Here is a 56,916-nt window from a genome sequence, read left to right on the forward strand (position 1 = left end):
CCTCCGGGAGTGAATTTTTTTAAAATAAAATGAACTCTTTGTTCAGCCGCGAGTCTCAGTATATGAAAGACGCGCATTTATTATCATCATCATCCCTGAATCAGAGATGAAAGTTTGGCCACAGTGATGTGGCCTTTTTCTTTTCCAGCGCTACGCGTGCCGCGCCAACAGCGCCTCAAACGGCTCGCTGTCTTCCGCTTCTACTTTCTTCTGTCGCGCCACCGACGCGTCGCGCTCGGCGATGAAATCTTCTTCGCTCAGGATCTCCAGCGGCTCTTCACGCAGCTGGGTGCGGTAACGATCGGCCAGCGCACGGCCGGTTCCGCCAATCCCTTCTTCAATCATAGAACGCAGAATGCGGGCTGAGAAGGTTAATTCCGGATCGTCAAAACAGGCCAGCAGCTCATCGCAGACCTGTTGATAGGCCTCGCCGCCGTGAATGCTGTCCAGCGTCTGCGCCACGCGGCGTAAATCGCGGAACAGATCTTTACCTACCTGCGCCAGCGGGAACTGCGCGCTTTCGCAGCCGATGCCCAACGTTAAGCCCGGCTTACGGCCTTCCAGAATCACCCGATTCCAGTTGGTGCGAGTGCACAGCAGCTCATCGCTGCTCATCTCCGGCGCGTCGGCCAGCGCGCACCAAACCATAAACAGATCGAGGAAACGCACCTGCTGGGCGTCAACGCCGATCGGCGAGAACGGGTTGATATCCAGCGAACGGACTTCAATGTACTCAATGCCGCCGCGCAGCAGCGCATCGGACGGGGTTTCGCCCCGACGGGTGACGCGTTTCGGGCGGATCGGCGCATAGAGTTCGTTTTCAATCTGCAGGATATTGCTGTTGATCTGCAGATACTTACCGTCTTTTTCCAGCCCGATTTTGGCGTACTCTTCCGACGGCGTTTTAATCGCGCGCTTCAATCCTGCCACATACTCGTGCAGATCGTTAAACGTAATTCCGAGATTGCTTTGCGACTTATTGGTATAACCGAGGTCGCTGAGGCGCAGCGAGGTGGCGTACGGCAGGTAGTACATGCCGTTGCCCGTCTCCTCAAAGGGCAGCGTCGTCGGCTTTCCTTGCAGGAATGAAGAGCAAATCGCCGGCGAGGCGCCGAACAGATACGGGATCACCCAGCCAAAGCGATAGTAGTTACGAATCGTGCGAAAATAGCCTGCTGAAATGGCCTCTTTCCCGCTTTCAGCGTCTTCCACACCGCACTTCGCCTGCCAGAACGTCATCGGCAGCGAGAAGTTATAGTGCACGCCGGAGATAGTCTGCATCAGCGCGCCGTAGCGGTTCTTCAGCCCCTCGCGATACAGCGTTTTCAGGCGTCCCACGTTAGAGGTGCCGTACTGCGCCAGCTCAATATCCTGACCGGGGGCGATATAGCAGGGCATGCTCAGCGGCCACATCCGCTCGTCACCGATCTGACGCGCGGTATAGCGATGGACATCGCGCATAAAGGTCAGCATATGCTCAATATCGCCGTCCACCGGCGTAATAAACTCGAGTAAAGCTTCGGCAAAATCGGTGGTAATCCATTTATGCGTCAGCGCTGAGCCTAACGCCAGAGGGTGACCGGTCGTCGCCAGCGTACCGTCTGCGTTCACGCGCAGCGTCTCCCGCTCCAGACCACGTTGAATACCCTGCAGGGCCTGCGGATGTTTTTCCAGCCAGGCCAGCGCCTGTGATACGTCCGGGATCAATTTGACCTCCCGCCTGTCGAAATCGTTTGAATAAGCATAATTGTAATGGATGAACTATCAGTCCAATTAGTGCCACCACGTCATGCCCTGAAGCGTCGCTGCCGCAATGACGATATAGCGCAGCGCCTTTCCAAGGCATAAGAAAAAGAGTACCGGTCCCCAGGAAATGCGCATCCATCCCGCCAGCAAACACAGTAAATCGCCGACAACCGGCGCCCAGCTTAGCAACAGCGTCACCGCGCCGTAGCGCTTAAGCCAGCCGGCCGCCCGCTCCTGCCAGCGCGAGGTTTTACGCAGCGGAAACAGGCGCCCCAGAATAACGTTAGTTACCCCTCCAAGGCTATTGCCGATTGTTGCTATTAATACTAACCACCACGGATGACTAACCCCCGTAAGAAGCATCGCAACCAGCACAACCTCCGAATTGCCGGGAAGCAGCGTGGCGCTTAAAAAGCTACTGGCAAACAGCGAGAGGAGTGACAGCGCGTCGCTCACAGCAAACGCACGTCTACAGCGTCCATTCCCGCGCGCTTCGCCGCCTGCAGACCAAAGTCGGCATCTTCGAAGACCACGCATTTTTCCGGCGCGACGCCCATGCGCTCGGCGCACAGCAGGAAGGTATCGGGCGCGGGTTTATGGTTGACCACATGATCGGCCGCCACCACCGCGGAGAAGTAATGACGCAGGCCCAGGTGCGCCAGCAGCGCTTCGGCGACGGCGCTTTCACTACCGGTGCCGACCGACATCGGGCGACGGCCGTGCCACGTTTTGACCACCTCGATCAGCGGCAATGGGCGTACGCTATCCAGCAGCATCGCCTTAACGGCCAGGGTTTTTTCCTGCGCCAGGCGATGTGGATCGAGATCCGCCTGGTTGAGTTCAATAATCGCCTGGGCAATCCGCCAGGTCGGTGAGCCATTGAGGGCGACCATCGCCTGTTCGTCGAAACGCATACCGTAGCGGCCCAGCACCTCGTTCCATGCCTGACGGTGGGTCGGCTCGGTATCGAGGATGGTGCCATCCATATCAAAGATCAGTCCTGCGTAACCTTCGTACATCGTCTTCTCACCAACCGGTTAATGAATGGTTACTGTAACGCAAAAGCCGGTCGTTGTCGCGGCCAGCGGCGCAGACGACAAAGGCGCCCACAGGCGCCTTCAGGCATCAGACCGGATAGCCGGCCTTATTTAATACGCAGATCGTTTTCGACCATTCGCACACCCTGCACCCGACGGGTGACTTCCACCGCCCGTTTAGCGCTTTCCGCGGAGGAGACAAATCCGCTCAGCTGGACGCGGCCTTTAAAGGTCTGGACGCTGATTTCAGAGGACTTGATGTCTTTATCGTTAAAGAGCGCCGTTTTCACCTTAGTGGTCACCACGGTATCGTCAATGTAACCGCCGGTACTTTCTTTGGTGGACGAACCGGCACAGCCAGCGAGGACCGTCGCCACCAGCAGCGTCGCGCAAAAAGCAGGTATTGCTTTGAACCATTTCATGGATTTCTCTCCTTGCATTTATCTCAGCCTGATAACGCTGATATACAAGGATAAATTATAGTGGAAAGCGCGGCTTGCCAATAAAAAAAGTCGGATGAAACTGGGATGGAAAACGCGGTTATCGGGATGGTGAGAGAAGAGTGAAGATGATGCATTCAGAACGGGTGCTGCGATAATTTCGCAGCCTATGTAACAACATCGTCGCTGTTATTAAGGAGAATATGGTGCATCCGGGAGGATTCGAACCTCCGACCGCTCGGTTCGTAGCCGAGTACTCTATCCAGCTGAGCTACGGATGCATCGGGAAAGCTATTTTACTGCGGGGTTACTCTCCTGGCACTTACGATGGTTTCGCAAACCAGATAACAACAATGTTGCTGTTACTAAGGAGAATATGGTGCATCCGGGAGGATTCGAACCTCCGACCGCTCGGTTCGTAGCCGAGTACTCTATCCAGCTGAGCTACGGATGCATCGGGATTACTGCTGTAATTCTGATATCAAATTTCGCGATTTGCCATTCTTATTAAAGAATGGTGCATCCGGGAGGATTCGAACCTCCGACCGCTCGGTTCGTAGCCGAGTACTCTATCCAGCTGAGCTACGGATGCATCGGGAAACTTGCTTTACTACGCGTCAGTGTCACAACTAACACATGCCACACTGAGTATGACGGCCTAATCGGTAGAGTGACTCGATTATGCCTCGCACTGCGGGCCGCTGCTTTCACAGCGCTCTTCTCTCTTCATTCAGAAAGAAGATGGTGCATCCGGGAGGATTCGAACCTCCGACCGCTCGGTTCGTAGCCGAGTACTCTATCCAGCTGAGCTACGGATGCAAAATGGCGGTGAGGCGGGGATTCGAACCCCGGATGCAGCTTTTGACCGCATACTCCCTTAGCAGGGGAGCGCCTTCAGCCTCTCGGCCACCTCACCACACACGCCTCTTTCGAGTGCTTCGAAGAACTTGTTTCTGCTCTTCGTCGCTGCGATGGCGCACATATTACTTTCTGGTACTTATAAGTCAAACACTTTTTCGAGACCTTTTTTCGTTTGCACACTTCGCACGCAATTCGCGTGCAAAAACGGCAAAAAGGGCAATTTATCAACAGGAAATCAGCCCTGACGCAGGCATAACGCTAAACGACCAAAGCAGCAAAGGGTGATGAAAAGCGGTATGGCGCAGGGGAAAAAACAGAAAAAGAGAAAAAGCGGCGGTAAGTGATGCGCCTCACTGAACAGCGAGGCGCGGAAACCTTAGTAACTGGACTGCTGGGATTTTTCAGCCTGAATACGCTGGTAGATCTCTTCACGGTGAACAGATACTTCTTTAGGGGCGTTTACGCCAATACGAACCTGGTTACCCTTCACCCCTAAAACTGTCACAGTGACCTCATCTCCAATCATGAGGGTCTCACCAACTCGACGAGTCAGAATCAGCATTCTTTGCTCCTTGAAAGATTAAAAGAGTCGGGTCTCTCGTATCCCGGCATTATCCATCATATAACGCCAAAAAGTAAGCGATGACAAATACCTTACGGTATAAGCAGTCATGGCATCACATTCTGTTAAACCTAAGTTTAGCCGATATACACAATTTCAACCCGACTTTATCGTTATCGGTGTTTCTCGCGCAAGGTGCCATTTCCCTGAGGTTACGGCACCTATACCCGTCATACTTCAGGTTGCATGTGTGTTGGCTTTCCTCGCTCCCCCCAGTCACTTTCTTGAGTAAGCTCCCGGGGATTCGCTGCGTCGCCGCCTTCCTGCAACTCGAATTATTTAGGGTATATGCGCTTATAGTTATTACAGTTTTGCGCTGACCCAGCCTTTCACACTGGCTAACGCTGCAGGGAGAGCAGACGCATCGGTACCACCGGCCTGCGCCATATCCGGACGACCGCCCCCTTTACCGCCCACCTGCTGAGCGACCATACCAACCAGCTCCCCAGCCTTCACGCGATCTGTCACATCCTTAGACACACCGGCAATCAGGGAAACTTTACCGTCTGCGACCGTAGCCAACACCACAACCGTCGAACCCAGCTGGTTCTTCAGGTCGTCAACCATGGTACGCAGCATCTTCGGCTCCACGCCGGCCAGTTCGCTGACCAGCAGCTTAACGCCGTTAATCTCTTCCGCTTTGCTGGAGAGGTTTGCGCTCTCCTGCGCCGCAGCCTGCTCTTTCAGCTGCTGCAGCTCTTTTTCCAGCTGACGGGTACGCTCCAGCGCGGCGCGAACTTTCTCGCCAAGATTGTGGCTGTCGCCCTTCAGCAGTTGTGCGATATCGCTGAGCTGATCGCTCTGCGCGTGCAGCATGGCTATCGCGCCCTCACCAGTCACCGCTTCGATACGGCGCACGCCAGCGGCGGTCCCGGACTCAGACGTGATGCGGAACAGGCCGATATCACCAGTACGCGCCGCGTGAGTCCCGCCGCACAGTTCGGTGGAGAAGTCGCCCATCTGCAGCACGCGGACGCGGTCATCGTATTTCTCGCCGAACAGCGCCATGGCGCCGGATGCGCGCGCGGCATCGATATCCATAATGTTGGTTTCGATAGCCAGGTTACGACGGATCTGCGCGTTGACCAGATCTTCCACTGCACGAATCTCTTCCGGCTTCATCGCTTCGAAATGCGAGAAGTCAAAGCGCAGCGCTTTATCGTTGACCAGCGAGCCTTTCTGCGCCACATGGGTGCCGAGCACCTGGCGCAGCGCCGCGTGCATCAGGTGCGTCGCGGAGTGGTTCAGACGGATACGCTGACGGCGAGCCTCGTCCACATCGGCCTGCACCGCGTCGCCCACTTTCAGGGAGCCGCTGGCGACTTTACCGATATGACCAATGGCCTGGCCGTACTTCTGCGTGTCGCTGACCGCGAAGGAGAAGCCCGCGCCTTTCAGTTCGCCTTTATCGCCCACCTGGCCGCCGGACTCCGCATAGAACGGGGTCTGGTCGAGGATCACCACGGCTTCCTGACCCGCGCTGACGCTATCCACCGCTTTGCCGTCGATAAACAGCGCCGTCACTTTGCCGTTCAGCTCCAGACGATCGTAACCTTTAAATTCAGAGGCGCTGTCAACGCGGATCATCGCGTTGTAGTCCGCGCCGAAACCGCTGGACTCGCGCGCGCGGCGGCGCTGCTCTTCCATGGCGGCCTCAAAGCCGGCTTCGTCAACCTTGATGTTGCGCTCGCGGCAGACGTCCGCGGTCAGGTCGACCGGGAAGCCGTAGGTGTCGTACAGACGGAAGGCGGTTTCGCCATCCAGGGTGTCGCCTTTCAGCTTCGACAGCTCTTCATCCAGCAGCGCCAGTCCGCGCTCCAGAGTACGGGCGAACTGCTCTTCTTCGGTTTTCAGCACCTGCTCAACCTGAGCCTGCTGCTGCTTCAGCTCTTCGCCGGCGGAGCCCATCACGGCAATCAGCGGGGCAACCAGTTTCCAGAAGAAAGTGTCCTTCGCGCCCAGCATGTTGCCGTGACGGATCGCGCGGCGAATGATGCGACGCAGCACGTAGCCGCGGTTTTCATTCGACGGGATAACGCCGTCAGCGATCAGGAAGGCGCAGGAGCGAATGTGGTCGGCGATAACGCGCAGCGACTTGTTCGTCAGATCGGTGGCGCCGGTGACTTTCGCCACGCTGGCGATCAGATCGCGGAACAGGTCGATGTCATAGTTGGAGTTAACGTGCTGCAGCACCGCGGCAATACGCTCCAGGCCCATACCGGTGTCGACGGACGGCTTCGGCAGCGGCTCCATGGTGCCGTCAGCCTGACGGTTGAACTGCATGAAGACGATGTTCCAGATCTCAATGTAGCGGTCGCCGTCTTCTTCCGGGCTTCCCGGAGGGCCGCCCCAGATGTGATCGCCGTGGTCAAAGAAGATTTCGGTGCACGGGCCGCACGGACCGGTGTCGCCCATCTGCCAGAAGTTGTCTGAAGCAAACGGCGCGCCTTTGTTGTCGCCGATGCGGATGATTCGCTCGCGCGGGACGCCTACTTCATTGGCCCAGATGTCGAATGCTTCGTCATCGGTCTCGTAAACGGTGACCCACAGCTTCTCTTTCGGCAGCGCGAACCAGTTCTCACCGGTCAGCAGTTCCCACGCGTATTTGATGGCATCCTGCTTGAAGTAGTCGCCGAAGCTAAAGTTGCCCAGCATTTCAAAGAAGGTGTGGTGACGCGCGGTGTAACCGACGTTTTCCAGATCGTTGTGTTTACCACCCGCACGCACGCAACGCTGCGCGGTGGTCGCACGCGAATAATTACGTTTGTCGAGACCAAGGAAGACATCCTTGAACTGGTTCATCCCTGCGTTGGTAAACAGCAGGGTCGGATCGTTGTGCGGCACCAGGGAGCTGCTGGCAACTACCTGATGTCCCTTGCTATGGAAAAAGTCGAGAAACGCCTGACGGATCTCAGCGGTGCTCTTGCTCATAATTATCCTGAAATCAAGCTACACGTCATCCTTCAAGTCGCCTCTGTCCTGGCTGCGCTTGCTCTTCCTGCACCGAACTGACGTGCGCTGCGGAAGATAGTCTCTCTTGCCGCCCTGATGCAGCTTGAATGATTTTGTGTAAAGGAATAATCGCCCAGGACGCTGCCTGCACTGTCACAACCAGCGGCCCGACGGAATAAAGTGGGAATAAGATAAGTTTTCTTTACGGCGAAGTAAAATCCCGGATGGGTCAATCTGCAAAATTTCGCCAGATTTCCTGGATATCTTCCATCAGGTAGCCACGGTACAGCAGGAATCGCTGGATTTTCACTTTTTCAGTAAAGGCGGATGGTAACGGTTCACCGTATTTACGCTGCGCCTGCGCCCTGGCAAGGCTCACCCAGTCGATATCGCATTCGCGCATCGCCTGTTCAACGGCCTGGCGCGCAATGCCTTTCTGGCTGAGCTCCTGACGAATGCGCGCGGGGCCATAGCCTTTGCGGCTCCGGCTGGCGATGAACTGGCCGACAAAACGATTATCGTCGAGATAGCGGTTTTCGATACACCAGGCCACCACCTGCTCCAGCTCTTCAGGGGTGACGTCCAGCGCCTCGGGGCCGTTTTTGCTCATCACCGGAGCGGCCAGTTTGCGCCGCAGCTCCTGTTCGCTGTGGTCGCGCATCGCCAGGATACGGATAGCGCGGTCCAGCAGACGAGCATAGCCGGATCGGCGTGATGAAGGTTCAGTCACAGGCACCTCAATAATCTAAGAAAAGCAAAAGGGCCGCATAAGCAGCCCTTTATCACTCTGTTAGACGATATCAGAAATCTTGTTCCGTTTCTTCTGCGTCGTTGCCGTCAACGGCGAAGTCCGGCGTAGAGTCCTGGTTGTTGAGCAGCAGTTCGCGCACTTTCTTCTCAATCTCTTTCGCCGCCGCCGGGTTCTCTTTCAGCCAGGTGATAGCGTTCGCTTTACCCTGACCAATTTTGTCGCCGTTGTAGCTGTACCAGGCGCCCGCTTTCTCAATCAGCTTCTCTTTCACGCCGAGGTCAACCAGCTCGCCGAAGAAGTTGATGCCTTCGCCGTAGAGGATCTGGAATTCAGCCTGTTTGAACGGCGCCGCAATCTTGTTCTTCACTACTTTGACGCGGGTTTCGCTGCCGACGACGTTATCGCCCTCTTTCACCGCGCCGATGCGACGGATATCCAGACGCACGGAGGCATAGAACTTCAGCGCGTTACCGCCGGTGGTGGTTTCCGGGTTACCGAACATCACGCCGATTTTCATACGGATCTGGTTGATAAAGATCAGCAGCGTGTTGGACTGCTTCAGGTTACCCGCCAGTTTACGCATCGCCTGGCTCATCATACGCGCCGCGAGGCCCATGTGAGAGTCGCCGATTTCGCCTTCGATTTCCGCTTTCGGCGTCAGCGCCGCGACGGAGTCGACGACAATAACGTCAACCGCGCCGGAGCGCGCCAGCGCGTCACAGATTTCCAACGCCTGCTCGCCGGTATCCGGCTGAGAACACAGCAGGTTGTCGATATCCACGCCCAGTTTGCGCGCATAGACCGGATCCAGCGCGTGTTCCGCATCGATGAACGCACAGGTTTTACCTTCGCGCTGCGCTGCGGCGATAACCTGCAGCGTCAGGGTGGTTTTACCGGAGGATTCCGGCCCGTAGATCTCGACGATACGGCCCATTGGCAGACCGCCGGCGCCCAGCGCGATATCCAGAGAAAGCGAGCCGGTGGAGATGGTTTCTACGTCCATAGAACGGTCTTCACCCAGGCGCATGATGGAGCCTTTACCGAATTGCTTTTCGATCTGGCCCAGTGCAGCCGCCAACGCTTTCTGTTTGTTTTCGTCGATCGCCATTGTTACTCCTAATCATGCAGGGTGAAGCCTGTTCGCTTCGCCGTTAATATTTGTTCAGTTGAGGCAATTATACTGTATAGTCATACAGTATCAAGTCTTTTGTAGAAATTGTTGCCAGAGCAGATTGAGCGCGTAGGCCGTCGCCTGACGACGCACCGCTTCGCGGTCTCCGGCAAAGCATTCCCGCCGCGTCACCCCTTGCCCGCTGACGCTGGCGACGCCAAACCACACCGTCCCGACCGGCTTTTCGTCGCTGCCGCCATCCGGCCCGGCGACGCCGCTTACCGAGATGGCATAGTCCGCGCGCGCGGCGCGCAACGCGCCGATCGCCATCTCCACCACCACCGGTTCGCTCACCGCGCCGTTGTCCCGCAGCGTCGCTTCGCTGACGCCGATCATTTGCGATTTGGCCTCGTTGCTGTAGGTCACAAAACCGCGTTCAAACCACGCTGAGCTGCCGGCAATATCGGTGATGGCTTTCGCTATCCAGCCGCCGGTGCAGGATTCCGCCGTGGTCACCGTCGCGCCCTGCGCCTTCAGCGCCCGGCCGACCTCCTCGCTTAGCTGCATTAATTCTGAATCGGTCATTATCGCCCCGCTTTGCTCCGGATAAAGAGGCCATCAAAGATAGCACTTTCCACAGAGATATGGGGACGAGGTGTGGAATTTACGAGGGGACATCCAAAATGAATCATCCCGGCGGCGCCGGGATGAGAAATCGCAAAACTACTTCATGCTGGCGGCGATCAGCGCCACGTTATGACGCATCATTTTGACATAGCTATCCGCGACGCCACCCGGGGCGGAGAGCGCCTCAGGATAGAGTTCTCCGCCGGGCTGCGCGCCGGTGGCGCTGGCGATCTGCTTCACCAGTCGCGGGTCAAGCTGGTTCTCCATAAACCAGGTATGGACGCCGTCCGCGTTGATTTGCTTAATCAGCGCCGCCACCTGCGCCGCGCTGGCCTCGCTCTCTGAAGAGAGCCCCTGCGGCGCGAGGAAGGTCACGTGATAAGCGCGGCCAAAATAGCCGAAGGCGTCATGGCTGGTGAGAACTTTGCGCTTTGCCTGCGGAATGGCGCTGAACTGCCCTTTCGCCCAGCCGTCGAGGGCCGTCAGTTGCTCGATATAACGCTTGCCGCTGTTCGTCAGCGCCGCTTGATCTTCCGGGTCGGCTTTCACCAGTCCATCGAGGATATTCTGCGCATACAACGCGCCGTTCGCCGCGCTGTTCCAGGCGTGGGGATCGGTCACCGTTTTGCCATCTTCATCGAGGGTATGGGTCTTGACGCCCTTCGACGCCACCACCAGCTCGCCCTTAAAACCAGAGGCCTTAATCAGGCGATCCAGCCACCCTTCCAGTCCCAGACCGTTAACCACCACCACGTCGGCCTTGCTGAGCAGCGCGCTGTCCTTCGGCGACGGCTCGAAGGTGTGCGGATCGCCATCCGGGCCGACCAGGGTGTCCACATGAACATGCTCCCCGCCGACCTGCTGCACCATATCACCCAGCACCGAAAAACTGCTTACCACATTCAGCGTTTTCGCCATCGCCCCCTGCGCCATCAGGCCGAAGGCCAGCGCGACCACTATTGCACTACGTTTCATCATTTCCTTACCCCATCAATTTGCGCCAGCCGACCAGCAGCCGGCTGCGCGTGCCAAAAAACAGCGAAATAAAAAACAGCGCGCTGGCGGTCAGCACGATGGCGGGCCCGGCGGGAAGACTGGCCGCCCAGGAGAGACTCAAACCCAGCCAGGCGCAGAGCGCGCCGGAGAGCGCCGCCAGCAGCAGGATGCCCGGCAGCGTTCGCGCCCAGCAGCGCGCGGCGACCGCCGGCAGCATCATCACCCCTACCGCCATCAGCGTGCCGAGCACCTGAAACCCCGCCACCAGGTTAAGCACCAGCAGCGCCAGAAAAAGCCCATGCAGCAGCGCGGGCAGCCGGCGGTGGTTCACCTGCAGCCAGGCGCTGTCGAACGCCTCGCTGACCAGACCGCGGTAGCACAGCGCGATGCACAGCAGCGTCAGGCTGGCGACGCCGCTGACAAACAGCGCCGCGTCACGGTCCACCGCCAGAATGGAGCCAAACAGCAGATGCAGCAGGTCGACGCTGGAGCCGCGCAGCGACACCAGGGTGACGCCCAGCGCCAGCGATCCCAGATAAAATCCGGCAAAGCTGGCGTCCTCTTTTAACGGCGTCCGCCGGCTCACCCATCCCGCCACCAGCGCGACCGCGATGCCGGCGACAAAGCCGCCCAGGGTCATGGCCAGCAGCGACATGCCGCTCAGCAGATAGCCCACCGCCACGCCGGGGAGAATGGCGTGCGACAGCGCGTCGCCCATCAGGCTCATGCGCCGCAGCAGCAGGAAGACGCCCAGCATGGTGGTGCTGAGCGACAGCGCCAGACAGACCACCAGCGCCCGGCGCATAAAGCCGAATTCAATAAAAGGCTGAAAGAAGGTGTGCCAGATCATGCCGACCTCGCCTGGCTGAAGGCCGGGAGAACCGCCCGGGTGGCGCCCCAGCAGGCGCGCCGGGGGGTCAGCAGCAGCGTCTCCGGGAAAAAGTCGGCTACCCGCTGGTTATCATGCAGCACCGCCAGGATGGTCTGCCCCTGCCGGTGCATGTCGAGGATCAAATCCATCAGTTCGCGACTGGTCGCTTCATCAATGCCGGTGAAGGGCTCGTCGAGCATCACCAGCGGCGCCTGCTGCACCAGCACCCGGGCAAACAGCATGCGCTGAAACTGGCCGCCGGAGAGCGCTTCGATCGGGGTTTTCGCCAGGCTCGCCAGCCCGACCCGCTCCAGCGCCGCGCCGATGCGTCGCCGGGTATCGCCGCCCAGACCGCGCAGCAGCGACACGCCGGGCCATGCGCCCTGGCTCACCACATCCTGCACGTTGAGAGGAAACTGCGACTCGAGGGCATGGCGCTGCGCCAGCCAGCCAATCACCGGCCGCTTTCCCTGCCAGCGCAGACAGCCACTGACCGGCGGAAGAAACCCGGCGAGGGTTTTCAGCAGGGTCGATTTTCCGCAGCCATTGAGGCCAACGATTGCCGTCAGGCTGCCGGGGCATATCATCCCGCTCAGCGGAGGGGTGATCGCCACCCCGCCATAGCCGGTTACCAGTTGTTCCAGTTCAATCATGGTAGCGTCACCGCCCACCAGGTCGCCAGCCATAGCGCCGCCAGTAGCGTTCCCGCGATGGCCAGGCGCGCCGCGCCGGATGCCATAAAAACCGATGTGAACATATCTCACCTCTATTGAATGTTATAACATAACAATACAGAGGCGGAATAAGATTGTAAATCAGCGTCGGGAGCGGAAATGTAACAAAGGTCGACAAGCGGCAGGCAAACGGGAAAAAGCAGGAGGATAAACGAGAAGTCCCCCGGTCGCGCTGCGCTTACCGGGGCTGCCAGCCGGATAACAGACCATAGCCCGGATAAGGCGCTACGCGCCGCTATCCGGGGAGGCTCGGGATCGGTCAGCCGGATGACAGTATTAATAACCGCCGCGGGCCTGAGAAACCGCCAGGCCAAGCTGCCAGACGGCCATGGCGTAGTGGGTGCTGTGGTTGTAGCGGGTGATGGTATAGAAGTTCGGCAACCCGTACCAGTACTCATAGCCGGTGCCGACGTCCAGGCGCAGCAGGCTGGCCTGCTGATGGTTGCCCAGCGGCTGGGTCGGGGTTAATCCCGCCGCCGACAGCTGCGAAACGCTGTATTTGGTTTTGAAACCATTCTCCAGCCCCGGCGCCTGGCCCAGCGCCTGCACCGCCACCAGATCGCCGCTCACCCAGCCGTGCTGTTTGAAGTAGTTGGCCACGCTGCCGATCGCATCCACCGGGTCCCACAGGTTGATATGGCCGTCGCCGTTAAAGTCCACCGCGTATTGCTTATAGGAGGACGGCATAAACTGGCCGTAACCCATCGCCCCGGCGAAAGAGCCTTTCAGATCCAGCGGGTCGTCGCTTTCGCTGCGCGCCATCAGCAGGAAGGTTTCCAGCTCGGAGGAGAAGTACTCAGCACGGCGCGGATAGTTAAACGACAGGGTCGCCAGCGCGTCGAGGATGCGGGTTTTGCCCATCACCCGACCCCAACGGGTCTCCACGCCGATAATGCCGACAATGATTTCCGGCGGTACGCCGTAGACCTGATAAGCGCGGTTGAGCGCGTCCTGATACTGATTCCAGAACACCACGCCGTTCTGCACGTTATCCGGGGTAATAAACTGTTTCTTGTAGCGCAGCCAGGCGCCGGTCGGCCCGGTCGGCGGCAGGCCGGTCGGCGCCTGACGATCCATCAGCCGCAGAACGTAGTCCAGACGCTTCGCCTGCGACAGGATCTCCTGCAGCTGCTGCCTGTCGAAGCCGTGCTTCGCCACCATCTTATCGATGAACTGCGCCGCTGCCGGGTTGTTGGCGAAGTCGCCGCCCATCTGCATCACGTTATGCTGCGGTTCCAGCAAAAAGCCGCCGGTTCCACTCGCCATCTCCGTTTCCGCGGGAGTCTTGGGTTTGCTGCTGCAGGCAGCGAGGAGCACACAAAGGGGAAGTACAGCCAGAGAGCGACGCTTCAACATGGGAATTCCGTTTAACAAATTCAGCAAGGGATAATTATGGTAAAGCATGCGACGACCAACAAGAAAGCGACAATCTGTTTGTAGACAAAATAGTCCTTCACCGCCCCCCTTCCTGGATGCTGTCATGCGCCTCGTGATTTCATCCTCTCAACACCAATCTTTCGAAATAAAATATTTATCTTTCATTTTGCGATCTATTTAACACTTTAAAACCTTTCAAAGTGATTAAAATCAGCCTGCAGTTAGCAAGAAAAATAACATGCTGAAGGAGAGAACAATGATTGACGTCGTGACCCACGGCGCAGAGTGGTTTATCGGCCTGTTTCAGAAAGGCGGCGAGGTATTTACCGGAATGGTGACCGGGATCCTCCCCTTGCTGATCAGTCTGCTGGTGATCATGAACGCGCTGATCAACTTTATCGGCCAGCAGCGGATCGAAAAACTGGCGCAGCGCTGCGCCGGGAACCCGATCTCCCGCTACCTGCTGTTGCCCTGCATCGGCACCTTTGTGTTTTGTAACCCAATGACCCTGAGCCTGGGCCGCTTTATGCCAGAGAAGTACAAGCCCAGCTATTACGCGGCGGCGTCCTACAGCTGCCACTCGATGAACGGCCTGTTTCCGCATATCAACCCCGGCGAACTGTTCGTCTATCTCGGCATCGCCAACGGCCTCACCACCCTCGGCCTGCCGCTTGGGCCGCTGGCGGTGAGCTATCTGCTGGTCGGGCTGGTGACCAACTTCTTCCGCGGCTGGGTCACCGACCTGACCACCTCGATTTTCGAACGAAAAATGGCGATTCAGCTGGCTCAGAAAGTGCATCTGTCAGGAGCGACATCATGACCCGGATTCGTATTGAGAAAGGCACCGGCGGCTGGGGCGGCCCCCTTGAGCTCGACGTCGTCGAGGGCAAAAAGATCGTCTATATCACCGCCGGCACCCGCCCGGCGATCGTTGACCGCATCGCCAGTCTGACCGGCTGGCAGGCGGTGGACGGTTTTAAAGAGGGCGAACCGGCGGAAAGCGACATCGGCGTGGCGATTATCGACTGCGGAGGCACCCTGCGCTGCGGGCTCTACCCCAAGCGTCGTATCCCGACGGTGAATATCCATGCCACCGGCAAATCAGGGCCGCTGGCCCAGTACATCACAGAAGATATCTACGTCTCCGGCGTCAAAGAGGAGAACATTCAGCGCATCGCGACCGACAGCGCGGTAGCTCCCGAGCCGCCGGCGGAGAACAACCGCGCGGGTCGCGATTACGATGCCAGCAAAAAGATCACTGAACAGAGCGATGGCCTGCTGGCGAAGGTCGGGATGGGGATGGGCTCGGTGGTGGCGGTGCTGTTCCAGGCCGGGCGCGACACCATCGATACGGTGCTGAAGACCATTCTGCCGTTTATGGCCTTCGTCTCGGCGCTGATCGGCATCATCATGGCCTCCGGCATCGGCGACTGGATCGCCCATGGCCTGGCGCCGCTGGCCAGCCATCCGCTGGGTCTGGTGACCCTGGCGCTGATCTGCTCCTTCCCGCTGCTGTCGCCGTTTCTCGGCCCCGGCGCGGTTATCGCCCAGGTTATCGGCGTGCTGATTGGCGTGCAGATCGGCCTCGGCAATATTCCCCCGCACCTCGCCCTGCCGGCGCTGTTCGCCATTAACGCCCAGGCCGCCTGCGATTTTATCCCGGTAGGCCTGTCGCTGGCTGAAGCCCGCCAGGATACCGTGCGCGTCGGCGTGCCGTCGGTGCTGGTCAGCCGCTTTTTGACCGGCGCGCCAACGGTGCTGATCGCGTGGTTCGTTTCCGGATTTATTTACCAGTAAGAGGGGCCAGAACATGACCGTGATTTACCAGACCACCATTACGCACATCGGCGCCTGCGCGACGATGGCGCTGGAAGAGCAGATGCTGATCACCTTCCGCGAGGGCGCCCCGGCGGATATCGAAGCGTACTGCTTTATTCACAACCACGGCGAGCTTGCCGGCGCGCTGCAGCCGGGCGCAGAGCTGCAGCTTGGCGAGCTGCGCTACCCGGTGACCGCCGTCGGCGAGGTCGCCGAACAAAACCTGCGCGAGCTGGGCCACATCACCCTGCGCTTTGACGGCCATCGTGAAGCGGAGTTCCCGGGTACCGTCCATGTGGCGGGCCCGGTGCCGGACGCCATCGCGCCCGGCTGCGTACTGAAATTTGTTGCTTAACAGGAGAGAGAGATGAATCAGGTTGCTGTTGTCGTTGGCGGTGGACAAACCTTAGGAGAGTTTCTGTGCCGCGGGCTGGCCGCCGAGGGCTACCGCGTGGCGGTGGTCGATATTCAGAGCGAAAAAGCCAGCCGCGTCGCCCAGGAGATTAACGCTGAATATGGCGAAGGCATGGCGTATGGCTTCGGCGCCGACGCCACCAGCGAGGCCAGCGTCACCGCGCTGGCCCACGGAGTGGATGAGATTTTCTCGCGTGTCGATCTGCTGGTGTACAGCGCCGGCATCGCTAAAGCGGCGTTTATTAGCGACTTTGCGCTGGGGGATTTCGACCGCTCGCTGCAGGTCAATCTGGTGGGCTACTTCCTCTGCGCCCGCGAGTTTTCCCGGCTGATGATCCGCGACGGCATTAAGGGACGCATCATTCAGATCAACTCGAAATCCGGCAAAGTGGGCAGCAAGCACAACTCCGGCTACAGCGCGGCGAAGTTCGGCGGCGTCGGCCTGACCCAGTCGCTGGCGCTGGATCTGGCGGAGTACGGCATTACCGTACACTCACTGATGCTCGGTAATCTGCTGAAGTCGCCGATGTTCCAGTCGCTGCTGCCGCAGTACGCCACCAAGCTCGGTATCGATGAGAGCGAGGTCGAGCAGTACTACATCGACAAGGTGCCCCTGAAGCGCGGATGCGAATATCAGGATGTGCTGAACGTCCTGATGTTTTACGCCAGCCCGCAGGCGTCGTACTGCACCGGTCAGTCGATCAACGTTACCGGCGGCCAGGTGATGTTTTAAAGGGATCCCGGATGGCGCCGCGCTTATCCGGGCTACAAAACGGTAGGTCGGGTAAGGCGTTAGCCGCCACCCGACAAAAATACGGCACCGCGGGTCGCTCGGGTTAGGTGCTCGCGCCGCGACCCGGATTGTTCCCGGCCCCCTTAAGGAGACACCTATGGTTACCGCACTCATCACCGTCGCCGCCATCGCCTGGCTTACCCAACTGGCCTTCGGCGGCTGGCAGATCCGCCGCTTCAATCGCGCCTTCGACAGCCTGTGCCAGCAGGGTCGGGTGGGGGTCGGCCGCTCCGCCGGGCGCTTTCAACCGCGCGCCATCGTCGCTATCGCCGTTGATGATGACAACCGCATCTGCGACACGCTGCTGATGAAAGGCTTCACCATTTTCGCCCGACCGCAAAAAATCCCCGCGCTGGATGGCAAACATATCGGGGAATTGCAGCCTGATGTGATCTTTCCCCATGATCCGCGCTGTCAGAATGCACTATCATTAGCGCTTAATCCGAAACATGGATAATTTCGTTGTAAAAGTAAATATCTTGCGAAATTATCACTTCGAAACTTAAACGCAGGATAGACGCCTATGAAACCACGTCAGCGCCAGGCAGCCATTCTCGAGTTCCTGCAGTCGCAGGGAAAATGCTCGGTCGAAGAGCTGGCGCAACACTTCGATACTACCGGCACCACCATCCGCAAGGATCTGGTCACGCTGGAAAACGCCGGCACCGTCATTCGCACCTACGGTGGCGTGGTACTCAACAAAGATGAAGCCGATCCGCCGATCGATCATAAAACGCTGATCAACACCCATAAGAAAGCGCGCATCGCCGAAGCGGCGGTGCGCTTTATTCATGATGGCGACTCCCTCATCCTCGATGCCGGCAGCACGGTGCTGCAGATGGTCCCACTGCTCAGCCGCTTCAATAACATCACGGTGATGACCAACAGCCTGCATATCGTCAACGCTCTGGCCGAACTGGATAATGAACAGACTATCCTGATGCCCGGCGGCACCTTCCGCAAAAAATCGGCCTCCTTTCACGGCCAGCTGGCGGAAAACGCTTTCGAACAGTTCAGTTTCGACAAGCTGTTTATGGGCACCGACGGCATCGATCTGAACGCCGGCGTCACCACCTTCAATGAGGTGTATACCGTCAGCAAGGCGATGTGTAACGCCGCCCGCGAAGTGATCCTGATGGCCGACTCGTCAAAGTTTGGCCGTAAAAGTCCCAATATCGTCTGCGGCCTGGAGCGCGTGGATAAATTGATTACCGATGCCGATATTGACCCTGCATTCCAGCGGGCGCTGGAAGCCAAAGGCATAGAAGTCATCATTACTGGAGAACATCATGAGTAACTTTTTGTTAGAGGCCGGACGCCAGACCCTGATGCTGGAGCTACAGGAGGCGAGCCGCCTGCCGGAACGCCTGGGCGACGACTTCATCCGCGCGGCGGAAACCATCATCCACTGCGAGGGCAAACTGATTGTCTCCGGTATCGGTAAATCCGGTCATATCGGCAAAAAGCTGGCGGCGACCTTCGCCAGCACCGGCACCCCGGCCTTTTTTGTCCATCCGGCGGAAGCCCTGCACGGCGATCTTGGCATGCTCGACGGCCGCGACGTGATGCTGTTTATCTCCTACTCCGGCAGCGCGAAAGAGCTGGATCTGATCGTGCCGCGGCTGGAGGAAAAAGGTATCCCGCTGCTGGCGATGACCGGCAAATCCACCTCGCCGCTGGCGCTGGCGGCGAAAGCGGTGCTGGATATCGCCGTCGAGCGAGAGGCCTGTCCGATGCACCTGGCGCCGACCTCCAGCACCGTCAACACCCTGATGCTTGGCGATGCGCTGGCGATGGCGGTCATGCAGGCCCGCGGCTTCAATGAAGAGGATTTTGCCCGCTCCCACCCGGCAGGGGCGCTTGGCGCGCGTCTGCTGAACAAAGTGCATCACCTGATGCGCCGCGACGACGAAGTGCCGCGCGTCGGCACGGACGCCAACGTCATGAACGCAATGCTCGAGCTAAGCCGCACAGGGCTCGGCCTGGTGGCGGTCTGCGATGAGGCCAACCGCGTGCAGGGGGTCTTCACCGACGGCGACCTGCGCCGCTGGCTGGTGGGCGGCGGCACCTTAAACGACGGCGTCGCGCAGGCGATGACCCGCAACGGCGTGACGCTACAGGCGGAGAGCCGCGCGGTGGAAGCCAAAGAGCGGCTGATGAAGCACAAAATCAGCGCCGCGCCGGTAGTCGATGAAAACGGCCAACTGGTCGGCGCCATCAACCTGCAGAACTTTTACCAGGCCGGGATCCTTTAAGCCCCAGACGTTTCGCCAGCCGGTGCAGGTTGGCGACGTCGAGTTCCAGCGCGCGGGCGGTCGCCGCCCAGTTGCCCTGATGTGCCGCCAGCGCGCGGGCAATCGCCTCGCGCTGGAAATTATCCGTGGCTTCGCGCAGATTCACGTTGCCCATTGCCGGCGCCGCTGCCGCTGCCTCGGTCGGCAACGTCGGCGCAGTCGCCGTAAACTCGAAATGCTGCGGCTCCAGTACTACGTCATCGCCAGCCTGAGTAGCCCGCGCCAGCACCACCGCGCGGTGAATGGCATGCTCCAGTTCGCGCACGTTGCCCGGCCACGACCACTGCTGCAGCCTGTTTCGCGTTGCCTCACTTAAAATTACCCGCGACAGTCCCATCCGCAGGCGGCACTGCTCGCAAAAATAGCCAGCCAGCAGCACCACGTCATTTTCCCGCTCGCGCAGCGCCGGAACCGACAGCGGGAAGACGCTCAGCCGGTGATAGAGGTCGGCGCGAAAGCGCCCTTCCACCACCTCCTGGCGCAGGTCGCGGTTGGTGGCCGCCAGCACCCGCACATCGACCCGCAGGCTGCGGTCATCGCCGACACGCTGAATATCGCCATACTGCAGGACGCGCAGCAGCTTCGCCTGCAGCGCCAGCGACAGCTCGCCGATTTCGTCGAGGAACAGCGTGCCGTTATCGGCCATCTCAAATTTGCCGCTACGGTTGCTGATAGCCCCGGTAAACGCCCCTTTCACGTGACCGAACAGCTCGCTCTCCGCCACGCTCTCCGGCAGCGCCGCGCAGTTGAGGTACACCAGCGGGTTAGCCGCTCGCGGCGATCCCTGATGCACCGCCTTCGCCACCAGCTCCTTACCGGTCCCCGTTTCCCCGCTGATCAGCACGTTCAAATCCGAGGCGGCGACAATCTCGATCTCTTTTTTCAGCTGCAGCATCGGCGCCGACAGGCCGATGATCTCCTGACGCTCCGGCTGCGGGTAATTCACCACCTGCGCGGGCAGGACGTTTTGCGCTTCAAGGCGGGCGATAAGCAGCGCGTTATTCAGCGCCCCGGCCACCAGCGCGGCAATCAGTCGCAGCTCTTCATCGCTGAAGCTGTCGAAGCGGTCGGCATCCATGCCGTCAAGAGTCAGCGCGCCGATCAGCGTTTGCCCGGCAAACAGCGGCAACCCCACGCAGGCGTGAACCTTGAGGCTCTCCTGGCCGGGGATCAGGCCGTCATAGGGGTCCGGCAGGTCGCTGTCCGCCGGGAAGCGCACCACATCGCCGGCGCGGGCGATCGCCTCCAGCCGCGGATGCCCATCCAGTGCAAAGCGCCGGCCAAGCACATCCTGCGCCAGACCATCGATCGCCAGCGGCACAAACTGATGGGCCTCATAGCGCAGCAGCGCCGAGGCGTCGCAGCCAAGGATCTGCCGCAGGGTGGCGATCAGGCGCGAAAAGCGGTCGACGTGGCCGATATCGCTTTGTAAATCAATGGCGATTTTCGCCAGCGCCTCGACGGAAAAACTCATCATCGCTCCATTGTCATTTTGACAGTTTATATAGTCATATCGACTATTTTAATCATTGTCATTTTGACAGCAACTAAAATCATGAAAATTTAAAAAATGCTTTTATTCAATAAGTTAAAAAACTGGCACGCAACTTGTAATACATCAATCAACTGACTTTGAACACACTGTATTAATTGAGGTTGCTATGTCTATTGTGGTGAAAAATAACATTCTTTGGGTTGGCCAACGTGACTGGGAAGTGCGTGATTTCCACGGCACCGAATATAAAACGCTGCGCGGCAGCAGCTATAACAGCTATCTCATCCGCGAAGAGAAAAACGTGCTGATCGATACCGTCGATCATAAATTCAGCCGCGAGTTCGTGCAGAATCTGCGCCGCGAAATCGACCTCGCCGACCTCGACTACATCGTTATTAACCACGCCGAAGAGGACCACGCCGGCGCGTTGACTGAGCTGATGATGCAGATCCCGGATACGCCGATCTACTGCACCGCCAACGCCATCGACTCCATCAACGGCCACCACCACCATCCGGAGTGGAACTTCCACGTGGTGAAAACGGGCGACACCCTCGATATCGGCAACGGTAAGCAGCTGATCTTCGTGGAAACGCCAATGCTGCACTGGCCGGACAGCATGATGACTTACCTGACCGGCGACGCGGTGCTGTTCAGCAATGACGCCTTCGGCCAGCACTACTGCGACGAACATCTGTTCAACGATGAAGTGGACCAGACTGAACTGTACGAACAGTGCCAGCGCTACTACGCCAACATCCTGACGCCCTTCAGCCGCCTGGTGACGCCGAAAATTAACGAAATTCTCGGCTTCAACCTGCCGGTAGCGATGATTGCCACCTCCCACGGCGTGGTCTGGCGCGATAACCCGACGCAAATCGTCGAGAAATACCTCGAATGGGCGGCGGATTATCAGGAAGATCGCATCACGATTTTCTACGACACCATGTCCAACAACACCCGCATGATGGCGGACGCCATTGCCCAGGGGATCACCGAGGTCGACCCACGGGTGGCGGTGAAAATCTTTAACGTCGCCCGCAGCGACAAAAACGACATTCTGACCAACGTTTTCCGTTCAAAAGGCGTGCTGGTGGGCACCTCCACCATGAACAACGTCATGATGCCGAAAATTGCCGGGTTGGTGGAAGAGATGACCGGGCTGCGTTTTCGCAACAAACGCGCCAGCGCCTTTGGCTCCCACGGCTGGAGCGGCGGCGCGGTAGACCGCCTGTCCACCCGCCTGCAGGATGCCGGATTTGAAATGTCCCTGAGTCTGAAGGCCAAATGGCGCCCGGATATCGACGCGCTCGAACTGTGCCGCCAACACGGGCGCGACATCGCCCGCCAGTGGGCGCTCGCTCCACTGCCGGTTGCTGAAGCGACAGTCACGCCGGAACAACAGGAGTGCGCCTGTGCCGCCGCCGCGGCCGCCGATCTCGGTCCCATGATGCAGTGCAGCGTCTGCCAGTGGGTGTATGACCCGGCGAAGGGCGAACCTAACCAGGATGTGCAGCCGGGTACGCCGTGGAGCGACGTGCCGGATAACTTCCTCTGCCCTGAATGTTCGCTGGGTAAAGATGTGTTTGATGTTCTGGCGACGGAGGCAAAATGAGTGATGGCATCGTCATCATCGGCTCGGGCTTCGCGGCCCGCCAGCTGGTGAAAAATATTCGTAAGCAGGATGCCGAGATCCCGCTGACCCTCATCGCCGCCGACAGCATGGATGAGTATAACAAGCCCGATCTCAGCCACGTCATCAGCCGCGGACAGCACGCCGACGATCTGACTCTGCAAAGCGCCGGCGAGTTCGCCGAACAGTACCACCTGCGCTTGTTTCCCCATACCTGGGTGAGCGATATCGACGCTGAAAACCATCGGGTGAAAAGCCTGGATAAGCAGTGGCGCTACGACAAACTGGTGCTGGCCACCGGCGCCACGCCGTTTATCCCCCCGGTGCCGGGCCGCGAGCTGATGCTAACGCTGAACAGCCAGCACGAATATGGCGCGGCGCAGAGCCAGCTCCGCGACGCCAGCCGGGTGCTGATCGTCGGCGGTGGCCTGATTGGCTGCGAGCTGGCGATGGATTTCTGTCGCGCCGGTAAAGCGGTGACGGTGGTCGATAATGCCGCCAGCGTGCTGGCAGCGCTGATGCCGCCGGAGGTCAGCAGCCGTCTGCAGCATCGCCTCACCGGGATGGGCGTCCATCTGATGTTAAAAACGCAGCTGGAAGGGCTTGAACACACCGCCGACGGCATCCGCGTCAGTCTCGACCGCCAGCGCGCGATAACCGTCGATGCGGTGGTGGCCGCCGCCGGCCTGCGCCCGGAAACCTCGCTGGCGCGCCACGCCGGACTGCAGATTAACCGCGGGGTGGTGGTCAATAGCCAGCTGCAAACCAGCGACCCGGCGATTTACGCCCTCGGCGACTGTGCGGAAATCAACGGTACGGTACTGCCGTTCCTGCAGCCGATTTTGCTCAGCGCCATGTGCCTGAGTAAAAACCTGCTGGCGCAGGCAGGCGAACTCAAGCTGCCGCCAATGCTGGTGAAGGTGAAGACCCCGGATCTGCCGCTGCATCTGGCCGGCGACACCCGCCGCGAGGATCTGACATGGAACATCGTGGCCGCCAAAGAGGGGCTGGTGGCAAAAGGGCTGGATGCGGCGAATCAACTGCGCGCCTTTGTGGTCAGCGAAGACAAGATGAAAGACGCCTTCGCGCTGCTCAAACAGCTGGTGAGTGAATGACCTTCCAGGCAGCCCTGTTTTGCCGTTAGTTTGCCGGGTGGCGCTACGCTTACCCGGCCTACGGATGTAGCCCGTAAGCTCAGATACGGTAGGCCCGCGCAAGCGCAGCGCCGCCGGGCACGCGTTCATTACCTCCCAGGCAACCCTGTTGCACGGTTAGTTTGCCGGGTGGCGGCTGCGCCTTACCCGGCCTACGGATCGTGCGACCTGTCGTTGATTTACCCACTTGCGCGACTGAAACTGCCGGTGCTGACGGCCTCAAAATCGCTGAGACGTTCCCGGAAGGCCGGGGCAGCCCGCATGGATGCGGGCTGAGGGCCGTGTTTTGCACGGACGCTGCCTCGGCCCGACCCGAAGCCTGCAGGGATAAGTCGAAGGGACCGCGCAGCGGCGATTTTGCTGGCCGGAGCCCGGGGGTACAGGGGGCGGCGGCGACTGGCCGCCCCCTGTGCGCTCCCTGCGCCATGCCAGGCATAACGCAGACGATTAACCGGGAGCGCAATGTACGCTGAAATCACACGCGACAGACGCTTTTTGCCGGGTGGCGCTACGCTTACCCGGCCTACGGATGTAGCCCGTAAGCTCAGATACGGTAGGCCCGCGCAAGCGCAGCGCCGCCGGGCACGCGTTCATTACCTCCCACGCAACCCTGTTACGCCGCCATTTTGCCGGGTGGCGGCTGCGCCTTACCCGGCCTACGGATCGTGCGACCTGTCCTTGATTTACCCACTTGCGCGACTGAAACTGCCGGTGCTGACGGCCTCAAAATCGCTGAGACGTTCCCGGAAGGCCGGGGCAGCCCGCATGGATGCGGGCTGAGGGCCGTGTTTTGCACGGACGCTGCCTCGGCCCGACCCGAAGCCTGCAGGGATAAGTCGAAGGTACCGCGTAGCGGCGATTTTGCTGGCCGGAGCCCGGGGGTACAGGGGGCGGCGGCGACTGGCCGCCCCCTGTGCGCTCCCTGCGCCATGCCAGGCATAACGCAGAAGATTAACCGGGAGCGCAATGTACGCTGAAATCACACGCGACAGACGCTTTTTGCCGGAGTGAGAAAATGGCAATCCAATAACCGTATCTGCAATACACGCATCCCTGTTGCGCCGCCAGTTTGCCGGGTGGCGCTACGCTCACCCGGCCTGCGGATGCCGCCCGTAAGCTCATCAGGGCGAAATAATTAACCGGAAGCGCAGGTTCGATTAACACTTAATACGTTGTTTCTGTCTGAGCCGACTCCTGCAGCGCCTGCAGAATATTGGCCGCGGCAGCGGTCCCCATTTTCACGTAAGAGGCATCGCTTACGCCGCCCACATGCGGAGACAGAATCACATTATCGATCGCCTGCCAGATGTGAGGCGTGGTTAATGGTTCACTGTTAAAGCTGTCGAGCGCCGCCCAGCGCAAGGTCCCCGCTTTTAATGCCGCGGCCAGCGCCACATCGTCAATCAACCCGCCGCGCGCGGTATTGACCAGGATGGCGCCCGGCTTACACAGCGCCAGCGTGGCGGCATTGATCATTCCCCTGTTTTGTTGCGTCAAGGGGCAATGAAGGGACAGCACATCGGCCTGCCTGAGCAGATCGTTAAGTTCAGCAACACGTTCACATCCCGGCGGGACCGCTTTCGCATAGGGATCGTAAGCCAGAACCTTCATACCAAAGGCACAGGCAATCTTCGCCACCCGGCTGCCAATGGCGCCCAGGCCGATGAGTCCCAGCGTTCTGCCCTCAAGCTCAAGCGATTTATGCGTGGATTTATCCCAGTGCCCTTCACGCAGGCGGCGGTCGAGCGGAATGACCGACTTAGCACAGGCCAAAATTAATGCCCAGGTATGTTCGGACACCGCGGCGGCATTCGCCCCGATCGCTGCGCGAACCAGAATGCCGCGCGCGGCAGCCGCCTCGGCGTCAATGACATCAATGCCGCTGCCATGTTTGGCAATCACCTTCAATGCCGGGGCGGCATCCATAACGGCGGCAGTGATGTGGCCATAGCGCACCAGGATCGCGACGGGATTGTGCTGCTGGCACAGAGCGATCAGCTGGGCCTCTGTAGGCTGGCGGCCGGCAAAGACAAGTTCGTAATCTTCCAGCATCCCCAGCGCCGCGTCAGCCAAATCGCTGCCGGTAATCAGTACCACGTTTTTAGCACTCATGGCAGCGTCTCCCCTTCGCTCAGCATCCCCGCCTGACGCAGGGCGCCCTCCAGCCAGTGCGGACGTAGATCGCCATCGCGGATAGCAACCAGACGTTTTGCTTCCATCTCCAGTTTGCCTTTCGCCAGTTCGATGATGGTGCGGACTTCCTCGCGTGGGATAACGACCACGCCGTCAATATCCCCGACCACTAAGTCCCCCGCCTGCACCGCGGCGCCGCCGACCGAAATGGCATGGTTGACCCGGCCAGGAATGAACTTGGTCGGGCCGCACGGGTTCAGGCCGGCAGCGAACACCGGGAAGCGTTGTTTGCTTAAGGTCTCCGCATCGCGAACGGCGCCATCGATAACGATCCCGGCGATACCGCTGGCCTGCGCCTGCGTGGCCATGATCTCCCCCAGCAGCGCGCAGGAGAGATCGCCTTTCCCGTCGATCACTAATACATCGCCAGGTTTAGCGACGGCCATCGCGGCGTGAATAGCCAGGTTATCCCCCGGGCGAACCTCGACGGTAATCGCCGGCCCGGCGACCGCCATATGCGGCGCCAGCGGCTTGATGCGGCCATGTAATGTGCCACGGCGTCCGGCCACGTCAGCCAGAATGGCGGCCTGAAATTCGGCGGCCTGACGGACTTCTTCCGCGGTAACACGCGCAATAGCAAAATTGATGAGTTTCTGTTGCGAAGCAGGCATGGTGACTCTCCATTTGTTTTACTAGATACAACTCATGTGTACTATATAAAACAACTATACGTGCATTGCTTCGCTTTTCGCCAGTGTTGCGAAGTTGTTTGTGATGTAAACACGAAGTTACTCACAAAATTCAGGTACAATTTTGTTCGGCAAAAAGGAGAACATGATGGGGAATGAAGGCGTAATTGCCGTTGAAAAGGCGCTGGCTTTACTTGATTGCTTCCGTCCCGGTAATGACAGTCTGACGTTAACGGAGCTGGCCCAGCTTTCGGGATATCACAAAACAACCGTTTATCGCCTGATGAATTCGCTTGAGCGAATGAACTACATCATCCGGCACGACGATGGCACCTATACGCTCGGCCACCGTCTGCTCTATCTTGGCAAGCTCTATGAGCAATCATTTGAACTTGCCAGAGTGGTACAACCGGAATTGCAGGCGCTGTCACAGGCCTCCAGCGAAAGCGCAAGCTGGTATGTGATTGAGGGGGGGCAACGCCTGTGTCTGTTCCGCGCCGAAGCCTCCCAGGGATTGCGCCACAGCAACCTGCCTGGCAGCCAGTTCCCGCTGGATGGTTCCGCTATCAGTAAGGTTTTACGCCGCTGGGGATTGGGTGAATCGTTGCCGGAAGACGAACCGACGCTGCCGTTCTATACCTCCGGCGCGCGCGACCCGCACACCGCGGCCTTCGCCATGCCAGTGTTTGGCGTCCACGATAAACTGATCGCGGCGCTGGCCCTGACCGGGCCGGCATCGCGTCTGACGGAAGATCGTAAAGCGAGCGGCATCAGCCAGCTCATGCAGGAGACGGCCAACCGCCTGTCGCTCAAGCTAGGCGCCAGTAAGACATTCTGCGAAACGTTTTACGGTGTGAAAGAGTAAGCTTTGCTGAGAAGGCGGGAAAAATCCCGCCTTTGCTTATTAATGGGTCACCTGTTTTTCCTGCCTGACCGTCTGCGAGTAACGGCGCCCCATGACCAGCACCGCAATGCCGCCTGCCAGACACAAGCCTGCCAGCGGGAGCATCGCCAGCGTATGGCTTCCTGTCCGTTCGCTAATCATGCCGTAGGCATTCACCATCACCGCGCCGCCAATCAGGTTGGCGATCGCCCCGATGGCCGCCAGCCCGGCGGCGGCTGAGGTGCTGCTCATCCAGCCCGACGCCAGCGCCCAGAAAGGCCCCTTCATCGCATAAGCGCCAATCAGAATGGTGCTGAGGATCGCAATGGTGGCCGGCAGCGACAGATTGATAAACGCCGCAAACACGCCGCCCGCGATCATAAAGAGGGTGAGCGCCGTGTGCCAGCGGCGTTCATTACTTCGATCCGAACTGCGCCCCCAGACAATCATCAGCACCGAGGCCAGACCATAGGGGATGGCATTAAGCAGCCCGGTGGTCAGGTTATCCAGATGGAACGACTTCAGCAGCTGGGGAGACCAGACGCTAAGGGTCGTGCCGGCAGAAGAGGCGCCGGCGTAAATCAGCGCCATGAGCCAGATTTGACGGTGCTTCAACAGTTGCCAGGTGGAGGTGTGGCCGATCTGTTTCTGCTGTTGGCGCTCCGCCTGAAGCGTGTTTTCCAGCCATGCTTTCTGACGATCGTTTAACCAGCCAGCCTGGTGTGGACGGTCCCGCAAGATGAAAAACGCGGCTATCCCCAGCAGGACCGCCGGCAGCCCTTCAATAATGAATAACAGATGCCAGCCGCGCAGGCCTAACCACCCATCCATCATCAGTATCAACCCGGAAAGCGGGGAGCCGATAAAGTTAGCCAGCGGAATGGCCACCATAAACGAGGCGATGATCCGCGCCCGGTAGCGCGACGGGATCCACCAGGTAAGATAGAGCACCACGCCCGGGAAAAAGCCCGCTTCGGCAGCCCCCAGCAAAAAGCGTACGATGTAAAGGGAGGTAGAATTTTGCACCAGCGCCATACACATCGATACCACTCCCCAGCTGATCATAATGCGCGGGATCCACAATCGTGCCCCCACCTTCTGCATCGCCAGGTTGCTGGGTACTTCAAAGATAAAGTAGGCCACAAAATACAAGCTGCTGGCGAAGCCGAAAGCCGCCTTACTCAGGCCCAGATCCTGATTCATCTGCAGCGCCGCCATGCCTATGTTGCCGCGGTCAATAATCGATACCAGGTAGCTCACCACCAGGAAAGGCAGGATGCGCCAGATAACCCGTCGCAGGGTTTCTTTTTCCAGCGCGTCGTTATCGCTCGCGCGGTGCGGTAATTGATCGGTCATGGTTTCCTCGCAGGGTTTCATTATGTTTATCAGGAAAACGATGTAGAGAAGAAATAAGTTACTTCAGCTTGATGCCTCTGGTTTCCGGCGCTCGCCACACCACCAGCATCGCCGCAAGGAACGCAACCACGGTCGTCGCCAGTCCCGCGGTGAAACCGCCAGCGTTGGCGACAGCGCCAATTAGTAGCGGCGCAATAAATCCGCCCAGACGGCCTCCGTTATAGGCGAGCCCCATCAGGAAGCCCCGGGATGAGGTGTCCCCGATGATTTCCGCCAGGAAGGGTCCCGAGCCCGCAAAAATACCGTTAACCCCGAAACCGGCCATGAAAATCGCCACCATCAGAATGAAGGGTTGCGTGGTCACAAGGTACAGCGCGACGGCAATGGCGCCGGTTAACAGATAAATCAGGAACATCGGACGGCGTCCCCACTTATCCGCCAGCACCGAAAACACCAGAAAACCCGCGATGGCCCCAGCCTGCAGCGCAAGTACAAACTTCAGGCTGTGCAAAAAATCCAGATGTTTGACTTCCCGCAGATAGGTGGGTGTCCAGGTAAATACGCCCCAGAACAGATACTGAATAAAAAAGATAAAGACAAAGGCCAACAGCAGACCTCGCAGATTCTGTTTACCCAGCTTTACGGCAGGTTGACGACTCGTCGCCTTCGCCTGTTGACGAGCAAGCCAAACCTGCGATTCCGGTGTGAACCAGGCGACCACACTCATAATGAATACCGGCAGCGCGCCGATCATAAAGAGATAGCGCCATGCACCCTGCTCCAGGCCGCCGTTAACCGAGCTGACGATTGCCGTCAGGCTGATAGCCAGAATCGCGCCAACAGGTAAGCCCATTTGCATCAACGCGCCGCCGCGCGCGCGCCGTTCAGGTCGCCAGGTTTCAGCAATCAGCGCCGCGCCCGAGGTCCACATTCCGCCCATACCCAGCGCGCCGCAAAAACGTAAAAGCGCGAAATGTTGTTGATCGTGCGTAAAGGCTAACAGGCCGGAAAAGAGTGAATAGATGGCGATACAGATCAGCGCCGTTTTCACACGCCCAATTTTGTCGGCGATAAAACCAAACAGGATCCCGCCAATAATCTGCCCCCCGGCCGTGACGCTGATAAACAGCCCAAGCTCGGCTTTATTAATACCGAACACCACGCCCAGCACTGGTAACAGCAATGAAAGGAGAAAGGAGTCGTAGCTTTCAAATGTCCAGCCAAGGCCGCCCAGCGCCAGCGTCCGCCTCTCAGCGACGCGTTGTGGCAATGCGTCAGGCGTCGCTTTAGTCGCAGTAAATTGATTTAGCTCGCTTTTACTGGTCATTGATATTCTCCACAGAGGTTAACCGATAACAGGTTGCGGCGGTACGCCAGAACAACTGCGCCTGTTCGTCAGGGGACGCCTGTTGCGCCAGGCGTTTACAGGCGTTCCAGAAAACGCCGTAGCTGAACATGCCTTTATCGACGGGAAAGTTGCTGGCGAACATGCAGCGTTCGGCACCGAAAAGAGAAACGATGGTCTCAAACCACGGCATCCATGCCTGTGCCAGCATTTGCGAATCCGGCGGCGTCTCTGCCGCTGCGAAGTGAAACCCCCTGACCGTCATCCCAAAGCCGCTAATTTTTACGCATACGTTCGGCAGTTCCGCCAGACGTCGCATACCGTTTCGCCACTGCTGAAACATGTCCGGATCCCGTTCTGAACAGGGTCCAACGCCGACCGGCCCGCCGCAGTGATCGATCACAATCTGTAACGTTGGTATTTCCCGCGCCAGATCGGCAATCTCCTCCAGCTGCGTGTGGTAAACCCATACATCGAGCGACAATGCATGCCTCGCGAGACAGGCAGCGCCCCGGCGGAACGGAGCGGTCTGCGCCAGGCCTGCCGGTGGCGTAACCGGGCTGGAGGTTACCCGCGGATCGGGATGCCAGGCCAACGGATTGCGCATCCCACGCAGCCGCCCGCCGGATAACGCTATCGCGCGCTCAATGGCAGGCTGCATCGCGTCCCCCGCCAGTAAACTGAGCCCGCCGATGATGGCTTCGCATCCGAGCGCGTTTGCATAATGTCCGCTGGCGAACATCGCGGCGATACCGCTGGCAAACTCGATTTCACCAAGCGGTTTAAGCGTCTCCGGCCCGTCGCGACGCAACATAGAGCGGCATTGCACATAGACCGATGAGACAACGCGATGCCCTGAGGTCTGGATATCGTCGCTGAACTCATGGGTGAGATAGCGGCCGGTTTGCCGATCCCAAAGATGATGATGCGCATCAATGATGGGCAGCTCGGGTTGTAATGGCGCTTCACGATGTAACGCAAGCCACTCGTTTCTGACCGCAAGGTGCGGCGCGGTAACGATCTCCATGAACACCTCGTTTTGTTTTACCCTGTACAACAGTGTTTTATTTTACAAAACTACTATAACGAGGCTGCCGTGTTTTTATCCAGTTAACGATTGGTTTAAATGATGTAAATAAGAGGTGAATCACAGATGTATAAGGTCGTTAAAAGCGGGGGAAGGGAGGAGCTAACAGAAATTAATATGTTTTCAAGAAGTTAAAAATCAGCCTGAGCGACACCGATACAATGCCTCACCACGAGCAGCAGGCTCCTGCGTAAAACAGTGCGGGCAGCATACGCCACGCAGGCCCACGTAGCGCCGCCGGACAGTTGTTGTCGCCCGGCTTAGCGCAGCGCAAGCCGGGAAAATGCTGAACCTAACGCGCCAGATTATCGTAGCCGCGCCAGCGATAGTTGAGCACCGACAGCGCCCAACAGGCGACAAACAGCCCGACCACCACAAACCCGGCGTCGCCGAGGTTGTCGTTTAACACCCCGACCCAGCGCCATATTCCGCCGCTGAGCGCAAACTTATCCATCAGCAGACCCAGCGCTTCCAGGCCGCCGATAAACAGCGCCACCACCACCGAAGTGCCGGTGATGGTCATGTTGTAGTAAAGCTTGCGCTGCGGCTTGCTGAACGCCCAGCCGTAGGCGCCGACCATCAGCACGTTATCAAGGGTGTCCACCAGCGCCATGCCGCTGGCGAACAGCGCCGGGAAGACCATAATCGACCAGACGGAAATCCCGCTCGACGCGCCGGCGGCGGAGATGCCCAGCACGCCGATTTCGGTGGCGGTATCAAACCCGAGGCCGAACAGGAAACCGACCAGGTACATCTGCCAGCTGCGGCTGACCAGACGAAAGGTTTTGCCAAACAGCCAGCTCATCACCCCGCCGCCGCTGACGATCTCGTCGCTCACCGGCTCACCGCGCTTCCACGCCCGAAAGCTGCGCCAGACGCTGCGCAATATCACCAGGTTGATAAAGGCCATCGCCAGCAGAAACAGCGCCGACACCGCGGTGCCGATGACGCTGCCGGTGTCGTGCAGCCAGCTCATCTGCGCGCTGAAGGCCGTGGCGGTCGCGGCAATCGCCGCCGAGGCCAGCACCACAATCGACGAGTGGCCCAGCGAGAACCAGGCCCCGACGGCGAAAGGCCGCCGCCCCTGCTGCATCATCTTGCGGGTGACGTTATCAATCGCCGCGATATGGTCGGCATCCACCGCGTGGCGCAGGCCGTAGCCCCAGGCCAGCAGGCTGGCGGCCATCAGCGCGCCGCTGTCACCAAAGGCCTGCAGCGCCCAGCACCAGGCCAGTAAGTTCGCCGCGATCAACCCCAGCACCAGTCCCGCAGCGCGCGGCTGCTGGCGTAAAACTGTCATTATCATTGTTGTGTTCCTTGAGCCTGTCCGCGGGCGGCGGCGATCACCGCCTGACCATAGGCGATTGCGCCGTCGCCGGCCGGCAACTGCTGCGCAAACAGCAGAGTAAAATCCGCCAGATAAAAGGTCAATCGCGCCGCCAGCAGGCGGTTATGCAGCACTCCGCCGCTGCAGACCATCGTGTCGATGCTGCGGGCGGTGGCGCAGTCGCGGGCCATCGCCGCCAGTCCGCTGGCCAGGGCGTCATGGAATGCCCAGGCTTTTTGCGCCGGGGTCGCCTGCCAGCGCAGCCACTGTCGCCAGAAGGTGGCTAAGTCCAGCGCATTGCCGCGCCACGGCAGCGTGACCGGATGGCAGACGCCGGAGCAGCTGGCGGCCAGCGCCTCCAGCCGACAGGCCGCCTCGCCCTCATAGCTCAGGCTCTCCGGGGCGCAGTCCAGCGCGCAGGCGACGGCATCAAACAGCCGTCCGCAGGACGAGGCGCGCGGCGCGTTAATGCCGCGATCGATGGCCTGCGCCAGCAGCGGCCAGTTGCGCTGGCGCAGCGTACCGGTCTGCGGGTAATCCTGCCAGTCAGGGATAAAGGCCAGGCACTGAGCCAGCAGATTACGCCACGGCTGACGCGCCGCCAGGTCGCCGCCCGGCAGCGCGACGGCCGGCAGCCCGCCGAGATGTTCGCACTGGCGATAGTTAACCCGCAGGCACTCCCCGCCCCATAGCGCGCCGTTCTCCCCCATGCCGATTCCGTCGAGGATCAGGGCGATGACGTCTCCGCCGTCGAGCGGCCAGCGGTGCTCCGCCAGGCACGCCGCGGCGTGAGCATGGTGATGCAGCACTGTCTCTACCGGCAGCGGCAGAGTCGCCGCCCACTGCGTCGAGCGATAGCCGGGATGGGCGTCAACCACCACCCGCTGCGGCATAAAGGCGTAGATGTTCTGCATCAGCTGTAGCGCGCTGCGCCACTGCTGCTCGACGCCCTCCTCGCCAAGATCGCCAAAGTGCTGGCTGAGAACCGCTTCGCCCCCGCGCGCCAGGCAGAAGGTGTTTTTCATGTCCGCGCCCAGCGCCAGCAGCGGCGGAACCTTCTCCAGACCCGGCGGCAGCGGCAGCGCATCCGGGACATAGCCCCGGGCGCGGCGCAGCATTTCTCCGCTCGAGCGCACCAGCGAATCATCCATCCGCTGCACGATGTCGCGGTTATGGAGCAAAAAGCCGTCGGCGATGTCGGCTAAGTCGTTGAGCGCCTGAGTATTACTTAACGCCGGCGGGCGGCCGCTAAGGTTGCCGGAGGTCATCACGATAGGGCGCGCCAGCGCCTGCAGAAGCAAATGCTGCAGCGGATTAGACGGCAGCATCACCCCAACTTCCGCAAGCCCTGGCGCAATCTCGTCGCACAGGCCGGAGACCTGCGCTTTGCTAATCAGTACGATGGGCGCCGCCGGGGAGCCCATCAGCGCCGCGGCGTCGGCAGGTAACCCCGCCGCAGAGGGCAGCATCACCGCCAGCGGTTTCGCCGGACGGTGTTTCCTCGCCCGCAGCGTGGCAACGGCAGCGGGGTTGCCGGCGTCGCAGGCCAGATGAAAGCCGCCGACGCCTTTTATCGCCACGATGTCGCCCGCCGCCAGCCGGGCGATAGCCGACTGCAGCGCCGCCTCACCGTCCAGCGTTTCCCCTTGCGCCCGCCATTCCAGTCGCGGCCCGCAGTCGGGGCAGGCCACCGGCTGGGCGTGAAACCGGCGATCGGCAGGATCGCGGTATTCCGCCTCGCAGGGCGGACAGAGCGGAAACGGCGCCATCGCGGTAAATGGCCGGTCGTAAGGCATCGCGCGAATAATGGTTAACCGCGGCCCGCAGTGGGTGCAGTTGATAAAGGGGTAGCGGTAGCGGCGCGCCCGGGGATCATTCATCTCCGCGAGGCACGCCGGGCAGGTCGCGGCATCGGGCACGATCTGGGTGCGCATCCGTCCCGCCCCGCTCTCGCGGATGGTGAAATCCTGCGGCGGAGCCGCCCAGCGATAAGAGGCGCAGACGACGCTGTCGATCCGCGCCAGCGGCGGGCAGTGGGCAGCGAGGGCGGCAGTAAAACCATCATCGTCCCCGGCCAACCGCACCAGCACGCCGTCGCCGTCGTTACAGACATCGCCGCAGCGCGCCTGCCCCTGAGCCAGCTGCCAGACAAAGGGGCGGAACCCCACCCCCTGCACTTTACCGCGAATGCGGATTTGCACCCCGTTCATGCCTGAGCTTACCAGGCCAGCGCCGTGCGGCGACGTTTTTCCTGGTTCATCTGCTCCAGCTTGTTGCGGTCTACGCAGACCAGGGCGTGCGTCGGGCAGACCTCCATGCAGGCCGGGCCGCTGTCGCGGTGGAAGCAGAGATCGCACTTGTTGGCTTCGGCTTTTTCCGCCACGACGTTCAGTCCGGCGCCGCTATGGCGGATCACCGGCCGCACCACTACCTCCATCGCCCCGTACGGGCAGGCGACGACGCAGGTTTTGCAGCCGATGCAGCGCTCCTGCATCACATGAACAAAGCCTTTATCGCGGCTGATGGCGCCGTTCGGGCAGACGTTGGCGCACGGGGCGTCCTCACACTGACGGCAGGCGGTGGCCGTGGAGACATTGACCCCTTTGATGACGTGAATACGCGGCTGAAAGGTGTGCGGCGTCAGGGAGGCGCAGTCCTGATGTTCCTGATGGGAGACCACGCAGGCTACTTCGCAAGTGCGACAGCCGATGCATTTGCTCGCATCGGCGATAATGAAACGGTTCATCCATTTCTCCAGCAGTAAGAGGGTTAGGCGCCGGAGTATGCATAATACGTTCCAGTTTTTATCTTATTGATAATAAGTAAAATTTAATGGTTAGCGCGCTGTCATCGTCAGTAGTGACGATGACAGCTGACGACGTCAGGCGCAGGGACCTGACACCAGCGACTCACGCTCGATCAGCGCCCCGGGGAAACTCTGCTGAACATTGAATTCCCCGCCATCGAGCATAAATATCAGGCGATTAATGCTCTCTTTAATCATCTCCGTCACCGGCACCCGGACGCTGGCGAGCGACGGCACCATGTACGGCGCCAGCACAATATCGTCAAACCCCACCACCGAGACCTGCTCCGGCACCTTAACGCCCAGCTGGTGAAGCTGCTTCATCGCCCCGATGGCCATATCGTCATTGCTCGCCACCAGCGCGCTGTAGGTCACCCCGCGCTGACGCAGGCTCTCCACCGCCGCCGCGCCGGTTTCCGGCGTCCAGCGCCCTTCGGCGATGAGCGCCTCGTTGAGGGTAATGCCGTGGCCAGCCAGCGCATCTTTATAGCCGGCAAGGCGCTCGACGCCGGTGGGCGAGTCAAGGGAGCCGGTAATAAAGGCGATATCGCGGTGACCCAGGGCAATCAGCCGCTCCACCACCCGCATCGCCGACGCTTTTTGATCGGACCAGACACAATGGCTGGCGTGGCGGCGCAGCCGGCGGTTCAGCACCATGATCGGCTGCGAGTGGTTCTCAACGATCTCGTCCATCTCGTCGACGGTGAGAAAGCGCGGGTAGATGATGATCGCATCGCAGCGCAGATCCAGCAGATACTGGATCGCTTCCCGCTCCTCTTGCGCGCTGTGCTTGCCGTCGGCGAGGATCAGCTGCCGCCCTTTATCCTCCGTCATCCGCGCCACGTGGTACAGCAGCTCGCTGAAATAGACGCCGTGGTAGAGGGTGTTGGTCACCACCAGGCCAAGGGTTTGCGTGGTTTTGGTCGCCAGGTTGCGCGCCAGCAGATTCGGTCGGTAGCCGCTCTCCGCCACCGCCTTAAACACCCGGTCTTTGGTCTCCTGGCTGACATAGCCGTTGCCCGACAGCACCCGCGACACGGTCGCCTTCGATACCCCCGCGCGCTTTGCGACCTCCAGCATCGTTGCCATGTGATTCTTCCTGTTGCAAAAGTTGCAGGCAGTGTACTGCACGTTTCTGGCTTTTACAGCACCCCCTGCTCACCACCGCGATCCTGCTCGCCGCGACGCTTCGCGATCAAAATCACAAAAATGAGATCATCTTTTTTTATTTCTTGTGCAATCAAATGAAACTCACCATGATTTTGTGGAACCGGTTTCCTATAAAGCATGGTATCGCCCGACGATGCGGCGCGGTAACAGATCAGTACCCTATTGATAAACAGGATAAAATCCGATGTCGAAAAATTATGCAGCCCTGGCGCAACAGATAGTCGCGGCATTAGGAGGAGTTGATAACGTCGTCGCCGTGACCCACTGCATGACCCGTCTGCGCTTCGTGGTCAAAGACAACGAACAGGTCGATAGCCCTACCCTGAAAGGCCTGACCGGGGTGCTCGGCGTCGTGCGCAGCGATAACCAGTGCCAGGTGATCATCGGCAACACGGTCTCTCAGGCCTATCGCGAGGTGGTGAATCTGCTGCCTGGCGACCTGCGCCCGGTCGAGCCGCAGGGCAAAGCGCCGGTCACCCTGAAACGCATCGGCGCCGGGATCCTCGACGCGCTGATCGGCACCATGTCGCCGCTGATCCCGGCGATTATCGGCGGATCGATGGTCAAGCTGCTGGCGATGATCCTTGAGATGAGCGGCGCGTTGCCGAAAGGCTCGCCGACGCTGACTCTCCTGACGCTTATCGGCGACGGCGCGTTTTTCTTCCTGCCGCTGATGGTGGCCGCCTCCGCGGCGGTGAAATTCAAAACCAATATGTCGCTGGCCATCGCTATCGCCGGGGTGCTGGTGCATCCCGGGTTTATCGAATTAATGGCCAAAGCCGCCCAGGGCGAACACGTCGAATTTGCCCTTATTCCGGTGACCGCGGTGAAATACACCTACACGGTGATCCCGGCGCTGGTGATGACCTGGTGCCTGTCGTATATCGAACGCTGGGTGGATCGCATTACCCCGGCGGTAACGAAAAACTTCCTTAAGCCGATGCTGATCGTGCTGATCGCCGCCCCGCTGGCGATCCTGCTGATTGGCCCGCTCGGCATCTGGATCGGCAGCGCCATTTCCGCGCTGGTCTATACGATCCACAGCTATCTCGGCTGGCTGTCGGTGGCGATCATGGGCGGGCTGTGGCCGCTGCTGGTGATGACCGGCATGCACCGGGTCTTTACGCCGACCATCATTCAGACCATCGCCGAAACCGGCAAAGAGGGCATGGTAATGCCGTCGGAGATCGGCGCCAACCTGTCGCTCGGCGGCTCGTCGCTGGCGGTGGCGTGGAAAACGAAAAACCCGGAATTGCGCCAGACGGCGCTGGCCGCCGCGGCATCGGCGATTCTGGCCGGGATTTCCGAACCGGCGCTGTACGGCGTGGCGGTGCGCCTGAAACGCCCGCTGATCGCCAGCTTAATCAGCGGCTTTATCTGCGGCGCGGTGGCGGGAATCGCCGGTCTGGCCAGCCATTCAATGGCGGCGCCAGGGCTGTTTACCAGCGTGCAGTTTTTCGATCCAGCCAATCCAATGACCATCGTCTGGGTGTTTGGCGTGATGGCGCTGTCGGTAGTGCTGTCGTTTGCCCTGACGCTGATCCTCGGCTTTGAAGATATTCCCGTTGAACAGGCCGCCGCCGACGCCCGAGCGCGCCAGGCCCAGGCCCAGGCAACCCACGCCTGAACACACCATTAATAACGAGGTAACGCATGGCGAGTTTCCCACAGGGATTTTTATGGGGCGGCGCACTGGCCGCCAACCAGTCAGAAGGCGCATGGCGCGAAGGGGGGAAAGGGATGGCCACCGTGGATACCCTCCCCCACGGCGCCCACCGTCTGCCGGTAAAATTAGGCCTGGAGAAGCGCTTCACGCTTCGCGAAGACGAATTCTACCCCAGCCACGAGGCGATCGATTTCTACCACCGCTACAAGGAAGATATCGCCCTGATGGCGGAGATGGGGTTCAGCGTCTTTCGCACCTCCATCGCCTGGAGCCGCCTGTTCCCGCGCGGCGACGAGCAGCAGCCGAATCCGCAGGGCATCGCCTTCTATCGTTCGCTGTTCGAGGAGTGCAAAAAGCACGGTATCGAGCCGCTGGTGACGTTGTGCCATTTTGACGTGCCGATGCACCTGGTGATGGAGTACGGCTCCTGGCGCAACCGCAAAATGGTTGATTTCTTCAGCCACTACGCCCGCACCTGCTTTGAAGCTTTTGACGGTCTGGTGAAATACTGGCTCACCTTCAATGAAATCAACATTATGCTGCACAGCCCCTACTCCGGCGCCGGGCTGGTGTTTGAAGAGGGAGAAAATCAGGAGCAGGTGAAGTACCAGGCGGCGCATCACGAGCTGGTGGCCAGCGCGCTGGCGACAAAAATCGCCCACGAGATAAACCCGCAGAATCAGGTCGGCTGCATGCTGGCGGGCGGTAATTTCTACCCATACTCCTGCAAGCCGGAAGATGTATGGATGGCGCTGGAGAAGGACCGCGAAAACCTGTTCTTTATTGACGTCCAGGCGCGCGGCGCCTACCCGGTATGGGCCGCGCGGGTATTCCGGGAAAAGGGGGTCACCATTGTGAAGCAGCCGGGCGATGATGAGATCCTCAAAAACACCGTCGATTTCGTCTCCTTTAGCTACTACGCCTCGCGCTGCGCCTCGGCGGAGATGAACGCCAGCAACACCAATGCCGCCAACATCGTCAAGTCGCTGAAGAACCCGCACATTCCGGCCAGCGAATGGGGCTGGGGCATCGACCCGCTGGGCCTGCGCATCACCATGAACATGATGTACGACCGCTATCAGAAACCGCTGTTCCTGGTGGAAAACGGGCTCGGCGCCCGGGACGAGATTGACGCCAGGGGGGAGATCAATGACGACTATCGCATCAGCTACCTGCGCGAGCACATCAAGGCGATGCGCGACGCCATCGGCGATGGTATTCCGGTGCTGGGCTATACCAGCTGGGGCTGCATCGATCTGGTCTCGGCGTCAACCGGCGAGATGAGCAAGCGCTACGGCTTTGTCTATGTCGATCGCGACGACGCCGGCAACGGCACGCTGGCGCGCAAGCGTAAAAAGTCGTTCTTCTGGTACCAGAAGGTGATAGCCAGCAACGGCGCCGACCTCGACTAAGCGCGTCTCCCGCGCTCGCCCGTCTCTCCGCGCTAACCGGGGGACGGGCGCTGCTTTCTGTTGCATCTATTACATGTTTTTTTCTCGAGCCTGATTCCAGTTTCTGGTTTGCCTCCCGTTCACAACAACTGGTATTTTATCCAGTATATTTTCAGGGGTATCTTCAGCAAGGAGCACATCATGAACGCACAGCACACCACCGCAGCCGGAGGGATCGCCAGGGCCATTCGCCAGTTAACCGTGGGATATGTCAGAAAACGCCATGAGAACCGCAAAACGCGGGAGACGCGGCGCTACACCCGCCATGCGGCGCTGAGCCTGAACGGCGACTGGCTGGAGCAGGCGGGATTCCCGGTCGGCACGCAGGTCAGAGTCTCGGTGTCGCCCGGTAAATTAGTGATAGAGAATCTTGAGCTGGCGCCGCCGGTAACGGGGTTCCCGGCCGGTCAGTCGCGCGCCGTCGGGGAGCCCTGAGCACCGCTGGGTTAATCGTCTGCGGCGTCCAGCCGGGCAAAGCCGCCGTGGCCCTGCCAGCCTGCCAACTGCTGGTACACCCGGGCAACGGCGGCTTTCACCGGCTGGGTCATCGGATAATAAAAACCGACAATATCCGGCTGAATGCCGAGGAAGATCACTTCGCCGACGTCTTCTTTCAGCTGATCGACCAGATAGTTGAGCGGCATGTTATGGGTGGTCATCATAAACATCTCGGCGATGTCGTCGGGGTCGATGACGCGAATGTCGCCGGGGTTTAGGCCCATATCGGTGGCATCGACGATCAGCAGGCGTTCGGGGCGTAATTCGCGGATCGCCACGATGTCGTTTTCCGGCGCGCTGCCGCCGTCGATGACCACCCACTGGCCGGCCGGGTTCGCCGCACACATCTCCGCCAGCAGCGGGCCGGCGCCGTCGTCGCCCATCATACTGTTGCCGACACAGAGTAAAACGTCAGTCACGTAATCTCCTTACCATCAGGTAGATGGCGCTTTCCTGGTGAATATCATGCAGCATGCTGAGCATTGTTTTGCTCCACGCCTGCTGCTGCGGGGTCTGCGCGGACTGCGCTTTATCAAAGGCGTTGGCCAGCATTGCCACATGGCTGCTGTCGATGACGATTTCGCCATACTTCGGCACCCCCTCCATTTTGCGCCGCGCGACGCTGCCGGCCTCAAGGGTGGCGATCCATGCCAGATACGCGTCCCACGGGCAGCTCAGCGCCGCCTCGAGACAGTCGATAACGCCGAGGTGGTGGCCAATCGCCAGGCTGTAATAGACCACCTGCTGCGCCTGATCCGGCGTGGCATCGTTCTCATCAATAAATTTACGGCTCAGCTGACTGAACACCACCGTCTCGCTCATCGGATACGCGCCCCCTCGACCACCTGGTTGAGATGGGTGACGATCTCGGTCAGACGCGGATCTTTCTCCGCCTCCAGCCAGCGCAGCACCTGGCTGTCGCCCTGGCCGAGCAGACGCATATAGTCGTCGGCAATCTGCCGACCATAGCGATAGCCCGCCAGACGGCGCGCTTCACGATCGATGCGCACCCGCAGGGGTTGCACCATATCGGCGTGCAGCAGCTCGGTCGGCTGTTCGTCAAGCTCGCCCGGCAGGCGGGCGTGAATTTTCTGCTCCAGCAGGCCGAGGGCCATGGCGAAGCCGTACAGGGTGGCGGCGGGCGTCGGCGGGCAGCCGGGAATATAGACATCCACCGGCACGATTTTATCGGTTCCGCCCCAGACGCAGTACAGGTCGTGGAAGATGCCGCCGCTGTTGCCGCAGGCGCCGTAGGAGATACAAATCTTTGGATCCGGCGCCGACTGCCAGGCGCGCAGCGCCGGGGAGCGCATCGCGCGGGTCACCGCCCCGGTAAACAGCAGGATATCGGCATGGCGCGGCGAAGGCACCACCTTAATCCCGAAGCGTTCCGCGTCGAACAGCGGTGAAAGGGTAGCGAAAATTTCGATTTCACAGCCGTTACAGCCGCCGCAGTCGACGCGATAAACGTAGGCGGAGCGTTTGATTTTCTTCAGCAGCGAGGCCTTCATGCTGGCGATGGATTCATCCACCGTCATCGGCACCGGAATGCCGTTTTCATCGCGTGGGCCAAGTAAAGTGCTCATCAGCTGGCCTCCCTCATGTGGCGGGTCAGTTCAATACGATCGGACGGCACCAGGCATTTCTGGCGCTTGCATTCCGGGCAGGTTTCGAAGCTTTCGCGGTGCAGCTCGGCGCGGGTGTCGCCGTTATGCTTGAGCAGCGCGATGGCGTAGTCGATCTCCTTCTGCACCGCGAACGGCCGCTGGCACTCCCGGCAGTGGCAGATAGCGAAGCGCGACTGCTGGAGGAAATCCTCTTTCTTCCACACCGCCAGCTCATACTCCGGCGACAGCTTAATCGCCGCCGTCGGGCAGACCTCTTCACAGCGGCCGCAGAAGATGCAGCGCCCGAGGTTGAACTGCCACGCCAGCTGGTTAGTGGCCAGATCGGTCTCTACCGTCAGGGCGTTCGACGGGCAGGCGTTCACGCAGGCCGCGCAGCCGATACACTGCTGCGGGTTATGCTCCGGCTTGCCGCGGAAGTTTTTATCTACCGGCATCGGCTCCAGCGGATAGGCGTGCGTCGCGGTGCCGGTCTTAATCACTTTTTTAATAAAGGTAAACATGGCGATTCCTTATTTCAGCGGCGAGTTTTTACGCTCGATGCTATAGCGCTCCAGCTCTTTGTACGGCACCACTTTGCTCTTCTTCTTGCGGACATCGACCACGGTCATGCGGTCGGTACAGGAGTAGCACGGGTCAAGGCTGCCGATGATCAGCGGCGCATCGGAAACGGTATTGCCGCGCAGCATATAGCGCAGAGTCGGCCAGTTGGCGTAGGTCGCCGCCCGGCAGCGCCAGCGGTACAGCTTCTGGTTGTCGCCGGTCATGCTCCAGTGGATATCATCCCCGCGCGGCGCTTCTGAGAAGCCCAGCGCGAAGCGGTGCGGAATATAGGTGAAGCCCTCCACCATCAGCGGACCGCCCGGCAGGTTATCGAGACCGTAATCAATCATGTTCAGCGCGGTATAAACCTCGTTGATCCGCACCTTGAGGCGGGAGATCACGTCGCAGCCCTGTTCGCTGTGGACTTCCATCGGCAGCAGGCCGTAGCCGACGAACGGGTGGTCGGCGCGGGTGTCGCGGGCGTGGCCGCTGGCGCGCACCATCGGGCCGACGTTGCTGAAGTCGCGGGCGATTTCCGGGTCCAGACGGCCAATGCCGACAGTACGCTGCTCCATGTTCGGGGTGCTGAGCAGCATATCCACCAGCTCCTGCACGTCGCGACGCATCTGCTGCGCCAGCTGGCGGGTCTGGATCATGTCCTCTTTCAGCAGGTCGCGGCGGATCCCGCCGATCAGGTTCAGACCGTAGGTTTTCCGCGCGCCGGTGAGGATCTCGGCCATCTTCATCGAGGTTTCGCGCACGCGGAAGAACTGCATAAAGCCGGAGTCGAAGCCGGTGAAGTGGCAGGCCAGACCGAGGTTCAGGAGGTGCGAATGCAGGCGCTCCACCTCCAGCAGAATGGCGCGGATCATCTGCGCCCGCTCCGGCACCACGATGCCCATCGCATTCTCCACCGAGGTGGTATAAGCGGTGCTGTGGGCGAAGCCGCAGATGCCGCACACCCGGTCCGACAGGAAGGTGACTTCGTTATAACCCATGCGGGTTTCCGCCAGCTTTTCCATCCCGCGATGGACATAGAACAGACGGTAATCGGCATCGATAATATTCTCGCCGTCAACGAACAGGCGGAAGTGGCCGGGCTCATCGGAAGTGACGTGCAGCGGGCCGATCGGCACCACGTTGTTTTTCTTGCTGCCCAGCTCGTTGATGAACTCGTAGGTTTCGGCGTCGGTGGTCGGCGCCGGACGCTGGCGATAGTCCATGCTGTCTTTACGCAGCGGATAGAGTTCGTCCGGCCAGTCGTCCGGCAGCACCAGACGGCGTTCGTCCGGCAGGCCAACCGGCACGAGGCCGTACATATCGCGCACTTCGCGCTCGCCCCACACCGCCGCCGGCACGCGCGGCGTCACCGATGGGTATTCCGGTTTGTTGGCATCCACTTCCACACGCACGGTGATCCAGCATTTGGTGCCCTGCTCCATCGACAGCACGTAATAGACCGCGTAGTGGCCGTTCAGCTTACGTTCATCGTTGCCGAACAGCACCGACAGCCAGCCGCCCTGCTGGTAGTAGAGAAACTCCACGACTTCCGGCAGGTAATTGACCTTCACGGTGATGGTTAACTGATCTTTGGTCTGCCAGGCTTCGTCCAGCACCACGCCCGGAAAGGCCTGGTGCAGCGCCGCAAGATAGTGTTGACCGATTTTTTCTTCAGACATGCTCAAACTCTCTTAATCACGCCACCAGCAAGGAGACGAAAGCTAAAAAGGCGAAACCAAACCCGGCCCAGGTGACGCGGGAGGTGGCACAGAAGCGCAGACGCGCCATGCTGTTTTCAAACAGCGCGATGATCAGCACGCCAACCACCAGCTTGACGACGGCCACCACCAGCGCCAGCAGCAGGCCGCCGACGCTGAAGCTGGTCATCTGGCCCCACGGGAAAAAGACCCCGACAAACATCTGCAGCACCACCAGCTGTTTGAGGCTGATGCCCCACTTCAGGATGCCAAAGCCGCTGCCGCTGTACTCGGAAAGCGGCCCCTCCTGCAGCTCCTGCTCCGCTTCCGCCAGATCGAACGGCAGTTTGCCCATCTCGATAAAGGTGGCGAAGGCGCAGGCGCACAGCGCCAGAATCAGTGGAATGCTGCGCGCTGCCGGCCAGTGATAAAGGGTGTCGGTGATACTGCTGATATGGGTGGAGCCCGCCACCTGCGCGGCGACCCACAGGCCCAGCAGCAGGATCGGTTCCACCAGCACGCCGAGCATCGCTTCACGGCTGCTGCCCAGCGCGGTAAACGGGCTGCCGGTGTCCAGACCGGAAATCGCGAAGAAGAAACGGGCGATGGCGAACAGGTAGATCAGGGTGATGAGATCCCCAAGCACCGGCAGCGGAGAGTCCACCGTCACCACCGGCAAGGCGGTGGCGATGGTCAGCATCACGCCCACCATGACGTACGGCGTCAGGCGGAACACCCAGCCCGAGGCGTCGGGACCGACGCTCTGGCGGCCCAGCAATTTCAGGATATCCCGATACTCCTGCAGCACACCCGGTCCGCGGCGGTTATGCAGCCGCGCGCGGGCGACGCGGACGATCCCGGATAACAGCGGCGCGACGGCAAACAGCGCCAGCGCCTGTAGCAATGCAATTAACAGACTCATTCTCAGGCTCCTCGGGAAATGACAATCACCACCAGCACCGCCAGCTCAACCAGCGCCATTCCGCGCAGCAGCGCCGGCGCCGAGGCCGATTGCCAGCCCGGCACCAGACGCACCGGATTCAGCCAGTGACGCAGCTTCAGCAGCGGCGCAAAAGCCTCTTTCACCGGCATGGCGAAACCGTGGGCGGTGACCACCATCGACTGTTCGTGATCGTAGCCGCAGACCCAGGCCGCGCCGCGCGAGCGCGCCGCCAGGCGATCGCCTTTAAAGAAGATCATCAGCAGGAACGGCAGCAGCGGGCAGGCGATAAGCAGCAGCGCGATCATCGGCTGCGACACCACGCTCGACACCTGGGCCTGCAGCGGGAAGGCGCCGCTCACCAGCGGCAGCAGCCACGGCGCGGCAATGCCGCCAACGAGGCAGAAGACCGCCGCCATGACCACGCTCAGGGTCATCAGCCAGGGGGCGCAGGTGGCGTTTTCCGCCTCTTTGCTCCGCGGCGCGCCGAGGAAGGTGACACCATAGACTTTGGCCATACACATCACCGCCAGCGCGCCGGTGATCGCCAGGCCAACCGCCAGCAGCGGCCCCAGCAGACGGCCAATAAACAGGTCACTGGTGCTCATTTTGAAGAAGGACTGGTAGATGACCCACTCGCCGGCGAAGCCGTTCAGCGGCGGCAAGGCCGCCATCGCCATCAGCCCCACCAGCATGGCGAGGGAGATCAGCGGCATTTTTTTACCGATGCCGCCGAGCTTTTCGATATCGCGATGGCCGGTGCGGAACCACACCGCCCCGGCGCCGAGGAACAGCGTAGTTTTGAACAGGCTATGGTTGATCAGGTGATACATGCCGCCGATGAAGCCCAGCACCATCAGCGTGCTGTTGCGGGTGGCCACGCCGGTGACGAAGGCGCCCAGCCCGAGCAGGATGATGCCGATATTCTCCAGGGTGTGATAGGCCAGCAGGCGCTGAATGTTATGCTCCATCAACGCATACAGCCCGCCGATGAAGGCGGTGATCATCCCCAGCACCAGCAGCATCACGCCCCACCACAGCGGCGGCACGCCGCCGGCCAGCGAAACGGTTAACATGCCGTACAGACCGACCTTCATGACCACAGAGGAAAACAGCGCGGCGGCCGGCGCGCTGGCCCCGGCGTGAGCCTGCGGCGCCCAGCCGTGCAGCGGGATCGCCCCCGCCAGCAGGGCGAATCCCGCCAGCCCCGGCAGCCACAGCAGCGGGTTCTGCATCATATCCACCGCCTGGAGATTGATCTGCGCCAGCTCAAGGGTGCCGTAGGTCGACCACACCAGCCAGCAGGTCCATGCCATCAACAGCGTGCCGAGACGACCCAGCGCAAACCACAGCTTACCGGAGGCGGCGCAGCCGGTGAGAAACGCCGCGCAGAGCGCCATGATCTCCGCCATCACCACCAGCGAACCGATGTTGGTCACCACCACCGCGCAGGTGGCGGCGGCCAGCAGCAGGTTGACCAGCAGGCCGTTGGCCTTCACCTGCGGGTGGCGATGCCAGCTAATGTTAAACAGCGACACCGGCAGCGCCGACAGGCCGATGGCCAGCAGCCACAGGGCATTGACGCCGCCCACCCGCATTGTCAGATGGAGAAACTGCAGCATGCCGCCGTGGATCCGATCCGGCATCAGCAGCGCGGCGCCGCCGGCAACCACCAGCATGGCGCTGGCCACCGCGCCGCCGATCCCGGCAATGGCGCCGCTGAGCGGTTTACGCATGGCAAACACAAAGGCCAGCACGGCGCTGGCGGCGTACCATGTCACCGCCTGATTGACTAATCCAATTACACTCATACCCTCTCCCCCTGTTGCGCCTGGAACAACGACAAGTCGCCAAGGTCGGTATTAAAGGTCAGCTGGCGTTTACGCTTGCTGGCCTGGGCGATATCACGGCTATCCACCAGCATCAGCGCTTTGGTCGGACAGGTCCGCACGCAGGCCGGGCCCTGGTCATCGAAGTGGCAGAGGTCGCATTTCACGGCAATGGCGCGCACGCCCGGCACCCAGTCGAGCAGCGAGCTGACGCGGGCCGGCGCCGGCGGCGCGGGGGGCGCCAGCCGGGTATTGGCATTGGCCGGAATATCCAGCGGACGGCTGCCGGAAAATTCGATCGCGCCAAACGGGCAGGCGATGCCGCACAGTTTGCAGCTTACGCACAGGCTCTCGTTGAGCTGGACGGCGCCATCGACGCGCTGGATAGCGTTTACCGGGCAGACAGCGGCGCAGGGGGCGTCTTCGCAGTGGTGACACATCTGCGGTGCCGATTCTTTTTCATTACGCATCACCTGCAGCCGCGGCATAGCCTGCAGGCCGTGCTGGCGATGCGTCTCAGAGCAGGCGGCCTCGCAGGTGCGGCAGCCGATACAGACAGTGGAGTCAGCAATTACAAAACGGTTCACCGGGTCATCCTCGGGTGAAAGTCACTTTTGACGAAATCAGGTTGCGCAGGTGTCATTTTCGACACGTGTCGACACCTTGCGATCAGTGGGTCAGGGCCAGATGGCTTAAGTCCACCGGTTGGTCTTGCTCCATGGCGTCGTACAGACGGTCATAGACGGTGGCGATAATCGCCAGATAATGCTCCAGCACCTGGTCGCGGGATCGGTTGCTGATCCGCCCATCCACCGTGCCATCCGCGGCGAGCGTGGCCTGAGCAATCAGATACTTATCGCCGCCGCCTTTGTTTTCGACGTAGTATTCGATGGTGTGGCTGTTGAAGCCTTCCGCCAGGGCGACGAACACCTGAAAATGGCCGAACAGCACGAAGCACAGCTCTTTGTCCGGCGCGCAGCTCATCGCGTGATGCAGGCGGGCTTTCGACAGGGTGATCCCCTGAACCAGCGAGTTACAGTAGATATGCCACTGCTCCTGCTGCTGCCGGTGACGGTCGGCGATGTAATCCGCCTTTTCACTTATTTCCCAAATAGTCATATCGGTTTCTCCGTAGCATGAGATGCACCGTCTAAGCATTTTCCGTGCCACGTTTTATTTATTTGATTTAATTATGTTTTTATATTTATTCCCTGCCGACGCGACATGTCGATGACAGCCCCGGCGCGTCGTCATCGACATTTCCTGCCGCCACGAGTCCTTTCTGGCACCGTTATTGCATAAAAGGCGCATCGCGATACGGAGGCGACTATGCACGAAATCACCCTCAGCCAGCGGGCGCTGGAAATTATTGAACAACAGGCGCAGCAGGCCGGCGCGCGGCGGGTGACCGGCGTGTGGCTTAAGGTGGGAGCATTTTCCTGTGTGGAAGCCAGCGCCCTGACCTTCTGCTTTGAGCTGGTCTGCCGCGGCACGCTGGCGGAGGGGTGCGAACTGCATATCGCCGAACAACAGGCTGAATGCTGGTGCGAACGCTGTCAGCAGTACGTCCATCTTGTCTCGCAGCACGTCCGCCGCTGCCCGCACTGCAATAACGACCAGCTACAGATCGTGGCGGATGACGGCTTACAGATTCAGCGTTTAGAATTGGAGTAAATTATGTGTACAACATGCGGCTGTGGAGAAGGCAACCTCTATATTGAAGGAGACGAACGAAACCCGCATTCCGCGTTCCGCAGCGCCCCCTTCGCGCCCGCCCCACGCCAGACGATGACCATCACCGGCGTAAAAACCGACCACTTCGCCCCCACCCGCACGACAGAGGGCGATCTGCATTACGGCCATGGCGAAGCGGGGACTCACGCCCCGGGCCAGAGCCAGCGGCGCATGCTGGAAGTGGAAATCGACGTGCTGGATAAAAACAACCGTCTGGCGGCGCGCAACCGCGCGCGCTTTGCGGCTAAGCAGCAGCTGGTGCTGAATCTGGTTTCCAGCCCCGGCTCCGGCAAAACCACCCTGCTCACCGAAACCCTCACCCGGCTGAAAGGGCGTGCCGACTGCGCAGTGATTGAAGGCGACCAGCAAACGGTCAATGACGCCGCCCGCATTCGCGCCACCGGCACCCCGGCGATTCAGGTCAACACCGGGAAAGGCTGCCATCTCGACGCCCAGATGATCGCCGACGCCGCCCCGCGCCTGCCGCTGGCTGACCACGGCATTCTGTTTATTGAAAACGTCGGCAACCTGGTCTGCCCGGCGAGCTTTGATCTCGGCGAACGCCATAAGGTGGCGGTGCTATCGGTCACGGAAGGCGAAGACAAGCCGCTGAAGTATCCGCATATGTTCGCCGCCGCCAGCCTGATGCTGCTCAACAAGGTCGACCTGCTGCCGTATCTCAATTTCGACGTCGAGAAGTGCCTGGCCTGCGCCCGCGAGGTCAATCCGCATATTGACATTATCCTCCTCTCCGCCACCAGCGGCGAAGGCATGGATCAGTGGCTCACCTGGCTGGAGACGCAGCGATGTGCATAGGCATTCCGGGACAAATTTGCGCCATCGACGGCGTGCTGGCGAAGGTGGAAGTCTGCGGCATTCAGCGCGACGTCGACCTGACGCTGGTGGGCGCCGTTGACGAGCAGGGCCAGCCGCGTCTCGGCCAGTGGGTGCTGGTGCACGTCGGCTTCGCCATGAGCGTGATTAATGAAGCCGAAGCCCGCGACACTCTCGAAGCGCTGCAAAATATGTTTGACGTAGAGCCGGACGTCGGCGCCCTGCTGTACGGCGAGGAGCGATAATGCGTTACGTTGACGAATACCGCGCCCCTGAGCAGGTCATGCAGTTGGTGGCCCATCTTCAGCAGCGTGCCCATCTGCTGCCGCACACCGCCGCGCGACCGCTGCGCATCATGGAGGTCTGCGGCGGTCATACCCATGCCATTTTTAAGTTCGGTCTCGACCAGCTGTTGCCGGAGAATATTGAATTTATTCATGGTCCCGGCTGCCCGGTGTGCGTCCTGCCGATGGGGCGCATCGACGCCTGCATTGAGATTGCCAGTCGTCCGGGGGTTATCTTCTGTACCTTCGGCGACGCCATGCGCGTACCGGGCAAAAACGGCTCACTGCTGCAGGCGAAAGCCCGCGGCGCCGATGTCCGCATCGTTTATTCGCCGATGGACGCCCTGCGGCTGGCGCAGCAAAACCCGCAGCGTGAGGTGGTCTTTTTCGGTCTCGGTTTCGAAACCACCATGCCCGCCACCGCCCTCACCCTGCGTCAGGCGCGGGAGCGCAACGTCGATAATTTCTTCTTTTTCTGCCAGCACATCACCCTGCTGCCGACCCTGCGCAGTCTGCTGGATCAGCCGGACAACGGTATCGACGCCTTTCTCGCCCCCGGCCACGTCAGTATGGTGATCGGCACAGAAGCCTACGGCTTTATCGCCAGCGACTATCATCGCCCGTTAGTGGTCGCCGGTTTCGAACCTCTTGATCTACTGCAAGGCGCGGTGATGCTGGTTGAGCAGACAATAGCGCAGCGTAGCGAGGTGGAAAATCAGTACCGCCGCGTAGTGCCGGATGCCGGCAACCCGCTGGCGCAGGCGGCGATGGCCGACGTGTTTTGCCTTGATGGCGACAGCGAATGGCGCGGTCTGGGGGTCATCAGCGACTCCGGCGTGCACCTCACGCCGGCCTATCAGCGCTTCGATGCCGAGGCCCATTTCCGCCCGGCGCCGCAGCGCGTGTGCGACGACCCGCGCGCCCGCTGCGGCGAGGTGTTGACCGGCCGCTGTAAACCGCACCAGTGCCCGCTCTTCGCCAGCACCTGCAATCCGCAAAGCGCCTTTGGCGCGCTGATGGTCTCCTCGGAAGGGGCCTGCGCCGCCTGGTATCAATATCGCAGTCAGGAATATGAAGCATGAAAAGCGTCCAGTTAGCCCACGGTAGCGGCGGTCAGGCAATGCAGCAGCTGATCGGCGACCTGTTTATGCAGGCTTTCGCCAACCCCTGGCTGGCGGAGCAGGAGGATCAGGCGCGTCTCGATCTGGCGGCGCTTGCCGCCCAGGGGGATCGTCTCGCCTTCTCCACCGACAGCTATGTGATTGACCCGCTGTTCTTTCCCGGCGGCAATATCGGCAAGCTGGCCGTCTGCGGTACCGCCAACGATGTGGCGGTCAGCGGCGCTATCCCCCGCTATCTTTCCTGCGGGTTTATTCTCGAAGAGGGGCTGGAGATGGCTACCCTGGAAACGGTGGTCGCCGGCATGGCCGATACCGCCCGGGCGGCAGGGATCGCCATCGTTACCGGCGACACCAAAGTGGTGCCGCGCGGCGCGGCGGATAAGCTGTTTATTAACACCGCCGGCATCGGCGCCATCCCGGCAGACGTTCGCTGGGGGACGCAGCAGATCAGCGCCGGCGATGTGCTGCTGGTCAGCGGCACGCTGGGGGATCATGGCGCCACCATCCTTAATCTGCGCGAGCAGATGGGGCTCGACGGCGCGCTGTCCAGCGACTGCGCGGTGCTGACGCCGCTGATCCAAACCCTGCGGCCGCTGCGCGGCGTCAAAGCCCTGCGCGACGCCACCCGCGGCGGCGTCAACGCCGTCGCCCATGAGTTCGCCGCCGCCAGCGGCTGCGGCATTGAACTGCACGAGGCGAAGCTGCCGGTCAACGACACCGTGCGCGGAGTCTGCGAGCTGCTCGGGCTGGACGCCCTGAACTTCGCCAATGAAGGCAAGCTGGTGATCGCCGTCGCCCGCGAAGAAGCGGAAAACGTGCTGGCGCATATACGGTCTCACGCCCTGGGACGCGAGGCGGCGATAATCGGCGAGGTGGTCGCCCGCCCGGGCGTGCGTTCCGTCGGGCTGTACGGCGTGAAGCGGACGCTCGATCTTCCCCACGCCGAGCCGCTGCCGAGAATTTGTTAACCACGGCGTCGGGTCCCGGATAGCGGCTGGCGCCTTATCCGGGCTACAACACGGCGCGCACATGTAGCCCGGCTAAGCGCAGCGCGAGCCGGGAAAAGCCAGCATGATTGTCCCGCCCAAACCTGCGGGCGCCCACGGATGGGTTAAAGCGGCAATAACCGCTTTATTAACATACTATTATTTGTACCATCATTTTCTTATGCGCCGCGTTGCCGGCGCGTTTTGGATGTAAGCCATGTCGTATACACCGATGAGCGATCTCGGCCAGCAGGGTCTGTTTGATATCACCCGGCTTTTATTACAGCAGCCCGATCTGGCTGCGCTGAGCGAAACCCTGACCCGCCTGGTGCAACAGTCCGCACTGGCCGACGAAGCGGCCATTATCCTGTGGAACGCAGGCAACCACCGCGCGGCCAGATACGCCTGCGATGAGGCAGGCCAGCCGGTGAGCTATGAAGATGAAACCGTGCTCGCCCACGGACCAGTGCGCCGCTTACTCTCCCGGCCGGATGCCCTGCATTGCGATCATGAGACCTTTGCCGACACCTGGCCGCAGCTTATCCGCAGCGGGATCTATCGCCCGTTCGGGTACTACTCGCTGCTGCCGCTGGCGGCCGACGGGCGGATCTTCGGCGGTTGCGAATTTCTGCGCCGTGACAACCGGCCATGGAGCGAGAAAGAGTTCCAGCGGCTGCATACCTTCGCGCAGATCGTCGCCGTCGTCAGCGAGCAGATTCAGAACCGGGTCAGCAACAACGTCGATTACGATCTGTTGTGCCACGAGCGCGACAACTTCCGCATCCTGGTGGCGATCACCAACGCGGTCCTCTCGCGTCTGGATATCGACGAGCTGGTCAGCGAGGTGGCGAAAGAGATCCATCGCTACTTCCGGATCGACGCCATCAGCGTGGTGCTGCGCAGCAACCGCAAAGGGAAGCTCAACATCTATTCCACACACTATCTCGATGCCAGCCATCCGGTTCACGACCAGAGCGAGGTAGATGAAGCGGGCACCCTCACCGAGCGCGTGTTCAAAAGCAAAGAGATGCTGCTGCTTAATCTGCACGAGCATGACACCCTCGCGCCGTACGAGAAGATGCTCTTCGAAATGTGGGGCAACAAGATCCAGACCCTGTGCCTGCTGCCGCTGATGTCCGGCAACACCCTCCTCGGGGTGCTGAAGCTGGCGCAATGCGACGAACAGGTGTTTACCACCACCAATCTCAAGCTGCTGCGGCAGATCGCCGAGCGGGTGTCGATCGCTATCGATAACGCCCTCGCCTACCGTGAAATTCAGCGCCTGAAAGAGCGGCTGGTGGATGAGAACCTCGCCCTCACCGAGCAGCTCAACAATGTCGAGAGCGAATTCGGGGAGATCATCGGCCGCAGCGAGGCGATGAACAATGTGCTCAAGCAGGTCGAGATGGTGGCCCACAGCGACAGCACCGTACTGATCCTCGGTGAAACCGGCACCGGCAAAGAGCTTATCGCCCGCGCCATTCATAACCTCAGCGGACGAAACAGTCGGCGGATGGTGAAGATGAACTGCGCCGCGATGCCCGCCGGTCTGCTGGAGAGCGATCTGTTCGGCCACGAACGCGGAGCCTTCACCGGGGCCAGCGCCCAGCGTATCGGCCGCTTCGAACTGGCGGACAAAAGCTCCCTGTTCCTTGATGAAGTGGGCGATATGCCGCTGGAGCTGCAGCCCAAGCTGCTGCGCGTTCTCCAGGAGCAGGAGTTCGAGCGCCTGGGGAGCAACAAGCTGATCCAGACCGACGTCCGACTGATCGCCGCCACCAACCGCGATCTCAAGCAGATGGTTATCGACAGGGAATTTCGCAGCGACCTCTACTACCGGCTCAACGTGTTCCCGATCCACCTGCCGCCGCTGCGCGAGCGTCCCGACGATATCCCGCTGCTGGTGAAGGCCTTTACCTTCAAAATCGCCCGCCGCATGGGACGCAATATCGACAGCATTCCGGCGGAGACCCTGCGTACCCTGACGCGCATGGAGTGGCCGGGCAACGTGCGCGAGCTGGAAAACGTCATCGAACGGGCGGTGCTGCTGACCCGCGGCAACGTGCTGCAGCTCTCCCTGCCGGAGCGGGATATCGTCGAGCCTCCGCGGTCGCCAGAGGTCCTGCCTGAGGAAGGCGAAGATGAATATCAGCTGATCGTCCGGGTGCTGAAGGAGAGCAACGGCGTGGTGGCCGGGCCGAAGGGCGCCGCCCAGCGGCTGGGGCTGAAGCGCACCACGCTCCTGTCGCGCATGAAGCGGCTGGGCATTAATAAAGACGAGCTGGTGTAGCCTCGCACGCTCCCTCTTTGCGCGCCGGTAAGAGGGAGCGCTGGCGCAGAGCGCTATTTGTCGCTGGTAAAACCGTTGCTGGTCGCCAGTTCGGCAAACCACAGCGCATTGCGTTTTATATGTCGCTCGCCGGTCTCCAGATCCAGTCGCCAGAAGCCGTAGCGCCGTTTGAAGGCATTGATCCACGACCAGTTGTCGATAAACGTCCACTGGTGTACGCCAAAGCAGTTCGCGCCGTCGGCAATGGCGCGGTGCAGTTGCACCAGATGCTCCTCCATCAGCTGTATGCGAAAATTATCGTCTATCACCCCGTCCGCCCCGGGCTCTCCCTCTGATTCTCGATCCATCGCGATGCCGATTTCCGCGAGATACCACTTAATATTGCCATAGTTTTCGCGAATATTGGCGGCAATGTCATAAATAGCCTGCGGCAGGATCTCGTTGTTATCACGATAGGGGTTAAAGCGGCCCTGCGGGTTCACCGCGTTTTCGAAATAGTATTCCGGGGTGAAATAATCGAGGTCATATTCGCTCTCACGCGCTTTTACCCGCCGCGGCACGTAATAATTCACCCCAAGAAAATCGATCTCCGCGCTGAGGATCAACGCCACGTCGTCTTTGCTGGTCGTCGGCAGGCAGTCGTGGGCGGCGAGGATCTCGCACAGCGCTTTGGGGAATTCATGTTTTACCAGCGGGTCAAGGAAGCTGCGGTTAAAAAACAGGTCGGCATACCCGGCGGCCTTTTTATCCGCGTCGCTATCGGTGAGCGTATAGTTCGGGGTCAGGTTGAGCACCACGCCGATCTCGCCCGCCAGCGCCAGTTCACGATAAGCCGTGACCGCTTTGGCATGCCCCAGCATAATGTTAAACGCCACCTGCGCCGCCAGCCGACCATCTTTCTTACACGGATAGTGGAAATCGTACAGGTAGCCTCCCTCAACCGGTACAATCGGCTCGTTGAAGGTTATCCAGTATTTAACCTTATGGCCAAACAGGCTAAAGGCGGTGCGGGCAAAGCGGGCAAACAGCTCTGCTACGTGCGCCGATTCAAAGCCACCGTACTGTTTCTGCAGCACCTCCGGCATATCAAAATGGTAGAGATTGATCATCGGCTCAATGCCGTTGGCGATCATCTCATCAAGATAGGCGTGATAAAAACGCACCGCGTCCGGGTCCGGCGCGCCGGTTTCCAAATCAGCGATCAGTCGTGACCACTGAATTGAGGTGCGAAACGAGTTGAAGCCGGTCTTTTTCATCAGCGCCACGTCCTGCGGATACTGATGATAAGTATCACACACGGTTTGCGGCCCTACCTGCTGATAAAATCGCTCCGGCTGTTCGGCAAACCAACTGTCCCAGATGGAACGATGGCGCTTATTGGTGACCCCTTCCGTTTGCGGGCCAGACGCCGCCGCCCCCCACAGAAACCCTTGCGGAAACTGATACTGCTGCATAACCTCTCCTTCGAAAAAAGGCTGCGCCCGTCTGGCGCAGCCTGAACGTACTACTCCACGACCACTTCGATCGATTTAATGAACATATAGCCCCAGTCGCCGGCGAAGCGGCCGAAGTCAATCTGATTAGTCCCCGCGTTAAGCGTCACCGGTATCCGCAGCTGCTGGCCCTGCTCATCCGTCTGCGGGAAGGCCACGGCCTGCGGAGCGCCCCCGTTGACGACAAAGGAGTTCTGCTTGCCGCCCCATTTGCCGTTGAAGGTTACGTTGAGCTGGAACTGACCGCTCCACGGCGCCTGCACATGCCAGCTGATCTTATCCCCCTCGCTGGCAAATGGGCCGAGGAACCCGTCCTCGCCAACTGCCAGCGCGTCTTTATCACTCTTCATTACCGTCAGGCGCCCCTCAGCCACGCCATAAACTTCGCCGTGATAACGACAGAAATCCGCCGGCGCTTTCCCCGCCGCCTCGCCCACCGTCACGGTCACGGTTTTGCTGCTTTTCAGCAGCCCATCGTCGGCAGTGAACGTCAGCGCATAGGTACCTGGCGTCGTAAACCAGGCCCGGGTTTGAGCCCGATCGGCATGGCAGAAATGCACGAGTCCCTCACCGGCGTGCTGCCAGCCCACCTTAACCTCTCGCGACGGCAGGCCATCGTCCTGCCAGCTGGCCGTAAGCTTGACGCCCTGGTCCTGCGTGGTGGTTAGGGCCGGTTCCAGCGTGATAACCGGCGGCTGATTCTCCTCGCTATGCTGCACGCTAATCACATTGGAAGGGGCAGAACGACCACTCTCGTTTTTCGCCGTCACCCGGTAGTAGTACATATGCCCGAGCTGAAGCTGACGATAATCGTCGCGGAACAGAACCATGGTTTCCGGATTCCATTCGTTAACGCCATCGGAGATATCCCGGCCCACCACCGTCCACGGCCCGGTCGGCGAGCCAGCGCGTTCGACATCGTAGCTGCGTCCCACCGCGGCTCCCATCCAGTTGATCGCGAAGGGCGAGGTGGTCTCGCGCAGCAAAGGCGCGTCCGGCTTCGGCAGCGGCGCCATCGTCTGCTGCCCGGCCATCTGCGCCGCGGCCGTGCGCACCAAATCGACCACCGCCTGCTCCTGGTTCGCTTCGCCTTCTTTGGCAAACCCCGGCAGGTGGTAACTGTAGTGCCCGGTCGACTCCTTATGCCAGTAGAAGCCGCCGTCGTGACGATGGCCACGGAATCCCCAGACAAGCCCGCCGGCGGCTTGCGCCCCGTTGACGTCGCTGTGAACGATCGACTGCATAATGGCGTTCAGTTGATCTGCCGGCAGCAGGCCAAACTCGCCGACGAGATAGACTTTTTGCCCGCCGACGGCGCGCAGATCCTGCGTCACCTGCCCGGGATGGTTATTATCGGCATTGGTGTAATAGTGATTGCTGACGATATCTACATTGGGGTCGGT

The 56,916-nt window shown here is 60.3% G+C and carries 54 protein-coding genes and 5 tRNA genes (1 of these 59 running past the window's edge); 19 read left to right on the forward strand and 40 right to left on the reverse strand.

Translation table 11 applies throughout. From position 1 onward, the window contains the following. Positions 1–150: 150 nt before the first annotated feature. The 18 genes from gshA to mltB form a co-directional block, all read right to left on the reverse strand. Complete coding sequence (gene gshA, locus AC6CWS_RS11010; RefSeq protein WP_065883424.1) at positions 151–1,707, reverse strand: glutamate--cysteine ligase; 1,557 nt, start codon at positions 1,705–1,707, stop codon at positions 151–153. 66 nt (positions 1,708–1,773) lie between these two features. Beyond that, complete coding sequence (locus tag AC6CWS_RS11015) at positions 1,774–2,202, reverse strand: YqaA family protein (protein WP_023290761.1); 429 nt, start codon at positions 2,200–2,202, stop codon at positions 1,774–1,776. Beyond that, positions 2,199–2,765, reverse strand: coding sequence for a fructose-1-phosphate/6-phosphogluconate phosphatase (gene yqaB / locus AC6CWS_RS11020; RefSeq protein ID WP_065883426.1), 567 nt, complete (start codon positions 2,763–2,765; stop codon positions 2,199–2,201). Before yqaB ends, AC6CWS_RS11015 begins: the two co-directional genes overlap by 4 nt. Positions 2,766–2,890: 125 nt before the next feature. Further along, complete coding sequence (locus AC6CWS_RS11025) at positions 2,891–3,205, reverse strand: BON domain-containing protein (protein ID WP_023290762.1); 315 nt, start codon at positions 3,203–3,205, stop codon at positions 2,891–2,893. A gap of 222 nt (positions 3,206–3,427) precedes the next feature. Continuing rightward, positions 3,428–3,504 (reverse strand) — tRNA-Arg (locus AC6CWS_RS11030). A 96-nt stretch (positions 3,505–3,600) separates the two neighbouring features. Continuing rightward, positions 3,601–3,677, reverse strand: a tRNA-Arg gene (locus AC6CWS_RS11035). A gap of 61 nt (positions 3,678–3,738) precedes the next feature. After that, positions 3,739–3,815: transfer RNA gene (locus AC6CWS_RS11040), tRNA-Arg, on the reverse strand. Positions 3,816–3,965: 150 nt separating this feature from the next. Further along, positions 3,966–4,042: transfer RNA gene (locus tag AC6CWS_RS11045), tRNA-Arg, on the reverse strand. A 4-nt stretch (positions 4,043–4,046) separates the two neighbouring features. Next, positions 4,047–4,139: transfer RNA gene (locus AC6CWS_RS11050), tRNA-Ser, on the reverse strand. A gap of 321 nt (positions 4,140–4,460) precedes the next feature. Beyond that, positions 4,461–4,646, reverse strand: coding sequence for a carbon storage regulator CsrA (csrA, locus tag AC6CWS_RS11055; RefSeq protein ID WP_000906486.1), 186 nt, complete (start codon positions 4,644–4,646; stop codon positions 4,461–4,463). A gap of 363 nt (positions 4,647–5,009) precedes the next feature. After that, the gene (gene alaS, locus AC6CWS_RS11060; protein WP_065883428.1) at positions 5,010–7,637 is read right to left on the reverse strand and encodes an alanine--tRNA ligase; all 2,628 of its coding nucleotides are present in this window, start codon (positions 7,635–7,637) and stop codon (positions 5,010–5,012) included. 250 nt (positions 7,638–7,887) lie between these two features. Continuing rightward, positions 7,888–8,388 carry a recombination regulator RecX gene (recX, locus tag AC6CWS_RS11065; protein ID WP_023290764.1) on the reverse strand — a complete coding sequence of 167 codons (501 nt, stop codon included), beginning with the start codon at positions 8,386–8,388 and terminating at the stop codon, positions 7,888–7,890. A 70-nt stretch (positions 8,389–8,458) separates the two neighbouring features. Then, the gene (gene recA / locus AC6CWS_RS11070; protein ID WP_004205686.1) at positions 8,459–9,517 is read right to left on the reverse strand and encodes a recombinase RecA; all 1,059 of its coding nucleotides are present in this window, start codon (positions 9,515–9,517) and stop codon (positions 8,459–8,461) included. 90 nt (positions 9,518–9,607) lie between these two features. After that, positions 9,608–10,105, reverse strand: coding sequence for a nicotinamide-nucleotide amidase (gene pncC, locus AC6CWS_RS11075; protein WP_065883429.1), 498 nt, complete (start codon positions 10,103–10,105; stop codon positions 9,608–9,610). A 138-nt stretch (positions 10,106–10,243) separates the two neighbouring features. Then, the gene (locus AC6CWS_RS11080; protein WP_032453816.1) at positions 10,244–11,122 is read right to left on the reverse strand and encodes a metal ABC transporter substrate-binding protein; all 879 of its coding nucleotides are present in this window, start codon (positions 11,120–11,122) and stop codon (positions 10,244–10,246) included. A 7-nt stretch (positions 11,123–11,129) separates the two neighbouring features. Beyond that, a complete protein-coding gene (locus AC6CWS_RS11085) occupies positions 11,130–11,993 on the reverse strand; it encodes a metal ABC transporter permease (RefSeq protein ID WP_023290767.1) in 864 nt (287 codons plus the stop codon). Further along, a complete protein-coding gene (locus tag AC6CWS_RS11090) occupies positions 11,990–12,700 on the reverse strand; it encodes a metal ABC transporter ATP-binding protein (RefSeq protein WP_074442673.1) in 711 nt (236 codons plus the stop codon). The genes AC6CWS_RS11085 and AC6CWS_RS11090 overlap by 4 nt, the downstream gene beginning before the upstream one ends. Before the next feature lie 324 nt (positions 12,701–13,024). Beyond that, positions 13,025–14,104 carry a lytic murein transglycosylase B gene (gene mltB, locus AC6CWS_RS11095; protein WP_023290770.1) on the reverse strand — a complete coding sequence of 360 codons (1,080 nt, stop codon included), beginning with the start codon at positions 14,102–14,104 and terminating at the stop codon, positions 13,025–13,027. 277 nt (positions 14,105–14,381) lie between these two features. Here mltB and srlA point away from each other — a divergent pair, with 277 nt between their 5' ends. The 7 genes from srlA to gutQ all read left to right on the forward strand — a co-directional run bounded on the left by srlA (position 14,382) and on the right by gutQ (position 19,405). Next, positions 14,382–14,945 carry a PTS glucitol/sorbitol transporter subunit IIC gene (srlA, locus tag AC6CWS_RS11100; RefSeq protein WP_004205677.1) on the forward strand — a complete coding sequence of 188 codons (564 nt, stop codon included), beginning with the start codon at positions 14,382–14,384 and terminating at the stop codon, positions 14,943–14,945. Then, positions 14,942–15,922 carry a PTS glucitol/sorbitol transporter subunit IIB gene (gene srlE, locus AC6CWS_RS11105; protein WP_032453820.1) on the forward strand — a complete coding sequence of 327 codons (981 nt, stop codon included), beginning with the start codon at positions 14,942–14,944 and terminating at the stop codon, positions 15,920–15,922. Before srlA ends, srlE begins: the two co-directional genes overlap by 4 nt. Positions 15,923–15,935: 13 nt before the next feature. Then, positions 15,936–16,298, forward strand: a complete 363-nt coding sequence (srlB, locus tag AC6CWS_RS11110; protein ID WP_050533591.1) for a PTS glucitol/sorbitol transporter subunit IIA — start codon at positions 15,936–15,938, stop codon at positions 16,296–16,298. A gap of 12 nt (positions 16,299–16,310) precedes the next feature. Further along, on the forward strand, positions 16,311–17,090 hold the full coding sequence (srlD, locus tag AC6CWS_RS11115) for a sorbitol-6-phosphate dehydrogenase (protein WP_065883433.1): 780 nt from the start codon (positions 16,311–16,313) through the stop codon (positions 17,088–17,090). Between the two features lie 157 nt (positions 17,091–17,247). Beyond that, the gene (gene gutM / locus AC6CWS_RS11120; protein WP_023290773.1) at positions 17,248–17,607 is read left to right on the forward strand and encodes a transcriptional regulator GutM; all 360 of its coding nucleotides are present in this window, start codon (positions 17,248–17,250) and stop codon (positions 17,605–17,607) included. Between the two features lie 66 nt (positions 17,608–17,673). Next, entirely contained in the window at positions 17,674–18,447 is a 774-nt protein-coding gene (srlR, locus tag AC6CWS_RS11125; RefSeq protein ID WP_004205671.1) for a glucitol operon DNA-binding transcriptional repressor SrlR, read from the forward strand. Further along, on the forward strand, positions 18,440–19,405 hold the full coding sequence (gene gutQ / locus AC6CWS_RS11130) for an arabinose-5-phosphate isomerase GutQ (RefSeq protein WP_032453823.1): 966 nt from the start codon (positions 18,440–18,442) through the stop codon (positions 19,403–19,405). Before srlR ends, gutQ begins: the two co-directional genes overlap by 8 nt. On the opposite strand, the gene norR is transcribed toward gutQ, so the two are convergent. Continuing rightward, positions 19,368–20,918, reverse strand: a complete 1,551-nt coding sequence (norR, locus tag AC6CWS_RS11135) for a nitric oxide reductase transcriptional regulator NorR (RefSeq protein WP_065883435.1) — start codon at positions 20,916–20,918, stop codon at positions 19,368–19,370. The genes gutQ and norR overlap by 38 nt on opposite strands. A 187-nt stretch (positions 20,919–21,105) precedes the next feature. Here norR and norV point away from each other — a divergent pair, with 187 nt between their 5' ends. Further along, the gene (gene norV / locus AC6CWS_RS11140) at positions 21,106–22,554 is read left to right on the forward strand and encodes an anaerobic nitric oxide reductase flavorubredoxin (RefSeq protein WP_023290776.1); all 1,449 of its coding nucleotides are present in this window, start codon (positions 21,106–21,108) and stop codon (positions 22,552–22,554) included. After that, positions 22,551–23,687 carry an NADH:flavorubredoxin reductase NorW gene (gene norW / locus AC6CWS_RS11145; RefSeq protein ID WP_065883436.1) on the forward strand — a complete coding sequence of 379 codons (1,137 nt, stop codon included), beginning with the start codon at positions 22,551–22,553 and terminating at the stop codon, positions 23,685–23,687. The genes norV and norW overlap by 4 nt, the downstream gene beginning before the upstream one ends. Before the next feature lie 1,203 nt (positions 23,688–24,890). Here the strand turns inward: norW and AC6CWS_RS11150 are convergent. Together AC6CWS_RS11150 and AC6CWS_RS11155 are read right to left on the reverse strand one after the other, a co-directional pair. Then, on the reverse strand, positions 24,891–25,838 hold the full coding sequence (locus tag AC6CWS_RS11150) for a hydroxyacid dehydrogenase (protein WP_065881930.1): 948 nt from the start codon (positions 25,836–25,838) through the stop codon (positions 24,891–24,893). Further along, positions 25,835–26,530 (reverse strand): RraA family protein, encoded by a 696-nt coding sequence (locus AC6CWS_RS11155; RefSeq protein ID WP_032453868.1) that lies wholly within the window; start codon positions 26,528–26,530, stop codon positions 25,835–25,837. The genes AC6CWS_RS11150 and AC6CWS_RS11155 overlap by 4 nt, the downstream gene beginning before the upstream one ends. 166 nt (positions 26,531–26,696) lie before the next feature. On the opposite strand from AC6CWS_RS11155, the gene AC6CWS_RS11160 reads away from it, so the two are divergent. After that, complete coding sequence (locus AC6CWS_RS11160; protein ID WP_023290781.1) at positions 26,697–27,413, forward strand: IclR family transcriptional regulator; 717 nt, start codon at positions 26,697–26,699, stop codon at positions 27,411–27,413. Positions 27,414–27,452: 39 nt separating this feature from the next. On the opposite strand, the gene AC6CWS_RS11165 is transcribed toward AC6CWS_RS11160, so the two are convergent. The 8 genes from AC6CWS_RS11165 to AC6CWS_RS11200 all read right to left on the reverse strand — a co-directional run bounded on the left by AC6CWS_RS11165 (position 27,453) and on the right by AC6CWS_RS11200 (position 36,641). Next, the gene (locus AC6CWS_RS11165) at positions 27,453–28,787 is read right to left on the reverse strand and encodes an MFS transporter (RefSeq protein ID WP_065881932.1); all 1,335 of its coding nucleotides are present in this window, start codon (positions 28,785–28,787) and stop codon (positions 27,453–27,455) included. A 58-nt stretch (positions 28,788–28,845) separates the two neighbouring features. Further along, entirely contained in the window at positions 28,846–30,114 is a 1,269-nt protein-coding gene (locus AC6CWS_RS11170; RefSeq protein WP_032453870.1) for an MFS transporter, read from the reverse strand. Next, the gene (locus AC6CWS_RS11175) at positions 30,104–31,159 is read right to left on the reverse strand and encodes an amidohydrolase family protein (protein WP_065881936.1); all 1,056 of its coding nucleotides are present in this window, start codon (positions 31,157–31,159) and stop codon (positions 30,104–30,106) included. Before AC6CWS_RS11175 ends, AC6CWS_RS11170 begins: the two co-directional genes overlap by 11 nt. 352 nt (positions 31,160–31,511) lie before the next feature. After that, on the reverse strand, positions 31,512–32,525 hold the full coding sequence (locus AC6CWS_RS11180; RefSeq protein WP_048298103.1) for a HoxN/HupN/NixA family nickel/cobalt transporter: 1,014 nt from the start codon (positions 32,523–32,525) through the stop codon (positions 31,512–31,514). Further along, positions 32,522–34,756 carry a carbamoyltransferase HypF gene (hypF, locus tag AC6CWS_RS11185; protein ID WP_065881940.1) on the reverse strand — a complete coding sequence of 745 codons (2,235 nt, stop codon included), beginning with the start codon at positions 34,754–34,756 and terminating at the stop codon, positions 32,522–32,524. The genes AC6CWS_RS11180 and hypF overlap by 4 nt, the downstream gene beginning before the upstream one ends. An 8-nt stretch (positions 34,757–34,764) precedes the next feature. Further along, entirely contained in the window at positions 34,765–35,292 is a 528-nt protein-coding gene (gene hydN / locus AC6CWS_RS11190; protein ID WP_004205658.1) for an electron transport protein HydN, read from the reverse strand. 135 nt (positions 35,293–35,427) lie between these two features. Then, complete coding sequence (locus AC6CWS_RS11195; protein WP_023290787.1) at positions 35,428–36,441, reverse strand: LacI family DNA-binding transcriptional regulator; 1,014 nt, start codon at positions 36,439–36,441, stop codon at positions 35,428–35,430. A gap of 53 nt (positions 36,442–36,494) precedes the next feature. Next, positions 36,495–36,641 (reverse strand): hypothetical protein, encoded by a 147-nt coding sequence (locus AC6CWS_RS11200; protein WP_156835060.1) that lies wholly within the window; start codon positions 36,639–36,641, stop codon positions 36,495–36,497. Between the two features lie 65 nt (positions 36,642–36,706). On the opposite strand from AC6CWS_RS11200, the gene ascF reads away from it, so the two are divergent. From ascF to AC6CWS_RS11215, 3 genes are all read left to right on the forward strand, one after another. Continuing rightward, a complete protein-coding gene (gene ascF / locus AC6CWS_RS11205) occupies positions 36,707–38,149 on the forward strand; it encodes a PTS cellobiose/arbutin/salicin transporter subunit IIBC (protein WP_044524499.1) in 1,443 nt (480 codons plus the stop codon). A gap of 26 nt (positions 38,150–38,175) precedes the next feature. Further along, entirely contained in the window at positions 38,176–39,600 is a 1,425-nt protein-coding gene (locus AC6CWS_RS11210) for a 6-phospho-beta-glucosidase (RefSeq protein WP_065881942.1), read from the forward strand. 180 nt (positions 39,601–39,780) lie between these two features. Continuing rightward, positions 39,781–40,074, forward strand: coding sequence for a SymE family type I addiction module toxin (locus tag AC6CWS_RS11215; RefSeq protein ID WP_065881944.1), 294 nt, complete (start codon positions 39,781–39,783; stop codon positions 40,072–40,074). An 11-nt stretch (positions 40,075–40,085) separates the two neighbouring features. On the opposite strand, the gene hycI is transcribed toward AC6CWS_RS11215, so the two are convergent. The 9 genes from hycI to hycA all read right to left on the reverse strand — a co-directional run bounded on the left by hycI (position 40,086) and on the right by hycA (position 47,890). Then, positions 40,086–40,556, reverse strand: a complete 471-nt coding sequence (gene hycI, locus AC6CWS_RS11220; RefSeq protein WP_065881946.1) for a hydrogenase maturation peptidase HycI — start codon at positions 40,554–40,556, stop codon at positions 40,086–40,088. Beyond that, on the reverse strand, positions 40,549–40,959 hold the full coding sequence (locus AC6CWS_RS11225) for a formate hydrogenlyase maturation HycH family protein (protein WP_023290792.1): 411 nt from the start codon (positions 40,957–40,959) through the stop codon (positions 40,549–40,551). Before AC6CWS_RS11225 ends, hycI begins: the two co-directional genes overlap by 8 nt. After that, positions 40,956–41,723: an NADH-quinone oxidoreductase subunit B family protein gene (locus AC6CWS_RS11230; protein ID WP_002914891.1), complete on the reverse strand. Its 768-nt coding sequence runs from the start codon at positions 41,721–41,723 to the stop codon at positions 40,956–40,958. Before AC6CWS_RS11230 ends, AC6CWS_RS11225 begins: the two co-directional genes overlap by 4 nt. Further along, on the reverse strand, positions 41,723–42,265 hold the full coding sequence (locus AC6CWS_RS11235; protein WP_023290793.1) for a formate hydrogenlyase complex iron-sulfur subunit: 543 nt from the start codon (positions 42,263–42,265) through the stop codon (positions 41,723–41,725). The genes AC6CWS_RS11230 and AC6CWS_RS11235 overlap by 1 nt, the downstream gene beginning before the upstream one ends. A 9-nt stretch (positions 42,266–42,274) precedes the next feature. Then, entirely contained in the window at positions 42,275–43,984 is a 1,710-nt protein-coding gene (gene hycE / locus AC6CWS_RS11240) for a formate hydrogenlyase subunit HycE (RefSeq protein ID WP_004205649.1), read from the reverse strand. A 16-nt stretch (positions 43,985–44,000) separates the two neighbouring features. After that, positions 44,001–44,924: a respiratory chain complex I subunit 1 family protein gene (locus AC6CWS_RS11245; RefSeq protein ID WP_023290794.1), complete on the reverse strand. Its 924-nt coding sequence runs from the start codon at positions 44,922–44,924 to the stop codon at positions 44,001–44,003. A gap of 2 nt (positions 44,925–44,926) precedes the next feature. Next, a complete protein-coding gene (gene hycC, locus AC6CWS_RS11250) occupies positions 44,927–46,753 on the reverse strand; it encodes a formate hydrogenlyase subunit 3 (RefSeq protein ID WP_060591932.1) in 1,827 nt (608 codons plus the stop codon). Next, on the reverse strand, positions 46,750–47,358 hold the full coding sequence (locus AC6CWS_RS11255) for a 4Fe-4S dicluster domain-containing protein (protein ID WP_065881950.1): 609 nt from the start codon (positions 47,356–47,358) through the stop codon (positions 46,750–46,752). The genes hycC and AC6CWS_RS11255 overlap by 4 nt, the downstream gene beginning before the upstream one ends. Before the next feature lie 82 nt (positions 47,359–47,440). After that, positions 47,441–47,890 carry a formate hydrogenlyase regulator HycA gene (gene hycA / locus AC6CWS_RS11260; RefSeq protein WP_004205645.1) on the reverse strand — a complete coding sequence of 150 codons (450 nt, stop codon included), beginning with the start codon at positions 47,888–47,890 and terminating at the stop codon, positions 47,441–47,443. Between the two features lie 210 nt (positions 47,891–48,100). On the opposite strand from hycA, the gene hypA reads away from it, so the two are divergent. The 6 genes from hypA to flhA all read left to right on the forward strand — a co-directional run bounded on the left by hypA (position 48,101) and on the right by flhA (position 54,020). Continuing rightward, the gene (gene hypA / locus AC6CWS_RS11265; protein ID WP_004205644.1) at positions 48,101–48,445 is read left to right on the forward strand and encodes a hydrogenase maturation nickel metallochaperone HypA; all 345 of its coding nucleotides are present in this window, start codon (positions 48,101–48,103) and stop codon (positions 48,443–48,445) included. A gap of 3 nt (positions 48,446–48,448) precedes the next feature. After that, positions 48,449–49,321, forward strand: coding sequence for a hydrogenase nickel incorporation protein HypB (gene hypB / locus AC6CWS_RS11270; RefSeq protein ID WP_023290798.1), 873 nt, complete (start codon positions 48,449–48,451; stop codon positions 49,319–49,321). Then, a complete protein-coding gene (locus AC6CWS_RS11275; RefSeq protein ID WP_002914934.1) occupies positions 49,312–49,584 on the forward strand; it encodes a HypC/HybG/HupF family hydrogenase formation chaperone in 273 nt (90 codons plus the stop codon). Before hypB ends, AC6CWS_RS11275 begins: the two co-directional genes overlap by 10 nt. Further along, positions 49,584–50,705 carry a hydrogenase formation protein HypD gene (gene hypD / locus AC6CWS_RS11280; RefSeq protein ID WP_048335098.1) on the forward strand — a complete coding sequence of 374 codons (1,122 nt, stop codon included), beginning with the start codon at positions 49,584–49,586 and terminating at the stop codon, positions 50,703–50,705. The genes AC6CWS_RS11275 and hypD overlap by 1 nt, the downstream gene beginning before the upstream one ends. Continuing rightward, positions 50,702–51,712 carry a hydrogenase expression/formation protein HypE gene (hypE, locus tag AC6CWS_RS11285; protein WP_065881953.1) on the forward strand — a complete coding sequence of 337 codons (1,011 nt, stop codon included), beginning with the start codon at positions 50,702–50,704 and terminating at the stop codon, positions 51,710–51,712. Before hypD ends, hypE begins: the two co-directional genes overlap by 4 nt. Positions 51,713–51,947: 235 nt before the next feature. Continuing rightward, positions 51,948–54,020, forward strand: coding sequence for a formate hydrogenlyase transcriptional activator FlhA (flhA, locus tag AC6CWS_RS11290; RefSeq protein ID WP_023290801.1), 2,073 nt, complete (start codon positions 51,948–51,950; stop codon positions 54,018–54,020). A 53-nt stretch (positions 54,021–54,073) separates the two neighbouring features. Here the strand turns inward: flhA and AC6CWS_RS11295 are convergent, their stop codons facing one another. Next, on the reverse strand, positions 54,074–55,474 hold the full coding sequence (locus AC6CWS_RS11295; protein WP_323109542.1) for a glycoside hydrolase family 1 protein: 1,401 nt from the start codon (positions 55,472–55,474) through the stop codon (positions 54,074–54,076). 50 nt (positions 55,475–55,524) lie between these two features. Then, positions 55,525–56,916, reverse strand: partial view of a CBM35 domain-containing protein gene (locus AC6CWS_RS11300; protein WP_102004476.1) — the 3' portion only. 801 nt of this gene lie beyond the right edge of the window; 1,392 of the gene's 2,193 nt are visible here — the last part of the coding sequence; the start codon falls outside the window, past its right edge; it ends in the stop codon at positions 55,525–55,527.

This window comes from Klebsiella sp. M041, assembly GCF_059759695.1.

Coding starts and splice junctions, on each gene's coding strand:
- AC6CWS_RS11085 (WP_023290767.1), bottom strand. CDS start 11,993: ATGATCTGGCACACCTTCTTTCAGCCTTTTATTGAATTCGGCTTTATG.
- srlA (WP_004205677.1), top strand. CDS start 14,382: ATGATTGACGTCGTGACCCACGGCGCAGAGTGGTTTATCGGCCTGTTT.
- AC6CWS_RS11025 (WP_023290762.1), bottom strand. CDS start 3,205: ATGAAATGGTTCAAAGCAATACCTGCTTTTTGCGCGACGCTGCTGGTG.
- csrA (WP_000906486.1), bottom strand. CDS start 4,646: ATGCTGATTCTGACTCGTCGAGTTGGTGAGACCCTCATGATTGGAGAT.
- hypA (WP_004205644.1), top strand. CDS start 48,101: ATGCACGAAATCACCCTCAGCCAGCGGGCGCTGGAAATTATTGAACAA.
- AC6CWS_RS11155 (WP_032453868.1), bottom strand. CDS start 26,530: ATGCCTGCTTCGCAACAGAAACTCATCAATTTTGCTATTGCGCGTGTT.
- AC6CWS_RS11175 (WP_065881936.1), bottom strand. CDS start 31,159: ATGGAGATCGTTACCGCGCCGCACCTTGCGGTCAGAAACGAGTGGCTT.
- AC6CWS_RS11200 (WP_156835060.1), bottom strand. CDS start 36,641: ATGCTTTATAGGAAACCGGTTCCACAAAATCATGGTGAGTTTCATTTG.
- alaS (WP_065883428.1), bottom strand. CDS start 7,637: ATGAGCAAGAGCACCGCTGAGATCCGTCAGGCGTTTCTCGACTTTTTC.
- AC6CWS_RS11195 (WP_023290787.1), bottom strand. CDS start 36,441: ATGGCAACGATGCTGGAGGTCGCAAAGCGCGCGGGGGTATCGAAGGCG.
- hycC (WP_060591932.1), bottom strand. CDS start 46,753: ATGAGTGTAATTGGATTAGTCAATCAGGCGGTGACATGGTACGCCGCC.
- gutM (WP_023290773.1), top strand. CDS start 17,248: ATGGTTACCGCACTCATCACCGTCGCCGCCATCGCCTGGCTTACCCAA.
- srlR (WP_004205671.1), top strand. CDS start 17,674: ATGAAACCACGTCAGCGCCAGGCAGCCATTCTCGAGTTCCTGCAGTCG.
- srlD (WP_065883433.1), top strand. CDS start 16,311: ATGAATCAGGTTGCTGTTGTCGTTGGCGGTGGACAAACCTTAGGAGAG.
- hycE (WP_004205649.1), bottom strand. CDS start 43,984: ATGTCTGAAGAAAAAATCGGTCAACACTATCTTGCGGCGCTGCACCAG.
- hydN (WP_004205658.1), bottom strand. CDS start 35,292: ATGAACCGTTTCATTATCGCCGATGCGAGCAAATGCATCGGCTGTCGC.
- srlE (WP_032453820.1), top strand. CDS start 14,942: ATGACCCGGATTCGTATTGAGAAAGGCACCGGCGGCTGGGGCGGCCCC.
- ascF (WP_044524499.1), top strand. CDS start 36,707: ATGTCGAAAAATTATGCAGCCCTGGCGCAACAGATAGTCGCGGCATTA.
- AC6CWS_RS11080 (WP_032453816.1), bottom strand. CDS start 11,122: ATGAAACGTAGTGCAATAGTGGTCGCGCTGGCCTTCGGCCTGATGGCG.
- recA (WP_004205686.1), bottom strand. CDS start 9,517: ATGGCGATCGACGAAAACAAACAGAAAGCGTTGGCGGCTGCACTGGGC.
- pncC (WP_065883429.1), bottom strand. CDS start 10,105: ATGACCGATTCAGAATTAATGCAGCTAAGCGAGGAGGTCGGCCGGGCG.
- AC6CWS_RS11215 (WP_065881944.1), top strand. CDS start 39,781: ATGAACGCACAGCACACCACCGCAGCCGGAGGGATCGCCAGGGCCATT.
- norR (WP_065883435.1), bottom strand. CDS start 20,918: ATGAGTTTTTCCGTCGAGGCGCTGGCGAAAATCGCCATTGATTTACAA.
- norV (WP_023290776.1), top strand. CDS start 21,106: ATGTCTATTGTGGTGAAAAATAACATTCTTTGGGTTGGCCAACGTGAC.
- norW (WP_065883436.1), top strand. CDS start 22,551: ATGAGTGATGGCATCGTCATCATCGGCTCGGGCTTCGCGGCCCGCCAG.
- yqaB (WP_065883426.1), bottom strand. CDS start 2,765: ATGTACGAAGGTTACGCAGGACTGATCTTTGATATGGATGGCACCATC.
- AC6CWS_RS11150 (WP_065881930.1), bottom strand. CDS start 25,838: ATGAGTGCTAAAAACGTGGTACTGATTACCGGCAGCGATTTGGCTGAC.
- hypF (WP_065881940.1), bottom strand. CDS start 34,756: ATGAACGGGGTGCAAATCCGCATTCGCGGTAAAGTGCAGGGGGTGGGG.
- AC6CWS_RS11235 (WP_023290793.1), bottom strand. CDS start 42,265: ATGTTTACCTTTATTAAAAAAGTGATTAAGACCGGCACCGCGACGCAC.
- srlB (WP_050533591.1), top strand. CDS start 15,936: ATGACCGTGATTTACCAGACCACCATTACGCACATCGGCGCCTGCGCG.
- AC6CWS_RS11160 (WP_023290781.1), top strand. CDS start 26,697: ATGGGGAATGAAGGCGTAATTGCCGTTGAAAAGGCGCTGGCTTTACTT.
- AC6CWS_RS11090 (WP_074442673.1), bottom strand. CDS start 12,700: ATGGCTGGCGACCTGGTGGGCGGTGACGCTACCATGATTGAACTGGAA.
- flhA (WP_023290801.1), top strand. CDS start 51,948: ATGTCGTATACACCGATGAGCGATCTCGGCCAGCAGGGTCTGTTTGAT.
- AC6CWS_RS11170 (WP_032453870.1), bottom strand. CDS start 30,114: ATGACCAGTAAAAGCGAGCTAAATCAATTTACTGCGACTAAAGCGACG.
- hypE (WP_065881953.1), top strand. CDS start 50,702: ATGAAAAGCGTCCAGTTAGCCCACGGTAGCGGCGGTCAGGCAATGCAG.
- hypB (WP_023290798.1), top strand. CDS start 48,449: ATGTGTACAACATGCGGCTGTGGAGAAGGCAACCTCTATATTGAAGGA.
- mltB (WP_023290770.1), bottom strand. CDS start 14,104: ATGTTGAAGCGTCGCTCTCTGGCTGTACTTCCCCTTTGTGTGCTCCTC.
- AC6CWS_RS11210 (WP_065881942.1), top strand. CDS start 38,176: ATGGCGAGTTTCCCACAGGGATTTTTATGGGGCGGCGCACTGGCCGCC.
- AC6CWS_RS11275 (WP_002914934.1), top strand. CDS start 49,312: ATGTGCATAGGCATTCCGGGACAAATTTGCGCCATCGACGGCGTGCTG.
- AC6CWS_RS11165 (WP_065881932.1), bottom strand. CDS start 28,787: ATGACCGATCAATTACCGCACCGCGCGAGCGATAACGACGCGCTGGAA.
- AC6CWS_RS11225 (WP_023290792.1), bottom strand. CDS start 40,959: ATGAGCGAGACGGTGGTGTTCAGTCAGCTGAGCCGTAAATTTATTGAT.
- AC6CWS_RS11180 (WP_048298103.1), bottom strand. CDS start 32,525: ATGATAATGACAGTTTTACGCCAGCAGCCGCGCGCTGCGGGACTGGTG.
- hypD (WP_048335098.1), top strand. CDS start 49,584: ATGCGTTACGTTGACGAATACCGCGCCCCTGAGCAGGTCATGCAGTTG.
- hycA (WP_004205645.1), bottom strand. CDS start 47,890: ATGACTATTTGGGAAATAAGTGAAAAGGCGGATTACATCGCCGACCGT.
- AC6CWS_RS11230 (WP_002914891.1), bottom strand. CDS start 41,723: ATGAGCACTTTACTTGGCCCACGCGATGAAAACGGCATTCCGGTGCCG.
- AC6CWS_RS11245 (WP_023290794.1), bottom strand. CDS start 44,924: ATGAGTCTGTTAATTGCATTGCTACAGGCGCTGGCGCTGTTTGCCGTC.
- AC6CWS_RS11295 (WP_323109542.1), bottom strand. CDS start 55,474: ATGCAGCAGTATCAGTTTCCGCAAGGGTTTCTGTGGGGGGCGGCGGCG.
- gutQ (WP_032453823.1), top strand. CDS start 18,440: ATGAGTAACTTTTTGTTAGAGGCCGGACGCCAGACCCTGATGCTGGAG.